Origin of the sequence: Pseudomonas aestiva (genome assembly GCF_039908605.1) — a bacterium.
In the GTDB taxonomy this organism is placed as follows: domain Bacteria; phylum Pseudomonadota; class Gammaproteobacteria; order Pseudomonadales; family Pseudomonadaceae; genus Chryseomonas; species Chryseomonas aestiva.
Genome location: NZ_CP150916.1, coordinates 3,492,764 through 3,547,247, shown reverse-complemented (window position 1 = coordinate 3,547,247; position 54,484 = coordinate 3,492,764). Strand labels below are relative to the sequence as shown.

Annotated in this window: 58 protein-coding genes (2 of these 58 cut by a window edge); 43 read left to right on the top strand and 15 right to left on the bottom strand. The window is 66.0% G+C overall.

Annotation, left to right across the window (positions count from 1 at the left end; all coding sequences use genetic code 11):
* The 4 genes from zapE to rpsI all read left to right on the top strand — a co-directional run.
* Positions 1–934: the 3' portion of a cell division protein ZapE gene (gene zapE, locus AABM56_RS16490; RefSeq protein WP_133862673.1), read on the top strand. 161 nt of this gene lie to the left of the window's left edge; the window shows 934 of its 1,095 coding nt (coding positions 162–1,095); its start codon lies off the left edge, out of view; its stop codon occupies positions 932–934.
* A gap of 54 nt (positions 935–988) precedes the next feature.
* A complete protein-coding gene (gene nfi, locus AABM56_RS16485; protein WP_133862674.1) occupies positions 989–1,690 on the top strand; it encodes a deoxyribonuclease V in 702 nt (233 codons plus the stop codon).
* Between the two features lie 207 nt (positions 1,691–1,897).
* Complete coding sequence (gene rplM / locus AABM56_RS16480; protein WP_007160609.1) at positions 1,898–2,326, top strand: 50S ribosomal protein L13; 429 nt, start codon at positions 1,898–1,900, stop codon at positions 2,324–2,326.
* Between the two features lie 15 nt (positions 2,327–2,341).
* Positions 2,342–2,734: a 30S ribosomal protein S9 gene (gene rpsI / locus AABM56_RS16475; protein ID WP_017640910.1), complete on the top strand. Its 393-nt coding sequence runs from the start codon at positions 2,342–2,344 to the stop codon at positions 2,732–2,734.
* Between the two features lie 667 nt (positions 2,735–3,401).
* On the opposite strand, the gene rne is transcribed toward rpsI, so the two are convergent.
* Positions 3,402–6,680, bottom strand: a complete 3,279-nt coding sequence (gene rne, locus AABM56_RS16470; protein WP_347883507.1) for a ribonuclease E — start codon at positions 6,678–6,680, stop codon at positions 3,402–3,404.
* Positions 6,681–7,384: 704 nt separating this feature from the next.
* On the opposite strand from rne, the gene rluC reads away from it, so the two are divergent.
* Genes rluC through sppA form a run of 3 tightly spaced genes read left to right on the top strand, consistent with a single transcriptional unit; the run spans position 7,385 to position 10,002 of the window.
* Entirely contained in the window at positions 7,385–8,338 is a 954-nt protein-coding gene (gene rluC / locus AABM56_RS16465; protein ID WP_133862675.1) for a 23S rRNA pseudouridine(955/2504/2580) synthase RluC, read from the top strand.
* Positions 8,331–9,017, top strand: coding sequence for an HAD-IA family hydrolase (locus tag AABM56_RS16460; protein WP_347883506.1), 687 nt, complete (start codon positions 8,331–8,333; stop codon positions 9,015–9,017). Before rluC ends, AABM56_RS16460 begins: the two co-directional genes overlap by 8 nt.
* On the top strand, positions 9,010–10,002 hold the full coding sequence (gene sppA, locus AABM56_RS16455) for a signal peptide peptidase SppA (RefSeq protein ID WP_133862677.1): 993 nt from the start codon (positions 9,010–9,012) through the stop codon (positions 10,000–10,002). Before AABM56_RS16460 ends, sppA begins: the two co-directional genes overlap by 8 nt.
* Before the next feature lie 21 nt (positions 10,003–10,023).
* Here sppA and AABM56_RS16450 read toward each other — a convergent pair whose 3' ends face one another.
* On the bottom strand, positions 10,024–10,602 hold the full coding sequence (locus tag AABM56_RS16450) for a nucleoside triphosphate pyrophosphatase (RefSeq protein WP_133862678.1): 579 nt from the start codon (positions 10,600–10,602) through the stop codon (positions 10,024–10,026).
* Between the two features lie 99 nt (positions 10,603–10,701).
* Between AABM56_RS16450 and AABM56_RS16445 the strand changes: the two genes are divergently transcribed.
* The 13 genes from AABM56_RS16445 (at position 10,702) to AABM56_RS16385 (ending at position 20,701) form a co-directional block, all read left to right on the top strand.
* Positions 10,702–11,229, top strand: a complete 528-nt coding sequence (locus AABM56_RS16445) for a YceD family protein (RefSeq protein WP_133862679.1) — start codon at positions 10,702–10,704, stop codon at positions 11,227–11,229.
* 10 nt (positions 11,230–11,239) lie between these two features.
* Positions 11,240–11,422 (top strand): 50S ribosomal protein L32, encoded by a 183-nt coding sequence (gene rpmF, locus AABM56_RS16440; protein ID WP_007160601.1) that lies wholly within the window; start codon positions 11,240–11,242, stop codon positions 11,420–11,422.
* 33 nt (positions 11,423–11,455) lie between these two features.
* Complete coding sequence (plsX, locus tag AABM56_RS16435) at positions 11,456–12,418, top strand: phosphate acyltransferase PlsX (RefSeq protein ID WP_133862680.1); 963 nt, start codon at positions 11,456–11,458, stop codon at positions 12,416–12,418.
* A gap of 82 nt (positions 12,419–12,500) precedes the next feature.
* Entirely contained in the window at positions 12,501–13,436 is a 936-nt protein-coding gene (gene fabD, locus AABM56_RS16430) for an ACP S-malonyltransferase (RefSeq protein WP_133862681.1), read from the top strand.
* 15 nt (positions 13,437–13,451) lie between these two features.
* Complete coding sequence (fabG, locus tag AABM56_RS16425) at positions 13,452–14,195, top strand: 3-oxoacyl-ACP reductase FabG (protein WP_133862682.1); 744 nt, start codon at positions 13,452–13,454, stop codon at positions 14,193–14,195.
* Positions 14,196–14,363: 168 nt separating this feature from the next.
* Positions 14,364–14,600: an acyl carrier protein gene (acpP, locus tag AABM56_RS16420; protein ID WP_007160597.1), complete on the top strand. Its 237-nt coding sequence runs from the start codon at positions 14,364–14,366 to the stop codon at positions 14,598–14,600.
* Between the two features lie 137 nt (positions 14,601–14,737).
* On the top strand, positions 14,738–15,982 hold the full coding sequence (gene fabF / locus AABM56_RS16415) for a beta-ketoacyl-ACP synthase II (protein ID WP_133862683.1): 1,245 nt from the start codon (positions 14,738–14,740) through the stop codon (positions 15,980–15,982).
* Positions 15,982–16,794, top strand: a complete 813-nt coding sequence (gene pabC, locus AABM56_RS16410) for an aminodeoxychorismate lyase (RefSeq protein WP_178083932.1) — start codon at positions 15,982–15,984, stop codon at positions 16,792–16,794. The genes fabF and pabC overlap by 1 nt, the downstream gene beginning before the upstream one ends.
* Positions 16,795–16,797: 3 nt before the next feature.
* Positions 16,798–17,856, top strand: coding sequence for an endolytic transglycosylase MltG (gene mltG / locus AABM56_RS16405; RefSeq protein ID WP_133862685.1), 1,059 nt, complete (start codon positions 16,798–16,800; stop codon positions 17,854–17,856).
* Positions 17,853–18,491 carry a dTMP kinase gene (tmk, locus tag AABM56_RS16400; RefSeq protein ID WP_133862686.1) on the top strand — a complete coding sequence of 213 codons (639 nt, stop codon included), beginning with the start codon at positions 17,853–17,855 and terminating at the stop codon, positions 18,489–18,491. Before mltG ends, tmk begins: the two co-directional genes overlap by 4 nt.
* Complete coding sequence (locus AABM56_RS16395; protein ID WP_133862687.1) at positions 18,484–19,467, top strand: DNA polymerase III subunit delta'; 984 nt, start codon at positions 18,484–18,486, stop codon at positions 19,465–19,467. The genes tmk and AABM56_RS16395 overlap by 8 nt, the downstream gene beginning before the upstream one ends.
* Before the next feature lie 39 nt (positions 19,468–19,506).
* Entirely contained in the window at positions 19,507–19,863 is a 357-nt protein-coding gene (locus AABM56_RS16390; protein WP_017641886.1) for a PilZ domain-containing protein, read from the top strand.
* 55 nt (positions 19,864–19,918) lie between these two features.
* Positions 19,919–20,701, top strand: coding sequence for a TatD family hydrolase (locus AABM56_RS16385; protein WP_133862688.1), 783 nt, complete (start codon positions 19,919–19,921; stop codon positions 20,699–20,701).
* Between the two features lie 214 nt (positions 20,702–20,915).
* Here the strand turns inward: AABM56_RS16385 and AABM56_RS16380 are convergent, their stop codons facing one another.
* Positions 20,916–22,046, bottom strand: coding sequence for an aminotransferase class V-fold PLP-dependent enzyme (locus AABM56_RS16380; RefSeq protein WP_263259472.1), 1,131 nt, complete (start codon positions 22,044–22,046; stop codon positions 20,916–20,918).
* Positions 22,047–22,217: 171 nt separating this feature from the next.
* Here AABM56_RS16380 and AABM56_RS16375 point away from each other — a divergent pair, with 171 nt between their 5' ends.
* The 4 genes from AABM56_RS16375 (at position 22,218) to AABM56_RS16360 (ending at position 25,167) form a co-directional block, all read left to right on the top strand.
* Positions 22,218–22,859, top strand: coding sequence for a TetR/AcrR family transcriptional regulator (locus AABM56_RS16375; RefSeq protein WP_007160588.1), 642 nt, complete (start codon positions 22,218–22,220; stop codon positions 22,857–22,859).
* A 65-nt stretch (positions 22,860–22,924) separates the two neighbouring features.
* A complete protein-coding gene (locus AABM56_RS16370; RefSeq protein WP_133862690.1) occupies positions 22,925–23,893 on the top strand; it encodes a GTP 3',8-cyclase MoaA in 969 nt (322 codons plus the stop codon).
* An 87-nt stretch (positions 23,894–23,980) separates the two neighbouring features.
* Positions 23,981–24,595 carry a DUF4823 domain-containing protein gene (locus tag AABM56_RS16365; protein WP_133862691.1) on the top strand — a complete coding sequence of 205 codons (615 nt, stop codon included), beginning with the start codon at positions 23,981–23,983 and terminating at the stop codon, positions 24,593–24,595.
* Between the two features lie 11 nt (positions 24,596–24,606).
* Positions 24,607–25,167, top strand: coding sequence for a DUF1285 domain-containing protein (locus AABM56_RS16360; protein WP_133862692.1), 561 nt, complete (start codon positions 24,607–24,609; stop codon positions 25,165–25,167).
* A 31-nt stretch (positions 25,168–25,198) separates the two neighbouring features.
* Here the strand turns inward: AABM56_RS16360 and AABM56_RS16355 are convergent, their stop codons facing one another.
* Positions 25,199–26,848, bottom strand: coding sequence for an electron transfer flavoprotein-ubiquinone oxidoreductase (locus tag AABM56_RS16355; RefSeq protein ID WP_133862693.1), 1,650 nt, complete (start codon positions 26,846–26,848; stop codon positions 25,199–25,201).
* A gap of 292 nt (positions 26,849–27,140) precedes the next feature.
* Here AABM56_RS16355 and AABM56_RS16350 point away from each other — a divergent pair, with 292 nt between their 5' ends.
* The 5 genes from AABM56_RS16350 (at position 27,141) to AABM56_RS16330 (ending at position 32,333) form a co-directional block, all read left to right on the top strand.
* Positions 27,141–27,893, top strand: a complete 753-nt coding sequence (locus AABM56_RS16350) for an electron transfer flavoprotein subunit beta/FixA family protein (protein WP_263259474.1) — start codon at positions 27,141–27,143, stop codon at positions 27,891–27,893.
* A complete protein-coding gene (locus AABM56_RS16345; RefSeq protein WP_263259475.1) occupies positions 27,893–28,822 on the top strand; it encodes an electron transfer flavoprotein subunit alpha/FixB family protein in 930 nt (309 codons plus the stop codon). Before AABM56_RS16350 ends, AABM56_RS16345 begins: the two co-directional genes overlap by 1 nt.
* Before the next feature lie 217 nt (positions 28,823–29,039).
* A complete protein-coding gene (locus AABM56_RS16340) occupies positions 29,040–30,473 on the top strand; it encodes a PLP-dependent aminotransferase family protein (protein ID WP_133862696.1) in 1,434 nt (477 codons plus the stop codon).
* A 239-nt stretch (positions 30,474–30,712) separates the two neighbouring features.
* Complete coding sequence (locus AABM56_RS16335; RefSeq protein WP_347883505.1) at positions 30,713–31,111, top strand: hypothetical protein; 399 nt, start codon at positions 30,713–30,715, stop codon at positions 31,109–31,111.
* Positions 31,112–31,223: 112 nt separating this feature from the next.
* On the top strand, positions 31,224–32,333 hold the full coding sequence (locus tag AABM56_RS16330; RefSeq protein ID WP_133862698.1) for a Gfo/Idh/MocA family protein: 1,110 nt from the start codon (positions 31,224–31,226) through the stop codon (positions 32,331–32,333).
* 61 nt (positions 32,334–32,394) lie between these two features.
* Here AABM56_RS16330 and AABM56_RS16325 read toward each other — a convergent pair whose 3' ends face one another.
* Entirely contained in the window at positions 32,395–32,562 is a 168-nt protein-coding gene (locus AABM56_RS16325; RefSeq protein ID WP_007160578.1) for a DUF2897 family protein, read from the bottom strand.
* A 48-nt stretch (positions 32,563–32,610) separates the two neighbouring features.
* On the bottom strand, positions 32,611–33,066 hold the full coding sequence (locus tag AABM56_RS16320; protein ID WP_133862699.1) for a multidrug/biocide efflux PACE transporter: 456 nt from the start codon (positions 33,064–33,066) through the stop codon (positions 32,611–32,613).
* A gap of 82 nt (positions 33,067–33,148) precedes the next feature.
* Between AABM56_RS16320 and AABM56_RS16315 the strand changes: the two genes are divergently transcribed.
* The 5 genes from AABM56_RS16315 to AABM56_RS16295 all read left to right on the top strand — a co-directional run bounded on the left by AABM56_RS16315 (position 33,149) and on the right by AABM56_RS16295 (position 38,793).
* Positions 33,149–34,024, top strand: coding sequence for a LysR family transcriptional regulator (locus tag AABM56_RS16315; RefSeq protein WP_133862700.1), 876 nt, complete (start codon positions 33,149–33,151; stop codon positions 34,022–34,024).
* 90 nt (positions 34,025–34,114) lie between these two features.
* Positions 34,115–34,813, top strand: a complete 699-nt coding sequence (gene pyrF / locus AABM56_RS16310; RefSeq protein ID WP_263259476.1) for an orotidine-5'-phosphate decarboxylase — start codon at positions 34,115–34,117, stop codon at positions 34,811–34,813.
* A gap of 103 nt (positions 34,814–34,916) precedes the next feature.
* Positions 34,917–35,834, top strand: coding sequence for a MoxR family ATPase (locus tag AABM56_RS16305; RefSeq protein ID WP_133862702.1), 918 nt, complete (start codon positions 34,917–34,919; stop codon positions 35,832–35,834).
* Positions 35,831–36,787, top strand: coding sequence for a DUF58 domain-containing protein (locus AABM56_RS16300; RefSeq protein WP_347883504.1), 957 nt, complete (start codon positions 35,831–35,833; stop codon positions 36,785–36,787). The genes AABM56_RS16305 and AABM56_RS16300 overlap by 4 nt, the downstream gene beginning before the upstream one ends.
* Entirely contained in the window at positions 36,784–38,793 is a 2,010-nt protein-coding gene (locus AABM56_RS16295; RefSeq protein ID WP_133862704.1) for a DUF3488 and transglutaminase-like domain-containing protein, read from the top strand. The genes AABM56_RS16300 and AABM56_RS16295 overlap by 4 nt, the downstream gene beginning before the upstream one ends.
* Here AABM56_RS16295 and AABM56_RS16290 read toward each other — a convergent pair.
* From AABM56_RS16290 to AABM56_RS16280, 3 genes are all read right to left on the bottom strand, one after another.
* Entirely contained in the window at positions 38,775–38,954 is a 180-nt protein-coding gene (locus AABM56_RS16290) for a hypothetical protein (RefSeq protein ID WP_133862705.1), read from the bottom strand. The two genes, AABM56_RS16295 and AABM56_RS16290, sit on opposite strands and share 19 nt — an antisense overlap.
* Before the next feature lie 74 nt (positions 38,955–39,028).
* Positions 39,029–40,303: a methyl-accepting chemotaxis protein gene (locus AABM56_RS16285; protein WP_133862706.1), complete on the bottom strand. Its 1,275-nt coding sequence runs from the start codon at positions 40,301–40,303 to the stop codon at positions 39,029–39,031.
* Between the two features lie 160 nt (positions 40,304–40,463).
* A complete protein-coding gene (locus tag AABM56_RS16280; protein ID WP_133862707.1) occupies positions 40,464–41,294 on the bottom strand; it encodes a TatD family hydrolase in 831 nt (276 codons plus the stop codon).
* Between the two features lie 88 nt (positions 41,295–41,382).
* Between AABM56_RS16280 and AABM56_RS16275 the strand changes: the two genes are divergently transcribed.
* Both AABM56_RS16275 and AABM56_RS16270 read left to right on the top strand, forming a co-directional pair.
* Positions 41,383–42,813: a transglycosylase SLT domain-containing protein gene (locus AABM56_RS16275; RefSeq protein ID WP_133862708.1), complete on the top strand. Its 1,431-nt coding sequence runs from the start codon at positions 41,383–41,385 to the stop codon at positions 42,811–42,813.
* Between the two features lie 153 nt (positions 42,814–42,966).
* Complete coding sequence (locus AABM56_RS16270; RefSeq protein ID WP_263259477.1) at positions 42,967–43,272, top strand: hypothetical protein; 306 nt, start codon at positions 42,967–42,969, stop codon at positions 43,270–43,272.
* Here the strand turns inward: AABM56_RS16270 and greB are convergent.
* From greB to AABM56_RS16255, 3 genes are read right to left on the bottom strand one after another with little or no spacing between them, the layout of a single operon-like run.
* Entirely contained in the window at positions 43,269–43,778 is a 510-nt protein-coding gene (gene greB, locus AABM56_RS16265) for a transcription elongation factor GreB (RefSeq protein ID WP_263259478.1), read from the bottom strand. The two genes, AABM56_RS16270 and greB, sit on opposite strands and share 4 nt — an antisense overlap.
* A gap of 3 nt (positions 43,779–43,781) precedes the next feature.
* Positions 43,782–46,292 carry an ABC transporter permease gene (locus tag AABM56_RS16260; RefSeq protein ID WP_263259479.1) on the bottom strand — a complete coding sequence of 837 codons (2,511 nt, stop codon included), beginning with the start codon at positions 46,290–46,292 and terminating at the stop codon, positions 43,782–43,784.
* On the bottom strand, positions 46,289–46,963 hold the full coding sequence (locus AABM56_RS16255; RefSeq protein ID WP_347883503.1) for an ATP-binding cassette domain-containing protein: 675 nt from the start codon (positions 46,961–46,963) through the stop codon (positions 46,289–46,291). The genes AABM56_RS16260 and AABM56_RS16255 overlap by 4 nt, the downstream gene beginning before the upstream one ends.
* A 148-nt stretch (positions 46,964–47,111) precedes the next feature.
* Here AABM56_RS16255 and AABM56_RS16250 point away from each other — a divergent pair, with 148 nt between their 5' ends.
* The 3 genes from AABM56_RS16250 (at position 47,112) to AABM56_RS16240 (ending at position 49,098) form a co-directional block, all read left to right on the top strand.
* Complete coding sequence (locus tag AABM56_RS16250; protein ID WP_178083933.1) at positions 47,112–47,666, top strand: arylesterase; 555 nt, start codon at positions 47,112–47,114, stop codon at positions 47,664–47,666.
* 98 nt (positions 47,667–47,764) lie between these two features.
* Positions 47,765–48,046: a hypothetical protein gene (locus tag AABM56_RS16245; protein ID WP_007160562.1), complete on the top strand. Its 282-nt coding sequence runs from the start codon at positions 47,765–47,767 to the stop codon at positions 48,044–48,046.
* A 74-nt stretch (positions 48,047–48,120) separates the two neighbouring features.
* Positions 48,121–49,098: a L,D-transpeptidase family protein gene (locus AABM56_RS16240; protein ID WP_133862714.1), complete on the top strand. Its 978-nt coding sequence runs from the start codon at positions 48,121–48,123 to the stop codon at positions 49,096–49,098.
* A 122-nt stretch (positions 49,099–49,220) separates the two neighbouring features.
* On the opposite strand, the gene AABM56_RS16235 is transcribed toward AABM56_RS16240, so the two are convergent.
* Positions 49,221–49,472: an Lpp/OprI family alanine-zipper lipoprotein gene (locus AABM56_RS16235; RefSeq protein WP_059315705.1), complete on the bottom strand. Its 252-nt coding sequence runs from the start codon at positions 49,470–49,472 to the stop codon at positions 49,221–49,223.
* 444 nt (positions 49,473–49,916) lie between these two features.
* Here AABM56_RS16235 and AABM56_RS16230 point away from each other — a divergent pair, with 444 nt between their 5' ends.
* Entirely contained in the window at positions 49,917–50,198 is a 282-nt protein-coding gene (locus AABM56_RS16230) for a GNAT family N-acetyltransferase (protein WP_133862715.1), read from the top strand.
* 240 nt (positions 50,199–50,438) lie between these two features.
* Here the strand turns inward: AABM56_RS16230 and AABM56_RS16225 are convergent, their stop codons facing one another.
* A complete protein-coding gene (locus AABM56_RS16225; RefSeq protein WP_133862716.1) occupies positions 50,439–51,518 on the bottom strand; it encodes a 3-deoxy-7-phosphoheptulonate synthase in 1,080 nt (359 codons plus the stop codon).
* Between the two features lie 143 nt (positions 51,519–51,661).
* On the opposite strand from AABM56_RS16225, the gene AABM56_RS16220 reads away from it, so the two are divergent.
* From AABM56_RS16220 to cysB, 3 genes are all read left to right on the top strand, one after another.
* Entirely contained in the window at positions 51,662–51,988 is a 327-nt protein-coding gene (locus AABM56_RS16220) for a thioredoxin family protein (protein ID WP_133862717.1), read from the top strand.
* Positions 51,989–52,104: 116 nt separating this feature from the next.
* Positions 52,105–52,587 (top strand): universal stress protein, encoded by a 483-nt coding sequence (locus AABM56_RS16215; RefSeq protein WP_133862718.1) that lies wholly within the window; start codon positions 52,105–52,107, stop codon positions 52,585–52,587.
* Positions 52,588–52,699: 112 nt separating this feature from the next.
* Positions 52,700–53,674 (top strand): HTH-type transcriptional regulator CysB, encoded by a 975-nt coding sequence (gene cysB / locus AABM56_RS16210; RefSeq protein ID WP_007160555.1) that lies wholly within the window; start codon positions 52,700–52,702, stop codon positions 53,672–53,674.
* A 270-nt stretch (positions 53,675–53,944) separates the two neighbouring features.
* Here the strand turns inward: cysB and AABM56_RS16205 are convergent, their stop codons facing one another.
* Positions 53,945–54,484 carry the 3' portion of a LysR family transcriptional regulator gene (locus AABM56_RS16205; RefSeq protein WP_187979999.1) on the bottom strand. Its footprint extends 384 nt past the window's final position, so the window shows 540 of its 924 coding nt (coding positions 385–924); its start codon lies beyond the right edge, outside the window; it ends in the stop codon at positions 53,945–53,947.

Here is a 54,484-nt window from a genome sequence, read left to right as displayed (position 1 = left end):
GACGGTCACGCCGGTCAAGGGTCTGTATTTCTGGGGTGGGGTAGGGCGCGGCAAGACCTACCTGGTCGATACCTTCTATGACGCCCTGCCGTTCAAGCAGAAGATGCGCACCCACTTCCACCGCTTCATGAAGCGTGTCCACGAAGAGCTGCGCACCCTCAAGGGCGAGAAGAATCCCCTGACCATCATCGCCCGGCGCTTCGCCGACGAGGCGCGGGTGATCTGCTTCGACGAATTCTTCGTTTCCGACATCACCGATGCCATGATCCTGGCGACCCTGCTCGAAGAGCTGTTCAAGAACGGCGTAAGTCTGGTCGCCACCTCGAACATCGTACCCGACGGCCTCTACAAGGACGGCCTGCAGCGCGCGCGCTTCCTGCCGGCCATCGCGCTGCTCAAGGAGCATACCGAGATCGTCAACGTCGACAGCGGCGTGGACTATCGCCTGCGCGCCCTGGAGCAGGCCCAGCTCTTTCATTATCCGCTGAGCGAAGCCGTCGAGGCGGCGATGGCCAAGAGCTTCCGTTCGCTCACCGTCGAGTGCAACGACCTCTGCGAAGACGTGCCGCTGATGATCGAGAATCGCGAGATCCGCGCCCGCCGCACCTGCGAAGACGTCGCCTGGTTCGATTTCCGCGCCCTTTGCGACGGTCCGCGCAGCCAGAACGACTACATCGAGCTGGGCAAGATCTTCCAGACGGTACTGGTCAGCAATGTCGAGCAGATGGATGCGCTCAAGGACGACATGGCACGACGCTTCATCAACCTGGTCGATGAGTTCTACGATCGCCAGGTCAAGCTGATCCTGTCCGCCGAGGTCGAGCTCAAGGACCTCTATTCCGGTGGCCGCCTGGAGTTCGAATTCCAGCGCACTCTCAGTCGCCTGCTGGAAATGCAGTCCCACGAATACCTGGCGCGTCCGCACAAGCCGTGAACCCTGCCTGGGTTGAGGGATCAACCCCTTGACCCAGGTTTTCGGGAGGTACGCGTGAATTCCGATCCCTTCGCCGATTGGGATGGCTCGCCCACTCAGGCGCGCATCCTGCAAAGGCAACTCGCCAGGCAGGTCCTGCTGCACGACGACTTCGGCTCGCCGCGGCGTTACGCCGGTGTCGACGTAGGTTTCGAAGAGGGCGGCGAGATCACCCGTGCGGTGGCCGTCCTGCTCGATGCCGAGACCCTCCAGCCGCTGGCCCATGCCGTCGCGCGCATCCCCACGGTGATGCCCTATGTCCCGGGACTGCTGTCCTTTCGGGAACTCCCTGCACTGCTCCAGGCACTGGCGGAATTGCCGGAGACTCCCGATCTGGTGTTCTGCGATGGCCACGGCATCGCCCATCCCCGCCGGCTGGGCATCGCCGCTCATCTGGGTGTGGTCACCGGTCTGCCGACGATCGGCGTGGCCAAGAAAATCCTTACCGGCCACCACGGCGAGCTCGCCGAGACGCGCGGCAGCCAGGTCGACTTGCTGGATCGCGAGGATGGGGTGATAGGTACGGTGCTGCGCAGCAAGGATCGGGTCAGGCCGCTGATCGTGTCGCCCGGGCACCGGGTCGGTCTGGCCACTGCGCCCGCGCTGGTCATGACCTGCGTAAGGCGTCACCGCCTGCCGGAACCCACGCGACTGGCAGACCACCTGGCCTCACGCCGTCAGGGTTCGGCGGCTACCCAGGCGCTATTTTCCTTCTGATTCTCTGCTTGCTTTTTTACCCTGAGCGGGTATCATGCCGCAGCTTTCTTGGCGGGGGATGCCTAAGCCTGCCGAGATCGCCGTAGCGGACGCCGACCCGAGCCCCCGAAGAGCGTCTGTTTCCGGCTGCCCCCGACTTGTCTGGGGTTGCACTGTTGTGTAGAATTTGCCGTCTTTTTACCAGGGCGGCCTCTGAGGCCATAGAGAATGAAAACTTTCACCGCAAAACCGGAAACCGTTAAGCGCGACTGGTACGTCGTCGACGCTGCTGGCCAGACTCTGGGTCGTCTGGCTACTGAAATTGCCACTCGCCTGCGTGGCAAGCACAAGCCCGAATACACCCCTCACGTTGACACCGGCGACTACATCGTCGTCATCAACGCCGAGCAGGTTCGTGTGACCGGTGCCAAGACTACCGACAAGATGTACTACCATCACTCCGGTTTCCCGGGTGGCATCAAGTCGATCAACTTCGAAAAGCTGATCGCCCGTGCTCCCGAGCGCGTCATCGAGACCGCCGTCAAGGGTATGCTGCCGAAGAACCCGCTGGGCCGCGACATGTATCGCAAGCTCAAGGTGTACAAGGGTGCGAACCATCCGCACACCGCTCAGCAGCCCCAAGAACTCAAGTTTTAATCGGGATAGTACAACATGTCGGCAACTCAAAATTACGGTACCGGCCGTCGTAAGACTGCCACCGCTCGTGTCTTCCTCCGTCCGGGCACTGGCAAGATCTCCATCAACGATCGCGCTCTGGACACCTTCTTCGGCCGCGAAACCGCGCGCATGGTCGTGCGTCAGCCCCTCGAGCTGACCGAGACCCTGGAGAAGTTCGACATCTACGTTACCGTCGCTGGCGGTGGTGTGAGCGGTCAGGCCGGTGCTATCCGTCACGGCATCACCCGCGCTCTGATCGAGTACGACGAAGGCTACCGCAGCTCCCTGCGCAAAGCCGGTTACGTCACTCGTGACGCCCGTGAAGTCGAGCGTAAGAAAGTCGGTCTGCGCAAAGCGCGTAAGCGTCCGCAGTACTCCAAGCGTTAATCCTTCGGGATACGCTCGAAAAACCCAGCCAATGGCTGGGTTTTTTTATGCCCAGGATTTTTCCCACATGGGTGCTGGAGCCTCCGGCAGACAGGCTACCTCGCCCGGCGTTGGGCTTCGCTGCGCTCAGCACCAACCTACCCGGTATGCCGAGGCATGGTAGGTTGGCTGAGGCAGCTCCACCGCCGAAGCCCAACAGTCCGGCCATTCCTTCCGGCGTTGGGCTTCGTTGCGCTCAGCGCCAACCTACCGGCTATGCCGGGGCACCGCAGGTTGGGTTGAGGCGGTTCCACCCTCGAAGCCCGGCAGCCTTGGTTATCTCGCCAGCGTTGGGCTTCGCTGCGCTCTACCCAGTATGCGGGGCACTGTAGGTTGGGTTGAGGCGGCTCCATCGCCGAGGCCCAACAGTTCTGCTATCGCGCCAGCGTTGGGCTTCGCCGCGCTTAGCGTCAACCTACACAGTATGCAGGGGGCCGTAGGTGGGTTGAGGCAGCCCCGGCGTGGGGTTTGGCACGAAGGTCATCTTCCCCTGCTTCTGGCTCAGTGCTCGCCTTCGCGAGGCTGCTATGGCATGTCCAGGGTGGCGTCGGGCGCGTACCGGCGCCTGTACGGATTCCAGGCATAAAAAAAGAGGCGCCTAGGCGCCCCTTTTCATGGGTGGCTGAGATCAGCCGGGATGATTTTCCCGGGAGTCCTTGAGCTTGCGATCGAGTTCGGCCTGAGTGGCCTCGTCCTCTTTCACGGCATCGGCCTTGGGCGCTTCGTCAGTGACACTGTCCTGACCGGTCAGGGCGACACTGGCCGCTTCTTCCTGGGCAAGGCTGGGTACGACCTCGACGGGCTCTTCCATCACTATCGGTGCCGACTCGGCCTCGGCTGCGGGCAGCTCCTCGGTCGCCTGGGCGGGCTGGACCTCGGGCGTCTGCTGCGGCTCCACGGTGCCTACCGCTGCGGTAGCGAAGGTTTCCTCGGTTTCGGCTATGGCGCCCAGCGCGGGTGCCTCGGCCTGCTGCTCGGGCTGGCTGGCGCGAGCGGCTTCAGCTTCACGAGCCATGCGCTCACGGCGACGACGCTCGCGCGGGTCGTTGGAGGCGCGGCCTGCGGCCGACTCTGCGGTTTCAGCTTCGACCGGTGCGGTAGGAATGGCGGCAGGGGTCGCGACCGGGGCGATCTGCTCGGCGGCAGGTGCGGCGATTTCTACTTCCTGGTGCGGCGCACGCTCGTCCTGCAGCTGGCTCACGTCGGGCGTGAGGATCTCCGGCTGGGCCGGCGCTTCGGCGGCAGGCTGCTCCACCGCGGTTTCCCGGGTGACTTCAGCGACAGGGGTGTCGGCAGCAGCCACTGGCTCCTGCTGATGAGCCTCACGAGCCGCTTCCTGGGTGGCGACGGCAGTCACGCTCTCGCTCACCACGACAGCGGTGCCCAGAGCTATGGCGGCGGGCGCTACAGGGGCATCGGTACCCGGCTCTTCGTCTTCGATGAAGTTGCCATTGGCATCGCGCTGACGCTCACGACGGTTGCTGCGGCGACGCTGACCGCGGGAACGGCGACGCGGACGCTCTTCGCCTTCTTCCAGCTCGTCATTGCCTTCCAGTACTTCTTCTTCGTTCAGCTCTTCGGCACTGGCCGCTTCCTGACGCTCTTCGCGAGCCTTGCGCTCCTCGCGAGGCTGACGCTCTTCACGTGGCTTGCGTTCCTCGCGAGGCTGACGCTCCTCACGCGGCTGGCGCTCTTCGCGAGCCGGACGCTCTTCGGCACTCACGCGCTCTTCGCGCGGCTGGCGCTCTTCACGGGGTTGACGCTCTTCACGCGGCTGACGCTCTTCGCGAGAGGCGCGCTCCTCACGGGGCTGACGCTCTTCGCGAGCCGGGCGGTCTTCGCGCGGCTGGCGTTCTTCACGCGGTTGACGCTCTTCGCGAGTGGCGCGCTCTTCGCGGGGCTGACGCTCTTCGCGAGCCGGGCGGTCTTCACGGGCCTGACGCTCCTCGCGGGGCTGACGCTCTTCCCGCGGCTTGCGCTCTTCACGGGCCGGGCGCTCGCTGCGCTCGCCACGATCGGCGCGGGGCTGACGCTCTTCGCGCGGCTTGCGCTCGTCGTCACGACGACCTTCGCGGCGGCGATTCTGCTGACGGCCGTTGCGGCGCTCGTCCTGGCTGCGCTGCTCGTCGCTGCTCTTGGCGGCGACCGGCGCGGCAACGGCCTTGTCGGCCATGGGCTGCTCTTCGGTCTTGCCGGCGAACAGGCTGACCAGGGACTTGACCAGGCCCTTGAACAGATTGGGCTCGGCGGTGGCCTTGGCTGCAGGGGCGACGGGCGCCACGACTTCGGCCGTGACCGGGGTGGGGGCCGGTGCGCGCTCGGGCGCAACCTTCACCGCTGCTTCCTGGCGCACCAGGGTGCGGGTGGAGCTGACCGGCTGCACCTCTTCGGCTTCGGTGTTGGCCATCTCGTAGCTGGACTGGCTGTTCAGCAGCTCGGGATTGTCGTCACGCAGACGCTGCACTTCGAAGTGCGGGGTCTCGATATGATCGTCCGGCAGGATGATGATGCGCACGCGGGTGCGCAGCTCGATCTTGGTGATGCTGTTGCGCTTCTCGTTGAGCAGGAAGGACGCGACCTGGATGGGTACGTGGGCACGAACCTCGGCGGTGCGATCCTTGAGGGCTTCTTCCTCGATCAGGCGCAGGATGGCCAGCGACAGGGATTCCACGTCGCGGATGATGCCCTGGCCGTTGCAGCGGGGGCAGACGATACCGCTGGTTTCGCGCAGGGAAGGGCGCAGGCGCTGGCGGGACATTTCCAGCAGGCCGAAGCGGGAGATGCGACCGATCTGCACGCGGGCGCGGTCGGCTTCCAGGGCTTCGCGGACGCGATCTTCCACGGCGCGCTGGTTCTTCACCGGGGTCATGTCGATGAAGTCGATGACGATCAGGCCGCCGATGTCGCGCAGGCGCAGCTGGCGGGCGATTTCCTCAGCCGCTTCCAGGTTGGTCTGCAGGGCGGTTTCTTCGATGTCGCCGCCCTTGGTGGCGCGCGCCGAGTTGATGTCGATGGACACCAGGGCTTCGGTGGGGTCGATGACGATGGAGCCGCCCGAGGGCAGCTTCACTTCACGCTGGAAGGCGGTCTCGATCTGGCTTTCGATCTGGAAGCGATTGAACAGCGGGACGCTGTCCTGATACAGCTTGATCTTGCTGGCGTACTGCGGCATCACCTGGCGGATGAAGCTCAGGGCTTCTTCCTGGGCTTCGACGCTGTCGACCAGCACCTCGCCGATGTCCTGGCGCAGGTAGTCGCGGATGGCGCGAATGATGACGTTGCTTTCCTGATAGATCAGGAAGGGACCCTTGCGCTCGCCCGAGGCTTCGTTGATGGCGGACCAGAGTTGCAGCAGGTAGTCGAGGTCCCACTGCAGTTCTTCGGTGCTGCGACCGAGACCGGCGGTGCGCACGATCAGACCCATGTCGCCCGGGGCGTTCAGGCCGTTCAGGGCTTCGCGCAGTTCGTTGCGCTCTTCACCCTCGATGCGACGGGAGATGCCGCCCGCGCGGGGATTGTTGGGCATCAGCACCAGGTAGCGACCGGCGAGGCTGATGAAGGTGGTCAGGGCGGCGCCCTTGTTGCCGCGCTCTTCCTTTTCGACCTGGACGACTACTTCCTGGCCTTCGGAGAGCACTTCCTTGATGTTGACGCGGCCTTCCGGGTTCTTCTTGAAGTATTCCCGGGAGATTTCCTTCAGCGGGAGGAAGCCGTGGCGGTCGGCGCCGAAGTCGACGAAGGCGGCTTCCAGGCTGGGCTCGATGCGGGTGATGCGGCCTTTGTAGATGTTGGCCTTTTTCTGTTCGCGGGCTCCGGACTCGATGTCCAGATCGAACAGACGTTGACCGTCGACCAGGGCAACCCGCAATTCCTCGGGCTGGGTCGCGTTGATGAGCATTCTTTTCATGTAATACCACTACGTTCCAGGCTCTCGGCCCACGTGGTGGCAACAGGATTCAGGAGAAGGGTGCACGGGGTCGTATCGAAGCCGGTCCAAGCCGGCCTTCGTGTCCAGCAGCAGGCCCGGGGGCGTGCCGCGACTACGTCTCCTGCAGGCGCTTGAGCGACTGCCGTTGCAGCTCCACAAGAGGAGGAATCAACCAGGCATGGTGCGGGCGTGACAGCCGAAAGGCTCAGGCAGCCGGGTCGTCGCGGGATTCGTGTCAGGTGTCGCGGTTGGAGCATCGGCCGTTGGCCTTGAGGCTTCCACCTGCGATCGTCACCTTGGCCGAAGCTGGGCGCGAAGCGGGCTGCAGGCGTACTGTCAGGCTACGCGATACGCTGGTTGTGCATCTCCATCCTGCACACAATCTTCAGGAATCTGGTGCCGCCCGCAAGGTCCGGAGCGGTTGTCGTTTTACAGCTGACACCCTGGGTGCCGCTGCCTTGGTTACCAGGCGGATCGCAGCTCGCCACTCACCCCCTTGGGCAGAGTCGGCGGTCTGCTGGACGGCCAGACGTCCAGTGACTATTGCATTTGCAGCCTATTATTCGCGGGCGGAATCTACGGCCTCGCGAGCGGTGCCATCCAGACAGGACTGATAACCGCCTCCGGACTATAGCAGCAAGCTTTAAGTGCTTCAAATAAGGGAAAATTGCTATCATCTGTCGATGACTAAGCCTCCTTCTCCCAGCACCGGCGTTCAACTGCTCGATGTGCCCGCCGACTATGCCGGCCAGCGTATCGACAACTTCCTGCGTACCCAGCTCAAGGGCGCGCCCAAGACCCTCATCTATCGCATCCTGCGCAAGGGCGAAGTACGGGTGAACAAGGGGCGCATCAAGCCCGACTATCGTCTGCAGGCCGGCGACCAGATCCGCGTACCGCCACTGCGCCTGTCCGAGCCCGACGAGCCAGCACCCCTGGCCAAGGGACTGCTCGAGCGCCTGGAAGACTCCATCGTCCACGAGGACAAGACCCTCATCGTCATCAACAAGCCGGCCGGCATCGCCGTGCACGGCGGCAGTGGCCTGTCCGGCGGGGTCATCGAGGTCTTTCGCCAGCTGCGTCCCGACGCCCGCGACATCGAGCTGGTCCATCGTCTCGATCGGGATACCTCGGGCCTGCTGATGATCGCCAAGAAGCGCAGCATGCTGCGCTTCCTGCACGAAGCCTTGCGCGGCGACGGCGTGGACAAGCGCTATCACGCCCTGGTGCGCGGCCATTGGCCGGCGGCCAAGAAGAAGATCAGCGCGCCGCTGCTGAAGAACACCCTCAGGTCCGGCGAGCGCATGGTCGAGGTCAACGACGAGGGCAAGGAGGCGCTCACCGAATTCCGGGTGCTGCGGCGCTATGGCGAATTCGCCACCCTGGTCGAGGCGCGGCCGGTGACCGGGCGGACCCATCAGATCCGCGTCCATGCGCGCCATGCGGGGCACGCCATCGCCGGCGATCCCAAGTACGGCGACGAAGCCTTTTCCCAGGAGATCCGCGAACTCGGCGGCAAGCGACTGTTCCTGCACTCGGCGAGTCTGGTGATCCCCTTGCCCGAAGGCGGTGAGCTGCGCCTGGAAGCGCCGGTCGACAGCACCTGGAGTCAGACGCTGGAGCGTCTGGATGCCTGACTACCAGCTGCTGATCTTCGACTGGGACGGCACTCTGGCGGATTCCATCGGCCGGATCGTCGAGGTCATGCACGTGGCGGCCGAGCAGTTGGGGTTGCCGCCGCGCAGCGACGTGGCCATCAAGGGCATCATCGGCCTGGAGCTGGTCGCGGCAATCCAGACCCTCTATCCGCAGCTGGTGACCCCGGCGCAGATCGAGGGCTTTCGCGATGCCTACAGCGCCGAATTCGTCCGTCGCGAGCAGGCGGCCTCGCCGCTGTTTCCCGATGTGCTGAGCGGGCTGCAGCGCTTTCGCGCCCAGGGTTATCAGCTGGCCGTGGCGACGGGCAAGAGCCGGCGCGGGCTGGCGCGTTCGCTGCAGCAGCATGGCCTGAGCGATTTCTTCGACATCACCCGCTGCGCCGACGAGGCCGCCGGCAAGCCCGATCCGCAGATGGTGCAGGAGATTCTCGCCCACTGTGGCGTGGCGCCGGAGCGGGCCCTCCTGGTAGGAGATGCGGTCTTCGACCTGGAAATGGCACGGCGCGCCGGGGTCGCGGCGGTCGGGGTCGCCTATGGTGCCCAGCCGGCCGAGGTCCTCAGGGATTTCGGGCCGCGCCTGGTGATCGAAGCTTTCGCGGACCTGGCGGTATGGCTGGGTGACAATGTGGTGTGCAGGAGTGATAGCGGGCATGGCTGACGAGTGGAAGGAAGACAGCGGACGTACGCGTCCGGCGGACGACAAGACCTGGGCCCTGATCGAGAAGACCATGCTCGCCAGCGTGCGCGAGCAACGGCGAGCGCGGCGCTGGGGCATCTTTTTCAAGTTGCTGACCTTCGCCTATCTGATTGTCATGCTGGTGCTGTTCACGCCCCTGCTGTCCCTGGGCAAGAAGGGCGGGGTGACCGAGTCCGGCGCCCATACCGCGCTCATCGAGCTCAAGGGCGTGATCGCCGACGACGAGAAGGCCAGTGCCGACAATGTTGTGACGGCGCTGCGCAAGGCCTTTGACGACAGCAACACCCGCGGTGTGGTGCTGCGTATAAACAGCCCAGGCGGCAGTCCGGTGCAATCCGGCTACATCTATGACGAGATCAAGCGTCTGCGCGGTCTGCACCCGGACATCAAGCTGTACGCGGTGATCACCGACCTGGGTGCCTCGGGCGCCTACTATGTGGCCAGTGCGGCCGATGCCATCTATGCCGACAAGGCCAGTCTGGTCGGCTCCATCGGCGTGACCGCGGCTTCCTTCGGTTTCGTCGGCACCATGGAAAAGCTGGGCGTGGAGCGGCGGGTCTATACCTCCGGCGAACACAAGGCCTTCCTGGATCCCTTCCAGCCGCAGAAGCCCGAAGAGACCCGCTTCTGGCAGCAGGTGCTGGATACCACCCATCAGCAGTTCATCGACAGCGTCAAGAAAGGCCGCGGCGATCGACTCAAGGTCGAGGGTCATCCCGAGTTGTTCTCCGGACTGGTGTGGTCCGGCGAGCAGGCGCTTTCCCTGGGGTTGATCGATGGGCTCGGCAGTGCCAGCTACGTGGCACGGGACGTGGTCAAGGAGGAGCGCCTGGTGGACTTTACCCAGGAGGACTCGCCCTTTGATCGCTTCGCCAAGCGCCTGGGTGCCAGCGTTGCCGAGCGTCTGGCGCTCTATATGGGCTGGCAGGGTCCGGCGCTGCGTTAATTGGTGCCAGCTGCAGGTGGCCTAGGGCACCTGCACTCCTGCCTGGCGCAGCAATGCGGCCAGGCGGATCAGCGGGAGGCCGATCAGACTGGTCGGATCCTCTCCCTGCATGGCTTCGAACAGGGCGATGCCGAGGCCTTCGGCCTTGAAGCTGCCGGCGCAATCATAGGGTTGCTCCGCCCGCAGATAGCGATCGATCGTCGCAGCATCCAGCGGGCGAAAGCGCACCTGGAAATCCACCACTTCGCTGCGGTACTCGCCGGTTCGACTGTCCAGTACGGTCAGGCCGGTATGGAACACCAGGGTGCGACCGCTGGCCCGGGCCAGTTGCTGATGAGCCCGTTCATGAGTCAGGGGCTTGCCAAGAATCTCGCCGTCGATGGCGGTCGCCTGATCCGAGCCGATGATAAGTGTCGGCTCCCGCTGATCGGCCAGGGCGGCGGCCTTGGCGCGGGCCAGGCGTTCTACCAGCGCCCGCGGGCTCTCGCCGGGTAGCGGCGTCTCGTCGATGTCCGGCGACTGGTGGGCGAAGGGCAGCTGCAGCCTTTCCAGCAATTGGCGGCGGTAAGGCGAGCTGGAAGCGAGTAGAATGAGAGGCATCAGTTTGTTCTCGGGCGAGGTCGACCAAAGGTCGGTCGGAGTCGCTTCGGGGTTAATTTCCTTTGACAGCCGTAAGGCCGTCCCTATAATGGCGCGCTTATGTTGAATGGGCCAATTCCACCTCAGGTCGATCCTCGCAAATTGGCGGATCGCGGCGTAACCCTCAAGGGTGAGCTGCCTCTCGCGAACATGCGGCGTGTCGGCGAGCAGCTCGTGAAGTCCGAAGGCGCGGTTGCCGTCGTCCTCGACTTCGGGCGTGATCAACAAAAGCAATTCGTCATCCATGGTGTCCTGGATACCAAGGTCGAGATGATTTGCCAGCGTTGTCTGGAGCCGGCAGTGCTTCCCATTAGCAGCGAATTCGATTTCGCCGTGCTCTGGGAAGGGAAGTCGGCCGATGCCTTGCCACAGGGTTACGATGCCCTGGAGGTTGGTGAAGAGCCTCTGGATCTGCATAGTCTGATCGAAGAAGAGCTGCTGCTCGCGCTGCCGATCATTCCCGTGCATCCAGAAGGTGCTTGCCAGCATCCGGAAGGTTTCGAGGCGCCCGAAGAGCCGGCGGACGAGGAAAAGCGACCCAACCCGTTCAGTGTACTTGCGCAGTTGAAGCGTGACCCAAACGTTTAGGAGTTAAATCATGGCTGTTCAGCAGAACAAAAAATCCCGTTCCGCTCGCGACATGCGTCGTTCGCACGACGCCCTCGAAGCGAACGCTCTGTCCGTGGAAAAGAGCACCGGTGAAGTTCACCTGCGCCACCACGTGTCGCCCGACGGTTTCTACCGCGGTCGCAAAGTGATCGACAAAGGTTCCGACGAGTAATCCTCGATCGAAATCGTCATCGCGATCGATGCAATGGGCGGGGACTTCGGTCCCCGCTGCATTGTTCCTGCTTCATTCGACGCTCTCGAGCGTTTCCCCGCCTTACACCTCCTGCTCTGTGGTCAGCGCGACGCCCTGTCGGCCTGGTCACCGCCTGCCTCGCTTGCCGCTCGCCTGCAGTTCGAATACGTCGATGGCCTCGTCGGGCCCGATGAGCGACCCGCCAGTGTGGTGCGCAGTCGCACCCGTACGTCCATGCACGCCGCGCTCGAAGCGGTGCAGCAAGGCCGCGCCCAGGGCTGTCTGAGCGCCGGCAATACCGGGGCCTGGATGGCGCTTGCGCGCCTGCTGCTCGGGACGCTGCCGGGCATCGATCGCCCGGCCATGATGTCGGCACTGCCCGGGCAGGGCAGGCATCAGACGCTGCTGCTGGATCTTGGCGCCAATCTCGACACCACCGCCGAACAGCTGGTGCAATTCGCCTATCTGGGGGCAGGTGCGGCCCAGGCCCGGGGCCTGGCGCGGCCAAGGGTCGCGCTGCTCAATGTCGGTCGTGAACCGGGCAAGGGCACGCCGGTGATCCAGGACGCTGCACGGCGCCTCGCCGAGAGTCAGGCCTTCGACTTCATCGGCTTCGTCGAGGGCAGCGATCTCTATGCGGCGGTGGCGGATGTGGTGGTCTGCGATGGCTTCACCGGCAATGCCGTGCTCAAGTCCGGAGAGGCGCTGCTGCGCCTGCTGGTCGAGCGCAGCGGCACGGCTTCCTGGCTCGAGCGTCAGTTGCTGCAGCCCTGGCTGGCCCGGCGTTTCCGCCACTGGGATCCGGAGTTGCGCAATGGCGCGAGCTTTCTCGGCCTGAATGCGGTGGTGGTGAAAAGCCATGGCGCGGCAGGCGAAGTCGGTCTCGTTCAGGCCATCGAGCGCGCCCTGCGCGATGTGGAGACTGATCTCCCCGGGCGGATCCGGTTAAACTTGGCGGTTCTGAAAGCGGTGTGACCGACCGGTCGACACCGACATCTCAGTCTGTCAGTGGCGGAACCGCGGTTTCGCCGGCAATGGACCTACAAGAGACCTGCCTATGTCCGCCTCTCTCGCTTTCGTCTTTCCCGGTCAGGGTTCCCAGGCCCTGGGCATGCTGGGTGAGCTGGCCACGCACCACGCGCTGATCGGCGAAACCTTCGCCGAAGCGTCCGCTGTCCTCGGCTATGACCTCTGGGCGCTGACCCAGCAGGGCCCGCAGGAGTCGCTCAACCAGACCGACCGTACCCAGCCCGCCATCCTGACCGCCTCCATCGCGCTGTGGCGTCTGTGGCTGGCCGAAGGCGGCGCCAAGCCGGCCTATGTCGCCGGTCACAGCCTGGGCGAATATTCGGCGCTGGTCGCCGCGGGCAGCCTGCCGTTCGCCGAGGCGGTACGCCTGGTGGCGCGCCGCGGTGAACTGATGCAGGAAGCCGTCCCCGCCGGGCAGGGTGGCATGGCCGCCATCCTGGGTCTGGAAGATGCCCAGGTGCTGGCCGCCTGTGCCGAAGCCGCCCAGGGTGAAGTAGTGAGCGCGGTCAACTTCAACGCTCCGGGCCAGGTGGTGATCGCCGGTGCCGCCGCTGCGGTGGAGCGCGCCATCGAGGCCTGCAAGGCCCTGGGTGCCAAGCGCGCCGTGGCGCTGCCGGTCAGCGTGCCCTCCCACTGCGACCTGATGCGTCCGGCGGCCGAGCGCTTCGCCGAGGACGTGCGTGGCTGCACCTGGAGCCAGCCGGAGATTCCGGTGGTGCAGAACGTCAATGCCGGCGTCAACACCGATCTGGCCAGTCTCCAGCAGGATCTGCTGGCCCAGCTGTACAGTCCGGTGCGCTGGGTCGAGTCCGTGCAGTACCTGGCTGCCCAGGGCGTCACCCACCTGGTGGAGTGCGGCCCCGGCAAGGTACTGGCCGGTCTGAACAAGAGATGCGTCAAGGGCGTGGAAACACTGGCCCTGGACACCCCCGACGCCTTCGCCGCCGCGCGCGCGGCTTTTTGAATCGAGGAAAACGAGATGAGTCTGCAAGGTAAGGTCGCTCTGGTCACGGGCGCCACGCGTGGTATCGGTCAAGCCATCGCCCTGGAACTGGGTCGGCTCGGCGCCACCGTGATCGGCACCGCGACCAGCGAGGCGGGCGCCCAGCGCATCGCCGAGTCGCTCAAGGCCAATGGCATCGAAGGTACCGGTCTGGTGCTCAACGTGTCCGACAACGCCTCCGTCGCGGCTGCCCTCGAGCAGGTCCAGACGCAATTCGGCGCGCCGTCGATCCTGGTCAACAACGCCGGTATCACCCGCGACAACCTGATGCTGCGGATGAAGGACGATGAGTGGTTCGACGTGATCGATACCAACCTCAACAGCCTGTTCCGTCTCTCCAAGGCCGTGCTCAAGGGCATGACCAAGGGGCGCTGGGGTCGTATCATCAGCATCGGCTCGGTGGTCGGCGCCATGGGCAACGCCGGTCAGGCCAACTATGCAGCCGCCAAGGCCGGCCTCGAGGGCTTTACCCGGGCGCTGGCCCGCGAGGTGGGTTCGCGCAACATCACCGTCAATGCCGTGGCCCCGGGGTTCATCGACACCGACATGACCCGTGAGCTGCCCGAAGCCCAGCGCACCGCGCTGCTGACCCAGATCCCGGCCGGCCGCCTCGGTCAGGCCGACGAGATCGCCAAGGTGGTCGGCTTCCTGGCGGGCGAGGGCGCGGCCTATGTGACCGGCGCCACGATCCCCGTGAATGGCGGAATGTACATGAGCTGACCGACGTTACCCCCCGCGCGGCTATTGCGCTAAGCTGGTAAACTGTCGGACCAGCAATGGCCGCGCATACGTCTTGATGTCGCGTCAGCTTGAAATACGGAAATCCCTTTCTATACACTTACGCGCAATCCGTTGTGCGGATTTTTCCTTTAGGAGTGAGAACACGGTATGAGCACCATCGAAGAACGCGTTAAGAAGATCGTCGCTGAGCAGCTCGGCGTGAAGGAAGAGGAAGTTACCAACAGCGCTTCCTTCGTCGAGGATCTGGGCGCCGACTCCCTTGACACCGTCGAACTGGTGATGGCTCTGGAAGAGGAATTCGAGACCGAAATCCCGGACGAGCAGGCTGAGAAGATCACCACCGTCCAGGAAGCTATCGACTACATCGTTGCTCACCAGCAATAAGTAGTCGCCAGTTTCGGACAAAAGAAGCCGCACGTCCTGTAGGGCGTGCGGCTTTTCTTTAGGTCCAGGGTCAAGATCGATGCAATCGGCTGTTTTTAAGAGGGGTGGCCGCCCCGGAAGGACAAGAGGAGTTGGGTGTGTCGCGTAGACGTGTCGTGATCACGGGTATGGGCATGGTATCGCCGCTTGGCGCCGATGTGGCGAGCAGCTGGGAAGGCATCCTGGCCGGTCGCAGCGGTATCGCGCCGATCGAGCATATGGACGTCTCTGCCTTCAGCACGCGGATCGGCGGATCGGTCAAGGGATTCGACGTGGAGCAGTACCTGTCCGCGAAGGAAGCCCGCAAGCTGGATCTGTTCATCCAATACGGTCTCGCCGCCAGCTTCCAGGCCATGCGTGACAGCGGTCTCGAGGTCAACGATAGCAATCGCGAGCGCATGGGTGTCGCCATGGGTTCCGGCATCGGTGGACTGACCAACATCGAGGCGAATTGCCAGTCGCTGCTCGCCCAGGGTCCCCGCCGTATTTCTCCCTTTTTCGTACCGGGCTCCATCATCAACATGGTGTCCGGCTTCCTGTCGATCCACTTGGGTCTACAGGGCCCCAACTATGCCATCGCCACCGCCTGTACCACGGCGACGCACTGCATCGGCATGGCGGCGCGCAACATCGCCTATGGCGAAGCCGACGTCATGGTCGCCGGCGGTTCGGAGATGGCGACCTCGGGTCTGGGTCTGGGCGGCTTCGGCGCGGCGCGTGCCCTGTCGACCCGCAATGATGATCCGACCCGCGCCAGTCGTCCCTGGGATCGCGATCGCGATGGCTTCGTGCTGTCCGACGGTGCCGGCGCCCTGGTGCTGGAAGACTACGAGCACGCCAAGGCGCGGGGCGCCCGCATCTATGCCGAACTGATCGGCTTCGGCATGAGCGCGGACGCCTTCCACATGACCGCCCCGCCGGAAGATGGCGCGGGCGCCGCTCGCTGCATGAGAGCGACGCTCAAGGATGCCGGTATCGCGCCGGAAGCGGTCGACTACGTCAACGCTCATGGCACCTCCACGCCGGCCGGCGACCTGGCCGAAGTGGCGGCCTTGAAGCAGGTGTTCGGCGAGCAGGCCAAGCGTCTGAGCGTGAGCTCCACCAAGTCCATGACCGGTCACCTGCTGGGCGCCGCGGGTGCGGTGGAAGCCATCTTCACGGTGCTCGCCCTGCGCGACCAGGTGGCGCCGCCCACCATCAATCTGGACAATCCCAGCGACGGCTGCGATCTGGACTTCGTGCCCCACGAGGCGCGGCAGCGGCCCATCGAAGTGGCACTGTCCAATTCGTTCGGCTTCGGTGGCACCAACGGCAGTCTGGTGTTCCGGCGCTTCGACGCTTGATCCAGGACTGGCTCAACGGCCAACCGCTGGACCCTGGTCTGCAACGCGATCGGGGTCTGGCCTATGGCGATGGGCTGTTCGAAACCATCGCGGTACGCCGTGGCCAGCCGCGTCTGCTCGACCGTCATCTGCAGCGGCTGACCACCGGTTGCCAGCGGCTGCGTATTCCCTGCGACATCGCTCAGCTGGACGCCGAGATCCGCGCCTATGCGGCGCTGCTGGGGGAAGGCGTGGCCAAGCTGCTGTTTACCCGCGGCGATGGCCTGCGCGGCTACGCTCCGCCGGCCGACCCCGAGGTGCGGCGTCTGCTGCTGGGCTCGCCCACACCGGCCTATCCAGCGGCACACGCGACCGAGGGTATCGCCCTCTATCCCTGCACGACGCGTCTGGCTACCCAGCCGTTGCTGGCCGGGCTCAAGCACCTGAATCGACTCGAGCAGGTCCTGGCGCGCGGGGAATGGACCAGCACCGACTATGCCGAAGGCCTGATGCTGGATCAGGACGGCCGGCCGATCGAAGGGGTGTTCAGCAACCTGTTCCTGGTCTGCGCGGGGCGGCTGCAGACCCCCGCGCTCGATCGCTGTGGCGTGGCTGGGGTATTGCGCGGTCTGTTGCTCGACCTCGCCGCTCAGGCAGGCATCCCGAGCGAGGTCCGGCCGCTGGCGCTGGACGAACTGCTCGGTGCCGACGAAGTATTCCTCTGCAACAGCCAGTACGGTATCTGGCCCGTGCGCCGGTACGCAGCCGCGAACTGGTCCGTGGGGCCGGTGACCCGTAAACTGCAAGGTTCGATAAACGAGATTTTGGAATAGCCGATGCGCAAGGCGAGAGCTCTGCTTACGGCGGTCTTGGCCGCCGGTGGCCTGCTGCTGGTCCTGGCCGGTTGGCGCCAGCACCAGGCACTGATTCAGCCGTTGAAAGTCGATGGCGAGCAACTGATCGAGATTCCCAAGGGCGGGACCCCGGGCGGCAGTCTGCTGCGCCTGGAAGAGCAGGGCGTGCTCGATGGCGCCTTCTGGCTGCGCCTGTACTGGCGCTTCAATCTGGCCGGGCAGACGCTGCACAGTGGCGAATACCGCCTGACCCCGGGCATGACGGTGGAGCAATTGTTCAGCCTCTGGCGCAAGGGCGAGGTGGTGCAATACGGCCTCACCCTGGTGGAAGGCTGGAATATCCACCAGGTCCGCGCTGCCCTGGCGCGCCAGCCCAAGCTCGAGCACGACACCGCCGAGCTGGACGATGCCGCCCTGATGAAACGCCTGGGGCTGGACGGCCAGCACCCCGAGGGGCGCTTCTTCCCCGATACCTATCGCTATGTGAAGGGCCAGCGCGAATCCGACCTGTTGCGCCAGGCCAACCAGCGCCTGCAGTCCGTGCTCGATCAGGAATGGCAGGCGCGGGATCCCGCGGTGCCCTACAAGGACGCCTACCAGGCGCTGATCATGGCCTCGCTGGTGGAAAAGGAAACGGGCGTCCCCGAGGAGCGCGACGAAATCGCCGGGGTCTTTGTCCGGCGCCTGGCGGCCGGCATGCTGCTGCAGACCGATCCCACGGTGATCTACGGCATGGGCGAGCGCTATAACGGCCGGATAACCCGCGCCGATCTGCGCGAGCCTTCGCCCTACAACACCTATCTCAACGCGGGACTGCCCCCCACGCCGATCGCCATGCCCGGTCGCGAGGCCATCCATGCGGCGCTGCATCCCAAGGACGGCGACAGTCTGTATTTCGTCGCCCGTGGTGATGGCAGCCATGTCTTTTCCAAGGACCTGGAAGCGCACAACCAGGCGGTCCGCGACTTCCAGCTCAAGCGGCGCTCCGACTATCGCTCCAGTCCCGCTCCGCAGACGCCCGAAACCAAGGAAACCCCATGACGGCAAACGGCCTGTTCATCACCCTCGAAGGCCCCGAGGGCGCGGGCAAGAGCACCAACCGCGACTATCTCGCCGAACTCTTCGGCGCCAGCGGGCGTGAGGTGGTGCTGACCCGCGAGCCGGGTGGTACGCCGCTGGCCGAGCGCATCCGCGAGATCCTGCTGGCGCCGGCGGCCGAGCCCATGGCCGTGGATACCGAATTGCTGCTGATGTTCGCCGCCCGCGCCCAGCACCTGGCCCAGGTCATCCGGCCCGCCCTGGCGCGCGGAGCCCTGGTGCTCTGCGATCGCTTCGTCGATGCGACCTATGCCTACCAGGGCGGCGGCCGCGGCGTACCCGTCGAGCGCATCGCCACCCTGGAAGCCTTCGTGCTGGGCGATCTGCAACCCGATCTGACCCTGGTGTTCGACCTGCCGGTGGACATCGGCCTGGCCCGTGCCGCCCGCCGTGGTGCCCTGGACAGATTCGAGCAGGAGCAGCGCGCCTTCTTCGAGGCGGTGCGCCAGACCTATCTGGATCGCGCCCGGGCCGTGCCGGCCCGCTATCGCCTGATCGATGCCTCGCGCAGTCTCGCCGAGGTGCAGACTGATCTGCGCGCCCTGGTCGCCACCCTGGAGTCAACGTTTGGTGGCTGACGTCTATCCCTGGCAGCAGGACCTCTGGGCGCGGATCTCGCCCCGGCGGCAGCATCCCCATGCCTATCTGCTGCATGGCCCGCGCGGCATCGGCAAGCGTGATCTGGCCGAACGCCTGGCCGCCCTGCTGCTGTGCCAGGCGCCCCAGGGGGATGCCGCCTGCGGCCAGTGCAAGGCCTGTTCCCTGCTCAGGGCCGGGACCCACCCCGATTACTGCGTGATCCAGCCGGAAGAGGCCGAGAAGCCTATCCGCGTCGACCAGATCCGCGGGCTGGTGGACTTCGTTACCCAGACCGCCCAGCTGGGCGGGCGCAAGCTGATCCTGCTGGAGCCGGTCGAGGCGATGAACCTCAATGCCGCCAACGCCCTGCTCAAGAGTCTGGAGGAGCCCTCGGGCGCAACGGTGCTGCTGCTGGTGAGTCACCAGCCGAGTCGCCTGCTGCCCACCGTGCGCAGCCGCTGCGTGCAGCAGGCCTGTCCGGTGCCCTCGCGCGCCGAGAGTCTCGCCTGGCTGGGCGAGCGCCTGCCGGAGCTTGAGGAAGAGATCCGCATCCAGTTGCTGGTGCTGGCCGGCGGCTCGCCGCTGGCGGCCCTGCGCCTGCATGGCGAGGACGTGCTCGCCCGCCGGGCCCTGGTGGTGGAGGGGGTGAAGCGCCTGCTCAAGCGCCAGGCGGCGCCCAGTCAGCTGGCCGAGAGCTGGAACGCCGTGCCGCTGCCGTTGCTGCTCGACTGGTTCTGCGAGTGGACCCATGGCGTCCTGCGCCAGCAGTGGGGTGGAGCCGATGCCGAAGCCGCACCGGACATGGCCAAGGTGCTGGGTTATCTGGCCGAGAAGAGCGCGCCGCAGGCGGTGCTGACCCTGCAGGAATGGCTGCATGCCGAGCGGCAGAAGGTGCTGGGCAAAGCCAACCTCAACCGCGTATTGTTGCTGGAATCGCTGTTGATCCGCTGGGCCGGCCTGGTGCCCGGACGCTAGCGATCCGCGCGTTCGTCTTGCCTGTCTCGAGAGAATCTCATGAGTTTGCCGCAGAACCTGGGCCCCCGTAATGGCATCCTGTCCCTCACCATCAAGGACAAGTCGGTGCTCTATGCCGCCTACATGCCCTTCATCCGCAACGGTGGCCTGTTCATTCCGACGGGCAAGACCTACAAGCTCGGCGACGAGGTCTTCATGCTGCTCAACCTGATGGACGAGCCGGACAAGATCCCGGTCGCCGGCAAGGTGGTCTGGATCACCCCCAAGGGCGCCCAGGGCAATAGAGCCGCCGGGGTCGGCGTGCAGTTCAACGAAGGCGACAATACCGCGCGCAACAAGATCGAAACCTATCTGGCCGGCTCGCTGAAGTCGGACCGTCCCACCCATACCATGTGATGCCTGCGCCGTCCCGCTGGGGCGGGGTGTCGCTGCTGATTCAAGGCTATTTCTCGTGCACTTCGTCGACTCCCACTGTCACCTGGATCGACTCGATCTTTCCCTTCACGACGGCTCCCTGGACGCAGCGTTGGATGCCGCGCGTGCCCGGGGCGTCAGCCAGTTCCTCTGCATCGGCGTCGATGCCGGCAACGCCCCCACGGTGCAGGCCCTAGCCGAACGCTATGCCGACGTCCACTGCGCCGTGGGTATCCACCCGCTGGATGCGGCCCAGGGCAGTGCCATCGATCTCGACTGGCTGCTCGCGCGGCTGGCCCATCCCCGCGTCGCCGCCATCGGCGAGAGCGGGCTGGACTATCACTATCAGCCGGACACCGCCGAGATCCAGCAGCGGTCCTTCGCCCTGCACCTGGAGGCGGCCCGCCGCACGGCGCTGCCCCTGGTGATCCATACCCGCGAGGCGCGGGCCGACACCCTGGCCATGCTGGGCGCCGCCGACCTGCCAGGCGCCGGGGTGCTGCACTGCTTCACCGAGGATTGGGCGACGGCCAAGGCGGCGCTGGATCTGGGCTTCTACATTTCCTTTTCCGGCATCCTGACCTTCCGCAATGCCGCCGACCTGCGCGACGTCGCGCGCCAGGTGCCGGCCGATCGCCTGCTGGTAGAAACCGATTCGCCCTATCTGGCTCCGGTGCCCCACCGCGGCAAGGCCAATCTGCCGCAATTCGTGGTCGAGGTCGCCCAGTGCCTGGCCGACTTGCGATGCGTCAGTCTGGAGACCCTGGCCGAGCAGACCACGGCCAACTTCCGGCGGCTGTTTCCCCGCGCCACCCTCTAGGCAAAAAATGGCCCGGGTATCCAGGGATACCCGGGCCGGACCAGCGGTTCGCCTGGACGGAGAGCCGCCTCCTGGCCCGCGCCGCGGGGGTCGACGCGGCCAGTCACTTGAGTATTGGTCAGCTCGGAGAAAGGTCCAGTCGGGATTGGACGTTTTTTAAACAGTTTTGGAATAGCGCTGCCCCGACACTGGCTATGCCGGGCCTTTCAGGCCATCAGAAGCGCGCCAACGCCCCGACCAGATCCAGCGTCTGTTCCAGGACGTGCTCGCTGGTATAGAAGTGTGGCGACAGGCGGATGCCCGGACCCCGCTGGGCGCAGACCACGTCGGCGGTCTTGAGACGTTCGAACAGTTGGCGGTTGTCCCAGCCTTCGAGCGAGAAGGTGAGGATGCCCGAGCGCCGCTCGACGTTGGCCGGCGAATGCAGGACGGCACCGGGCAGGCGGCGGATATGGCTGTCGAGCAGCTCGATCCGCGCCAGCAGGTCCTTGCCCACCTGTTCCATGCCGGCATCCTCCAGCAGCGACAGACTCGCCTCCAGGGCCACCGCACCGAGCATGTTCGGGCTGCCGCACTCGAAGCGCATCGCCGTCCTGGCCGGTTGCCATTCGCGCTGGCTGTAGTCGCCGGCGTTGTCCAGCATGTGCCAGCCGTACTCGTGCAGCTTCAGCTGCTCGCGCAGATCGGCGCGGCAATAGAACACCCCCAGGCCTTCCGGGCCGAGCATCCACTTGTGACCGTCGGCCATGGCGAAGGCGCAGTTGCAGGCCTGGGCATCGAAGGGCAGGGCGCCCAGTTGCTGGATAGCGTCGACGCACAGCAGCACGCCCTTGGCGTCGCAGCCCTGGCCCAGCTGGGGCAGGTCCAGGCGCAGGCCGCTGGCGTATTGCACGGCGCTGATGGCCATGAGTCGGGTGCGCGGGCCGCAGGCCGCCAGCAGATTGGCCTCGGGGGTGTCACCCAGGCTGACTTCCACCACCTCGACGCCAAAGCGGGCCAGGGCTTCCCAGACCACCCGGTTGGAGGGGAACTCCTCGTCGCTGATCACTATCTGGTCGCCGCTCTGCCAATCCAGGCCGAAGGCGACGAAGGAGAGCGCTTCCGAGGTGTTCTTCACCAGGGCGATGTCGCTGCTGGACGGCGCATTGAGCAGGCGGGTCAGGCGATCGCGCAGGCGCTGTTCCATGACCAGCCAGGTCGGATAGTTGCGCGCACCGTATTGGCAGTTTTCGGCGGCGAATTCGGTGACGGCCTGCGCAGCGCGCTTGGGCCACGGGGCCACGGCCGCGTGGTTGAGGTATCTCATGGCGTAGGCCTGAGGGAATTCGTGCTTCCAGGAAGACATTGACTCGATCCGTACAATCTGGGTGTGATGGGGCATAATAAGGGGCGCGCCCGCGCGGTTCACCGATGCTTTCGGTGCAGCTCGCCCAAGGTGTGACGAAGTGCCGGTATGCCGAGGGGTGACTGGCGATTCGAAGGCCCTATCCCTTTTCAAAACAACAAGTGGGCTGCCATGCAGAAAGAATCCCGCAAAGTCCGCGAGTTCCGTCGCCGCGAACAGGAAATCCTCGATACCGCCCTGCAGCTGTTTCTCTCCGAAGGAGAAGACAGCGTCACCGTCGAGATGATCGCCGAGGCGGTCGGTATCGGCAAAGGCACCATCTACAAGCACTTCAATTCCAAGGCCGAGATCTATCTGCGGCTGATGCTGGATTACGAGCGGGACCTGGCCGAGCTGTTCCAGTCGGACAACGTCGCCCGCGACCGCGAAGCGCTCTCCCGCGCCTATTTCGAATTCCGCATGAGCGATCCGCAGCGCTATCGCCTGTTCGATCGACTCGAGGAGAAGGTGGTCAAGACGCGTCAGGTGCCCGAACTGGTCGAGCAGCTGCACAGCATCCGCACTTCCAACTTCCAGCGGCTGACCAGTCTGATCGAAGGCCGGATCGACGAAGGCAAGCTCGAGGACGTCCCGCCCTATTTCCATTACTGCGCCGCCTGGGCGCTGGTGCACGGGGCCGTGGCCCTTTACCATTCGCCCTTCTGGCGCGACGTGCTGGAGGATCAGGAAGGTTTTTTCCAGTTCCTCATGGAGATCGGCGTGCGCATGGGCAACCGCCGCAAGCGAGACGTCGAAACGCCTGTCCGATCCTAGGGTCCGATAGAGGCAAGGGATGCCGCGCCATCCCTTTTCTCTTGTCCCACTGGAGTACCCCCAAGATGATCGTTGACCGCCAGGGTAGGGCGTTTCGCAACTTGCGGATCAGCCTCACGGCGGCCTGCAACTATGCCTGTACGTACTGCGTGCCCGACGGCAAGCGGCTCGTGGCGGCGCAGGACGAACTCAGTGCCGAAACCATGGCCCGGGGTGTGGAATACCTCATCGATGCCGCCGGTATCGAACGGCTGCGCATCACCGGGGGCGAACCCCTGGTCACGCCGCGGCTGGAACCCTTTCTCGCCCGTGTCTCCCAGCTCGGCCTCAAGGACATCAGCCTGACCACCAACGGTCAGCTGCTGCCGCGCAAGCTGGACTTCCTCATCGACCACGGTATCCGTCGCCTCAACGTTTCCCTCGACACCCTCGATGCCGAAGCCTTCCCGCGTCTGGCGCGGGGGGGCGATCTGGCCACGGTGCTGGCCGGACTGGAAGCGGCGCGGGCCGCTGGTCTCAAGATCAAGCTCAACATGGTGCCCCTGCGCGGCCAGAATCTCGACCAGGTGCTGCCGCTGCTGGACTATTGCCTGGAGCGGGGTTTCGAGCTCAGATTCATCGAGCTGATGCGCATGGGGCACCTGGCCAAGAATCCCGCGACCTTCAACAACCAGCTGGTACCCCTGGCCGAATTGCTGGAGATCATAGGTTCGCGCCATGCCTATGTGCAGGCCGATGCCCCGGTGGATTCCACGGCGCTGCGCTATCGCGTCGAGTCGGGCGGCCACTTCGGTGTCATCGCCAACGAAAGCGTGCCCTTCTGCCGGACCTGCTCGCGACTGCGCCTGTCGTCCACCGGCTGGCTGCATGGCTGCCTGTCGTCGAGCAACCGCCACTATGTCGGCGATCTGCTGGACAAGCCGCGTCACCTGGCATTGCCAGCGCTGCAGCGGCTGCTGGTCAAGGCATTGGGCGACAAGCAGGAGGTGGCCTTCTCGGGGGGCGTGACCGTCATGAAGATCATCGGCGGCTGATCTAGCAGCTGCGCCTCGAACTGGCGCGAAAGCTGCTAAGGCACCTGTATCGACGACAACTTGGCGCCGGACAGGGGTCTGCTCTTCATGGTCAAACTGCGTTTTCTCTTCATTTCCGTGCTGCTGGCCTGCCTGGGTGGCTGCATGAACGTCAGCGACATGGCGTCCGGTGTCGAGTACCACCTGCGCGACGCGGGGCTGCTCGACTACAGCAGGACCCAGCGGCTGAACAACTTTCGGCTACAGGCCGACTCCTACATCTACATAGCCCAGGGGGCCTTCGTGCCGGTGGGCCATCCCTATGCCCGTCCGAACGTGGTAGCGGAAGAGGCCTTCAAAGGCTTTGTGGAATACTTCCCGCGGGTAAGGCGGGCAGACAAACCTGAGGGTTTCGACGAGGCCATGGCCAAGGCCCGGCAGCTGGGTGCTCACTATGTGCTCTATACCCGCTTCGCCGGCGCGGACGATCGCATCGGCACCTGGGAGGAATGGGAAGATCAGGACGACATCGGGAGGGTCGGGCGCGATCGCAGCGTCGTGCAGATGATGCTGGTGGAGACCGCTACCTTCCGCCTGGTGGACACGGCGCGGATTCGCAGTCGTGGCGGCTTCCTGACGTTCTATGACGAGCGCCCGGAAGACCTGCTCGGGCCGGCGCTCAATGAATATGCCCAACGCCTACTCGGTTTGGGCTCCCGATAGAGGAGAAGGGCGTGACCCAGGTTGACGTGACGCGGAATCTGCTGGCGCAGCTGCCAGCCGCCGAGGACGGCAAGCTGCCGCCCGTGGAGCTCTGGCACCCGCCGTACTGCGGCGACATCGACATGCGCATCGCCCGGGACGGTACCTGGTATCACCAGGGCACGCCCATCACCCGCCCGGCCATGGTCCGGCTGTTCTCCACCATCCTGAGGCGCGACCCCGAGCGCTATGTACTGGTGACGCCGGTGGAGTGCGTGGGCATCCAGGTCGAGGATGTGCCCTTTCTGGCAGTGGATGTCGAATGGAGCGGCAGCGGCAGGGAGCAAGCCCTGGATTTCCTCACTAACGTCGGGGATCGAGTCGCCGCGGGCGCCGAGCACCCGCTGCGATTCGAAGAACAGGATGACCAGCCTGCACCTTATGTCCGGGTACGTGGCGGGCTGGAGGCGCGGCTCAATCGGGCGGTGTTCTATCGGCTGATGGAGAGGGTCGAGGAGGGCACCCACGAGGGCCGCTCCTGGCTCGGCCTCTGGAGTCGCGGCAGCTTCTTTCCCGTCGCGCCCGCTGAATAGCGAAAGGGCCCCGCAGGGCCCTTTTTTACGCTTACATGTTGGGGTAGTTGGGACCACCGCTGCCTTCCGGCGCTACCCAGGTGATGTTCTGCGCCGGGTCCTTGATGTCGCAGGTCTTGCAGTGGACGCAGTTCTGGGCATTGATCTGGAAGCGCGGCTCGCCGCCATCGCGGACCACCTCGTAGACCCCGGCCGGGCAGTAGCGCTGGGCGGGTTCGTCGTACAGCGGCAGGTTCTGCGCGATGGGAATCGAGGGATCCCTGAGTTTCAGGTGAACCGGCTGGTCTTCCTCGTGGTTGGTGTTGGAGAGGAACACCGAGGACAGCTTGTCGAAGCTCAGCTTGCCATCCGGCTTGGGATAGCTAATGCGCGGCGCCTCGTCGGCCTTCTTCAGGCAGGTGTGGTCCATGCGCCGATCGTGCAGGGTGAAGGGCAGGGCGCCACCCAGCAGGTTGTGCTCGACGAAGGCGAAGGCCGGGCCCAGTAGCGGACCGAACTTGTGCATGGCCGGACCGAAGTTGCGGCTGGCGTGCAGCTCTTCCTGCACCCAGCTGCCCTTGAAGCCGTCGACGTAACCCTGGAGTTCGTCGCCTTCGCGACCGGCCGCCAGGGCGGCGACGATGGCGTCGGCGGCGAGCATGCCGGACTTCATGGCGGTGTGGCTGCCCTTGATCTTGGCCGGATTGAGGGTGCCCAGGTCGCAGCCGATCAGGGCGCCACCGGGGAAGACCATCTTCGGCAGGGAATTCAGGCCGCCCTTGACCAGGGCACGGGCGCCGTAGGAGACGCGCTTGCCGCCTTCCAGGTACTGGGCCACCACCGGGTGGTGCTTGTAGCGCTGGAATTCATCATAGGGCGAGAGGTGCGGATTGCTGTAGGCCAGGTCGACGATCAGGCCGACCACCACCTGGTTGTCTTCCAGGTGATAGAGGAAGGAACCGCCCGGGTTTTCCTTGTCCAGCGGCCAGCCGGAGGTGTGGATCACCAGACCCTGCTCGTGCTTGGCCGGATCGATCTCCCACAGCTCCTTGATGCCGATGCCGTAGTGCTGCGGATCGGCGCCTTCGCCAAGCTTGAATCTCTGGCCCAGCTGCTTGCCCAGATGGCCCCGGCAGCCTTCGGCGAACAGGGTGTACTTGCCGCGCAGTTCCATGCCGGGGGTGTAGACCCCCTCCTTGGGCTGGCCTTCGCGATCCACGCCCAGGTCGCCGGTGATGATGCCGCGCACCACGCCCTGCTCATCGATCAGCGGCTCCTGGGCGGCGAAGCCCGGATAGATCTCCACGCCCAGGGCTTCGGCCTGCTGGCCGAGCCAGCGGCACAGGTTGCCCAGGGAGATGATGTAGTTGCCCTCGTTGTGCATGGGCTTGGGCACGAAGAAATTCGGCACCTTGGTCGCCTGGCGATCATCCTTGAGCAGGTAGATGTCGTCGCGCTTGACCGGGGTGTTCAGGGGCGCGCCGAGTTCCTTCCAGTTGGGAAAGAGCTCGTCCAGGGCGCGGGGTTCGAAGACCGCGCCGGAGAGAATGTGGGCACCGACCTCGGAGCCTTTCTCGACCACGCAGACACTGATCTCCTGGCCGTTTTCGGCCGCCTGCTGCTTGAGGCGACAGGCCGCGGACAGGCCCGCGGGGCCGGCCCCGACGATCACCACGTCGAATTCCATGTATTCGCGTTCCACGGCTCACTCTCCTCAGGCAAAACTCACGATCTGGTTATTTATGTAGGGGTGCAACAAAAGACTTCATTATATCCGGCGTGCTCCCTGGCACCCATTCAAACGTTTGTTTAAATTTTCTGCAAGCCTGTTAGACTCGGGAGTTACCAGCCCCTGACGGACTGTCGCGTTGACCCCTGCTGCCGTGGAGGTCAACATAAGAAGAATTTGCAACAAGCTTGGAGCGGCAGGGGTCGTGTCCAACGCAAGGTCGCCTTGGCGTCCTGTTTATTCACCAGAATAAATCGAGGGATTCATGAAGGTTCTCGTAGCTGTCAAACGCGTGGTGGACTACAACGTCAAGGTCCGCGTCAAGGCCGACCAGACCGGTGTCGACCTGGCCAACGTCAAGATGTCCATGAACCCCTTCTGCGAGATCGCCGTGGAAGAAGCGGTGCGCCTGAAGGAAAAGGGTATCGCCAGCGAGATCGTGGTCGTGACCGCGGGTCCCGCCCAGGCGCAGGAACAACTGCGTACCGCCCTGGCACTGGGCGCCGATCGCGCCGTGCTGATTGACACCGGTACCGCCGAGCTGTCGTCGCTGACCACCGCCAAGCTGCTCAAGGCCGTGGTGGACAAGGAACAGCCGCAGCTGGTGATCCTCGGCAAGCAGGCCATCGACAGCGACAACAACCAGACCGGCCAGATGCTGGCCGCTCTGACCGGCTTCGCCCAGGGCACCTTCGCCTCCAAGGTGGAGCAGTCCGCTGACGGCCTCAACGTGACCCGCGAGATCGATGGCGGTCTGCAGACCGTGGCGCTCAAGCTGCCGGCGGTGGTGACCACCGACCTGCGCCTCAACGAGCCGCGCTACGCCTCGCTGCCCAACATCATGAAGGCCAAGAAGAAGCCGCTGGAAACCCTGACCCCGGACGCCCTGGGCGTGGCGGTGAAAGCCTCCTACGAGGTGGTCAAGGTGGAAGCCCCGGCGGGTCGTCAGGCGGGCATCAAGGTCAAGTCCGTGGCCGAGCTGGTCGAAAAACTCAAGAACGAAGCTAAGGTGATCTGATGGCCATTCTCGTCATTGCCGACCACGACAACGCCAACCTCTTCGGCGCTACCCTGAACACCGTTGCCGCGGCCCAGGCCATCGGCGGCGACATCCATGTGCTGGTCGCCGGGCAGAATGCCCAGCCGGTCGCCGACGCCGCCGCCAAGCTTGCCGGCGTCGGCAAGGTGCTGCTGGCCGACAACGCCGCCTACGCGCACCAGTTGCCGGAAAACGTCGCGCCGCTGGTGGTCGAGCTGGCCGCCAACTACAGCCACGTACTGGCCGCTGCCAGCACCAATGGCAAGAACTTCCTGCCGCGCGTCGCCGCGTTGCTGGACGTCGACCAGATCTCCGAGATCATCGCCGTCGAATCCGCCGACACCTTCAAGCGGCCGATCTATGCCGGCAACGCCATCGCCACCGTGCGCTCCACGGCGCTGGTCAAGGTGATCACCGTGCGCGCCACCGGTTTCGATCCGGTCGCCGCCGAGGGCGGTTCCGCCGCCATCGAAGCCGTGAGCCTGGTCAAGGATGCCGGCATCTCCAGCTTTGTCGGCGAAGAGCTGGCCAAGTCCGACCGTCCCGAGCTGGGCGCCGCCAAGGTGGTGGTCTCCGGTGGTCGCGGTCTGCAGAACGGTGACAATTTCAAGATCCTCTACGCCCTGGCCGACAAGCTGGGCGCAGCGGTGGGTGCCTCGCGCGCCGCGGTGGACGCCGGCTTCGTGCCCAACGACATGCAGGTCGGCCAGACCGGCAAGATCGTCGCGCCGCAGCTGTACATCGCCGTCGGCATCTCCGGGGCCATCCAGCACCTGGCGGGCATGAAGGATTCCAAGGTGATCGTCGCCATCAACAAGGACGAGGAGGCGCCGATCTTCCAGGTGGCCGACTACGGTCTGGTGGGTGACCTGTTCGAATTGATCCCCGAGCTGGAAAAGGCCATCTGAGCCCCACTCCCGTGCAAGAGCCCGCCCTTTGGCGGGCTTTTTCATGGGTGCGGCAAGGCCTCTGGCAGAGCCGCTGGCGTCAAGGTGGGGTGCGCCGGTTCCTTGTCGTTTTTGGACATTGCCGCCCCGGGAAGGGAAGGGTTAAGGTCAGGCCTAGCTGTACCGGTATACCTTCAGGGTAGCCTGCTACTGTTCCGCTTTCGTCCAGGAAGACGCCATGACCAATCTGTTGCTCTATCAGCGCATCGCCCAGCAACTGGCGAACGACATCCGCACGGGGGTCTACAAGCCCGGCGAACGGGTGCCTTCGGTGCGCAAGCTGAGTCAGCAGTTGGGCGTCAGCCATGCCAGCGTGCTGCAGGCCTATGCCACCCTGGAAGACCAGGGGCTGATCCGGGCCCGGCCGCAATCGGGCTTCTATGTGCACCAGACCCCGGCGCTGACCGCGCCGACGCCGGACATCGCCACGGTGGAACGGCCCAGCCTGGTGACCCGCGCCGGCATCATCAACCAGGTGCTGGCGGAATCGCGGCGGGAAGGCGTGGTGCCCCTCGGCATGGCGGTCCCCCAGCCCGACTACCTGCCCTTGCGGGCCCTGCACCAGCAGCTGTCGAAGGTGACCCGTTTCCAGGCCCGCGCGGCCTTTTCCTATCTGCACAGTCCGGGCTACGAGCCCCTGCGCCGCCAGGTGGCCATCCGCCTGCGCGATGCGGGGGTGGTGGTGGGTCCGGAAGAGGTGGTGATCACCCATGGCTGCGTGGATGCGCTGCAGATGTCTCTGCGGGTGCTGACCAAGCCGGGCGATCTGATCGCCACCGAATCGCCGTCCTACTACGGGCTGCTGCAGCTGGCCGAGGTGCTGGGCCTCAAGGTGATCGAGATTCCCTGCGATCCCGAGACCGGGCTCAGCGTGGAGGCGCTGCAGCTGGCCGCGAGCCAGTGGCCGGTCAAGGCCCTGGTGGTGGCCGCGCGGCTGAGCAATCCCCTGGGAGGCAGCATGCCGGAGGCGCGGCAGAAGCAGCTGCTCAGATTGGCGGCGGAGCGCAACATCGCCATCGTCGAAGACGACATCTATGGCGAGCTGACCTACGACAGCGGCTCCAAGGCGCTCAAGGCGCTCGACAAGCAGGGGCGGGTCATCTACTGCTCGAGCTTTTCCAAGACCCTTTCGCCCGGTGTCCGCATCGGCTGGGTGGTGGCCGGGCCCTACCAGGAAGACATCTGCCGCCTGCAGACCTTTACCACCCATTCCGCCTGCAGCGTGACCCAGATGGGGGTCTCCGCCTATCTGGAGAACGGCGGCTATGACCGCCACCTGCGGGCCATCCGCCAGGAATACCGACGCAACATGACCGCCTTCCAGCTGGCGATCCAGGAGCACTTTCCCGAAGGCACCCAGATGAGTCGACCCAATGGCGGCTTCATCCTCTGGGTCAGCCTGCCGGTGCGGGTGGACACCCGTCTGCTGCACCAGCGTGCCCTGGATCAGGGGGTGAGCATCGCGCCGGGCATGATCTTCAGCAACACCGACCAGTTCAATCACTGCATCCGTCTCAATTGCGGTCTGCCCTGGGGGCGCGACGCTCAACGGGCGCTGATGATCCTCGGGCTGCTCGCCCGTCAGCTCTGCCAGGAAAGCCTGGCCGCCTAGCGGCACGCCTGGAACCCGCCACGGGGCAGCGGAGTCGGTTGTAGAGACTGCCCCCTGTCGCGCCTGGTGCCTCGCTCCGGGGACGATATCCTGAGTGTGGTGAGCCTATGCGTGGATACCTGGCAACGACGGTGCTGGCCGTGACCCTGCTACTGGCGGGCTGCGATAACGAGTCACCGCCCGCCACGGCCAAGGCGCCTCCGGCAGCGGCGTCAGCGCCAGAGGCGCCGAAGTCATCGATGGCAACCGGGCCCCAGGGCAGCGCCGCCGATCTGCGCGCCTACCGCCTGGACCCGCTCCCGACCAGGGCCTTCGTGCTGCCTGCACCGCCACCCAAGAAACAGGACCTGGCTAGGAACAGCCAGCTCAAGAAGCCTGCCGTGCCCAAGCCGGCGCCGGCTCTCATCCATCCGCTCGACCTCAGTGTGCCCGGTGAAGCGGCGGCGTCCCCGTCGGTGAGCGCTCGCCGCCTGGGCTCGGGCAAGGCCGACAACAACGTCGCCGAGGCGGGTCTGCTGCCCCAGCTGTTTCGCAAGGAAGGCGACCCCGGTCGTTTTGAACTCGGCGGTCGGGTAATCAGTCGCGATCGCAGCGACGACTTCGAAGGGGCGGAGGTCGAATTGCGCTTTCGGCGCTAGTCCGTGCCTGCCAGGTGGTCGTGCTGAACATCGGTCCGGAACTTCATCGCCGCAACGCTTGCCGACAGTTCAGGTGGCGGACACAACGTCTGCCCGGATTCGGGAGCGTTCCATGCCCAGTGCGACAGGCAAGATTCGTTATGCGGTGGTAGGCGGTGGCTGGATTTCCCAGGGCGCCTTCATGCCCGGGGTCGGCCAGACCCGCAATTCCGAGATGACCTCTCTGGTCACCGGCGATCCCGTCAAGGCGCGGGATCTGGCCGCCAAGTACGGTCTCAAGAGCTATACCTACGAAGAATTCCCGGCGCTGCTGGCTTCTGGCGAGATCGATGCGATCTACCTGGCCACGCCCAATTTCCGCCATCTGGAATTCGCCGTACCGGCGTTGGACGCCGGCATTCACGTCCTGCTGGAAAAGCCCATGGCGATCAGCGAGGAAGAATGCCAGGCGATCAACGCGGCGGCTGCGCGCTCCGGCGCCAAGCTGATGATCGCCTATCGACTGCACTCCGAGCCGGGCACGGTAGAAATGATCGAGCGGGTGCGCAACGGTGAGATTGGCGATCCGCGCCTGTTCACCTCGACCTTCACCCAGCCGGTCGACACGGCCAATCACCGCGCCCAGAGCGGCTTCTGGGCCGGCCCCGTCACCGACATGGGGCCCTATCCACTCAACGCCGTGCGGGCGCTCTTTGGTGACGAGCCCATCGAAGTCAGTGCCGTCGGGGTGCAGACACCCGGGCGCGACATCACCACCTGGGATGCCGTGACCGTGACCCTGCGCTTTCCCGAGGAGCGGCTGGCGACGTTCTCCGTCAGCTTCAGCGGCCCCAATACTGAGCGCTTCCAGCTGGTGGGCCGCAAGGGCGAGATCGAGGCGTCGCCGTGCTTCGGTTTCGGCGAAGGCGTCGCCATCGGCTATCGCCTGACCGTGGACGGGGAGACGGAGGAATTCAAGGCGCCGGTGGTGGATCACTTCGGCGGTGAGACGGCCTATTTCTCCGATTGCATCCTCGAGGATCGCCAGCCGGAGATGGACGGGGAGGAGGGCTGGCGCGACGTGCGCGTGCTGGCGGCCATCGAGCGCGCCCTGCAGAGCGGTCAGCCGCAGTCCCTGGAGCCGCTACCCAAGCGCCAGGGACCGACCCGCGAGCAGGTGCGCAGCCTGCCACTGGCGGAAGTGCCGGAATACGTCAACACCAAGGTCCCGCTGGAGTCTTGAGACCACGAAGCCCTGCCGCACGGGACGCGGCAGGGCTTCGTCTGGACAACCCGGAGCGCGATCAGCGGTCCTGGGCCTCCTTGGCATCCATCTCGGCATTGCGCTGCCGGATCTTGGTTTTCTGTTCGTCGGTCAAGGGCACCTTGCGCGCCGTGTCCTTGAGCATGAGCAGGCTGCCGACCACCGAGCCGATGGCAACCAGCAGGATCAACCAGGCATACCAGGGCATCTTTCTTCTCCTTGAGTGGCTATATCGCTTCGACCACGGGAGAGGCCGTCAGTGCGCCCGGCAGTTCGCATTCGTGCGTCTGATCCAGGCGGCGTAACCCAGGTCGTAGAGCCAGTTGAACGCCAGGGTATAGGGCAGGAAGAACAGGATCAGTCCCAGGTCCAGCAGCAGCGCCTGCCAGAGACCGATGGACAGCCACCAGGCGGCCAGGGGCACCAGCACCACGATCAATCCCCCTTCGAAGCCGAGGGCGTGCAGCAGCCGCACACCCAGGCCACGGGTGAAGCCCAGGCGCTCCTGCAGTCGATCGAAGCCCAGGTTGAAGACCAGGTTCCAGAGCATGGCGATGGCGGAAAAGGCCGCGGTGAGCAGGCCCATGTGCCCAAGTGAGCGGTCCAGCAGCCAGGCCAGGGTCGGGGTGGCGAGCAGCACCGCGAGGCCTTCGAAGAGCAGGGCATGCAGCACGCGAGCACTCGCAGGACGCTGGGTGAGCGGAATGGACATGAGACGACTCCACAATGGACAGGCCCTCAGTCTCATCGGTTAAGCTGGGGAGATCAAAATGGAATCCATAGGTTGAGCCGATATGTATCCCAATGCCGAAGCCCTCGAGGCATTCGTCGAGGCAGCCGCGACAGGCTCCTTCAGTGCGGCGGCCCGGGTGTTGGGCAAGCGGCAGTCCAGTATCAGCGAGAGCATCGCCCGGCTGGAGGACGAACTAGGGGTGTCGCTGTTCGATCGCCAGGGCCGCTACCCGGTGCTGACGGCTGCCGGCGAGCAACTGCTCGACCAAGCCCGCGCCGTACTCTCGGCCCATGACCGCCTGGCCAATCGCGCCACCCAGCTCGCGGCCGGGGTGGAGCCGCGCCTGACCCTGGTGATTTCCGATACCTACCAGCCCACCCGCTATGAGGCGCTCTTGGCCGAGCTGGACCAGCGCTATCCGGATCTTGAATTCGAATGCCTGATCGCCGAAGACGCCGATGTGCTCAACCTGGTACAGGGGCGGGCGGACCTGGGCCTGCTGGCGGGTCAGCCGCCTTATCCGGCGGACATCGAGGCGGCGACCCTGGATGGCCTGGTGACCTTTGGCCTGTATGTGGCTGCCGATCACCCGCTGGCGGCGCTGCCGCGGGTCACCACGGCTGACCTTGCGCCCTATCGCCTGTTGCGTCTGAGCACCGTGATTGAATCCTCCCAGCAGGTCAGTCGCCTGCCGGACACCCGCGGGCGCTGCTGGTCGGCGCCCGACTATCTGCTGCTGCTGGATATGGCGGTGCAGGGGTTCGGCTGGGCCGAGCTGCCGCTCTGGTTGGTGACCAACTTTGGCCAGGACCGTCTGGTGGAACTGGCCGTTCCTGGCTGGCCGCAGCGGGTGGCGGTGGATGTGGTCTGGTCGCGCCGGCGGCCGCTGGGTCCGGCGGGCAACTGGCTGCGCGAGCGATTGCTCAAGCCGAGTTGAAGGAGGGGAGCGCATGCCGACAGCGGCCAAGTGCCGGGGCGGCGCTTTTCTGCGAAAATGCCGGCCTTTGCCGTTTTGCCGAGAGCTCCCATGTCCGCCTGCCAGTCCCCCATCATCGTCGCCCTGGATTTCCCTTCGTCGTCCGCCGCCCTGGCGCTGGCCGACCGCCTCGACCCCGCCACCTGCCGGGTCAAGGTCGGCAAGGAGCTGTTCACCGCCAGCGCCGCCGGCGTGGTGGAAGCCTTGCGCACGCGCGGCTTCGAAGTCTTCCTCGACCTGAAATTCCACGACATTCCCAATACCACCGCCATGGCGGTCAAGGCCGCGGCGGAGATGGGCGTCTGGATGGTCAATGTCCACTGCTCGGGCGGCCTGCGCATGATGACCGCCTGCCGCGAGACCCTGGAGGCCATGAGCGGTCCCAAGCCGCTGCTGATCGGTGTCACCGTGCTGACCAGCATGGAGCTCGAGGACCTGGCCGACATCGGCCTGGACGTGGATCCCCAGGAGCAGGTCCTGCGCCTGGCCGGTCTGGCCGCTCGCGCCGGCCTGGACGGTCTGGTCTGCTCGGCCCAGGAGGCCTCGGCGCTCAAGGCCGCGCAGCCGGCGCTGCAACTGGTCACCCCCGGCATCCGTCCGGCCGGTAGTGCCCTGGACGACCAGCGCCGCATCCTCACCCCGCGCGAAGCCCTGGATGCCGGCTCCGACTACCTGGTGATCGGCCGGCCCATCGCCCGCGCCGCCGATCCGGCCCGCGCCGTGGAAGAGATCCTCGCCACCCTGAAATAAGCGGTAAACCTCCGGGACGGCGGTCGCCGGCAAAAGGTGCTGCTATTCTCGTTCTGCAGGCCGATCCCTTCTCGGGTCGGCGCAAGGCGAGAGACCTCAGGGCATGCACGATAGGTTGAGCGCCTGTCTCAAGGCGGTAGACGGCGTTTTGTTGGGCAAGGAAACCCAGGTCAGGCTGGCGCTGGCCTGCCTGCTGGCACGGGGTCACCTGCTGATCGAGGACCTGCCCGGGATGGGCAAGACCACCCTCAGCCATGCCCTGGCCAAGGTGCTGGGGCTGTCCTTCCAGCGCATCCAGTTCACCTCGGATCTGCTGCCCGGCGATATCCTCGGCACCTCGGTGTTCGATCGCGACAGCGGACAGTTCGTCTTCCATCCCGGCCCGGTATTCGCCGAGTTGCTGCTGGCCGACGAGATCAATCGCGCCACGCCCAAGAGCCAGAGCGCGCTGCTGGAAGCCATGGAGGAAGGGCAGGTAACCATCGAGGGCGCCACCCGGCCCTTGCCCGATCCCTTCTTTGTCATCGCCACCCAGAATCCCATCTCCCAGGGCGGCACCTTTGCCCTGCCGGAATCCCAGCTCGATCGCTTCCTGATGCGCCTGTCGCTCGGCTATCCCGGGCGCGCCGCCGAGCGGGCGCTGCTGCTCGGCGGTTCCGGACGCGAGCAACTGCCGCGGCTGGAGCCCCTGCTGGATCACGCCCAGTTGCGGCTGATCCAGGCCGAGGTGCCGCGCATCCACGCCAGCGAGGCGGTGGTGGATTATGTGCTGCGCCTGGTGGAGGCCACCCGCACCCAGACCTCCTTCGCCCTCGGCCTGTCGCCACGCGGCAGCCTGGCGCTGCTGGCCGCGGCGCGGGCCTGGGCGCTGCTGGCGGGGCGCGACCACGTGCTGCCCGAGGACGTCCAGACGGTGCTGCCGGCGGTGGCCGGACATCGCCTGCGCGACATCGCCGATCCTGCCGGGCACGGTGGCGGCGCTCTGGTGCAGTGGCTGCTGCGCGAAGTCCCGGCGCTGTGACCGGCGGCGCCTGGCAGCGCTATCGAGACGGCTGGCTGACACGGCGGATTCCGCCGGCCAATCGCATCATCCTCGATCAGCGACGCATCTTCATCCTGCCCACCCGCCAGGGCGGCGCCTTCGCCATCGCCTTGCTGCTGATGCTGCTGGCCGGTATCAACTACCAGAACAGCCTGGCTTATGGCCTGACCTTCCTGCTGTTTTCCCTGGCGCTGGTGGCCATGTTGCACACCTATCGCAACCTGGCCGGCCTGCAATTGGTCGGCGGCGGCGCCAGCCCGGTGTTCGCCGGGGAGGTCGCCGGATTTCGCCTGCGCCTGGAGAGCAGTGGCCGCGCGCACCAGGGCATCGCCCTGGGCTGGCGTAACGAGCCGCTGGTGCTCAGCGACGTACCGGCGGAGGAGAGCGTCGCCCTGCAGATCTTTCACCCGGCGCCGAGCCGCGGCTGGCTGAGACCCGGACGGCTGCGGGTGGAGAGCCGCTTTCCCCTCGGCCTGTTCGTTGCCTGGAGCTGGCTGGACCTGGACGTGCGCGCCCTGGTCTATCCGCAGCCCCTGGCGACCACGACGCCACTGCGCAGCGGCCAGGATGCCGGCGGCGAGGAGGGCCAGCGCCAGGCCGGACAGGGCGCCGACGACTTCCAGGATCTGCGGCCCTATCAGCCCGGCGATTCACGCCGGCGGCTGGACTGGAAGGCCTTTTCCCGCGGGCAGGGCCTGCTGGTCAAGGACTTCACCGCCCTGGCCGGCAGCGAACTCTGGCTGGATTTCAGCGTGCTCGATGGCGACACCGAGACCCGGCTGTCCTGGCTGTGCCAGGCGGTGCTGGACTGCAGCGCCCGCCAGCTGCGCTTCGGCCTGCGCCTGCCCGGGGTGGAGCTGGCGCCGGCCACCGGCGAGAGCCAGCGTGACGCGGCGCTGCAGGCCCTGGCCCTGTTCGGACGGCCGACATGAGCACCGCCGTGCCGCAACCCATTCCGCGCATCGCCCTGATCTGGCTGCTGGTGGCCCAGGCCCTGGTGATCCTGCCGCACCTCACCCATCTGCCGCCCTGGGTCGGATTACTCTGGGCCTTGTGCGCCGGCTGGAGGGTGCTGCTGTTCCGCATGCAGGTGCGGGCGCCGACGCGGATCGAGAAGGGCGGCCTGCTGCTCTTGACCATGGGCGGCATCTGGCTGTCGCGCGGCTCCTTCATCGGCCTGGACGCCGGTGCCGTGCTGCTGCTGGTGACCTTCGCCCTCAAGCTGATCGAGATGCACAGTCGCCGCGATGCCCTGGTGGTGATCTACCTGGGTTTCTTCGCGGTGGTGATCGCCTACCTGTTCGAGGACGGCCTGCTCGCCGCGCTCTACAGCCTGCTGCCGGTGACCGCCCTGGTGGCGGCGCTGATCGGTCTGCAGCAGAGCGCCCTGGCCAGTCGGCCGCTGGCGACGCTGAAGGTCGCCGGTACCCTGCTGCTGCAGGCGGTGCCCCTGATGCTGCTGCTGTTCCTGGTGTTTCCGCGCATCGGTCCGCTGTGGTCGCTGCCGCAACTGGGCGACCAGGCGCGCACCGGACTGGGCGACAGCATGGCGCCCGGGGAGATCGCCCAGCTGTCGCGGTCCGCCGAGCGGGTGTTCCGGGTCAGCTTCGCCGGCGACCGGCCTGCGCAGCGTGATCTCTACTGGCGGGCCACCACCTACGAACGCTTCGATGGCGCGCGCTGGTCGGTCGATCCCGACACGGCCTGGAGTCCGGAACCGGCCTGGACGCCGCGCGGACTCCAACTGGATTATCAGGTGGTCATGGAGCCGAGTGGTCGGCCCTGGCTCTATGGCCTGGACGTGGCGCGCAGCGATCAGCGCGACGTGCGCCTGGCCAGCGACTTCCACCTGCAGCGCCGCCGCCCGGTGGACCAGGCGTTGCTCTACCGGGTTTCCAGCTGGCCGCAGGCCATCCGCGAGCCGGAGCGGCTGTCCGCCTCCAGCCAGCGGCGCGCGCTGCAGCTGCCCAGTGGCGGCGAACCGCGTACCCGTGCCTGGGTAGCCCAGCTCAAGACCCAGGCGTCGACGCCCGAGGCCCTGGCCCAGGCGATCCTGGCCTATTTCCGCCAGCAGCCCTTCGTCTATACCCTGCAGCCACCCACGGCGAGCGTCGATGCCATCGACGCCTTTCTCTTCGACAACCGTCGCGGTTTCTGCGCCCACTATGCCGGCGCCATGACCTTTGCCCTGCGGGTGGCGGGTATCCCCGCGCGGGTGGTGGCGGGCTACCAGGGCGGCGAATTCAACGCGGCGGGTGGCTATCTGCTGGTGCAGCAATTCGATGCCCATGCCTGGGTGGAATACTGGCTGCCAGGGCGCGGCTGGATCAGCGTCGATCCCACCGCCCAGGTAGCGCCCGAGCGGATCGAGCGCGGCTTGCAGGAGGCCCTGGCGGCCCAGGGCGCGGCCAGTGAATTCCTCGCCGACAATCCCTTCGCCGCCAATCGCTATCGCAACCTGGCCTGGCTCAATGAACTGCGTCTGGGCTGGGACCGCGTCAACTACGGCTGGCAGCGCTGGGTGCTCAACTACCAGGAAGACACCCAGGGCGAACTGTTCAAGCGGCTGCTCGGCGAGGGCTCGCTGCAACGGCTGGGGCTGCTGCTGGCAGTGGTGGTGCTGGGCGTTCTCGGGGTGATGGCGCTGCTGGTGCTCAAGCCCTGGCAGCGGACCCGCGATCCCCTGCTAACGCGCTTCGGCCAGTTCGAGCGCCTGCTGGCGCGCCAGGGGATAAAGCGGCAAGGCGGGGAGCCTGCCGGCAGCTTCGCCGGGCGCGCCATGGCCGAATTGCCGGCGGCACGCGCGGCGATAATGGCGTTCTCCGCGGAATTCCAGGCACAGCGCTATGCCGGTCGGCCCGCGGATCCGGCGGCGCTATCGAGGGCGCTGAAAGCCTTGAAACGCCAGCTGCGTGAGGGTCAGACGCGCAACGACTGAGGCACGGGGAGGGCGTCGGGTTCCTGCAGGGCGAAGGCCACCAGACAGACGACGGCCGCCAGGATCAGCGGTTGCGGATGCGGATTGCCGAGTGCCTGGGCGATGCAGCCCAGGCCCAGTAACAACAGAACGGCGGAAGTGAGGGTGGTGACCGAGCGCATGGCGGTTCTCCAAAAACGTGCGGGCATCTTGCCGCCTGTCGGGCAACCGCGCGAATGCGCTCTCGCTATGGAGGCTATAGGCGCAACTGGCGGATCGCCTGATTCAGGGTTCCTGCGAGGGCGGCCAGTTCGGTGCTGGTGCTGGCCGACTCCTGCGTCAGCAGCATGGTCCTTTCCGTGACATCGCGGATGCCTACAACCGACCTGCTCATCTCTTCCGCCACCTGGGCCTGCTGCTCCGCGGCCACGGCGATCTGGGTGTTGCTGTCGCGCATCAGGGTCACGGCGGCGGTGATGTCGGCCAGGGCCTGCCCGGCGGCGCCGGCCTGGACCACGCAATCGTCGGCCTTGAGCGAACTCTCGCGCATGAATTCCACGGCATCGCGGGTGCCGGCCTGGAGGCTGTCGACCATGCGCGTGATCTCGTCGGTGGAGCCCTGGACACGTTTGGCCAGGTTGCGTACCTCGTCGGCCACCACGGCGAAGCCACGGCCGGCCTCGCCGGCGCGGGCCGCCTCGATGGCGGCGTTGAGCGCCAGCAGGTTGGTCTGCTCGGCGATACCGTGGATGACGTTGACCACGCTGGTGATGCGCTCGCTGTTCTCGGCCAGCTCCTGGATCATCACCGCGGTCTGCTGCACGCCCTGGGACAGGTCGGCGATGGATTGGCCGACGCGCTCCACCGCCTGCTGGCCGGCGCCGGCCAGGCGATCGGCTTCCTGGGACTGGTCGCGGGTGCCGGCGGCGTGCTCGGCGATCTGCTGCACGGTGGCGCTCATCTCGTTGATCGCGGTGGCGGCCTGGTCGGTCTCGTGCTGTTGATCGTGCATGCCGCCACGGACGCCCTGCATGCCGCTGGCCAGGCGCCCGGCGCCTTCGTCCAGGCGCGAGGCGCTGGCGGCCACGGTACCGACGACGCGGGTGTAGCTGTCCTGCATGGCGTTGAAGGCCTGGGTCATCTGCCCGACCTCGTCACGCCCGCGCACCTCGACCCGGGCGGTGAGATCGCCGTCGCGCTCCACCCGCAGCATGGTGTCCTTGAGGCGCTGCAGATTGCCGAGGATGAAGCGGATCAGGAGCTGCGAGGCCACCAGCAGCACCAGCATCAACACACCCACGGCCAGGGCGTATTCCGGCGCCCGGGCGATAAAGATGTCGCCGAAGGTCGGGGCGCTCAGCCTGGCCGCCGCGTCGCCCACGGCGGCCTTGACCGCCTTGAGCTGTTCGGCGCGACCCGAGACTTCCAGCTGCATGGCGAACAGCACCAGCAAGAGGCTGGTGACGAAGGCGACGGCATTGACCGCCCAGAATTTGTACTTGAGGGAAATATCGCGCAGCCAGGCAAACATAGGGGGCATCCAGTCGGCGGGGCCGCACAGCCTGGCAGGCCGGCGCGCCCCGGATCTTGACTGGCGTCAACGTCCTGCAGGGAGGAGGGTGACGCCGCGGAACAAGCCCTGAGGTTAACGGCTCCGGCCTGCGCGACTTTAGCGCAGCGGCGTCCTGCGCCTAGTCGTAGTCCTCCACCCGCTCTGGCTCGGCGATCTCCGGCAGATCGAAGAAGGCACGAGCGGTGGCGGTGGTGTGCAGGACGGTCTGCTCCGGCGTTTCGTTGCGCAGGCGCGCCACGGTGCGCAGGATCTCCGGCAGGAAGGCCGGTTCGTTGTGCCCATGGCGCGGCTTGGGTCTGAGGGTGCGTGGCAGCAGGTAGGGGGCATCGGTTTCCAGCATCAGCCGACCGACCGGGATCTGTCCGACCAGCTCGTGCAGGTGCAGGCCACGGCGCTCGTCGCAGATCCAGCCGGTGATGCCCAGGTGCAGGTCGAGATCCAGATAGCCGTAGAGCGCCTTGCGCTCGCCGGTGAAGCAGTGCACCACGGCGGCCGGCAGATGGTCGCGATAGTCGCGCAGGATCGCCAGCATCCGCTCGCTGGCGTCGCGTTCGTGGAGAAACACCGGGCGGCGCAATTCGGCGGCCAGGGCCAGCTGTTCCTCGAAGCAGCGCTCCTGCTGCGGTCGCGGGGTGAAGTCGCGATTGAAGTCCAGGCCGCATTCGCCCAAGGCCCGCACCTTGGGCTGGCCGGCCAGGTCACGCAGGGTCCTGGCGGCGGCTGCGTTCCAGGTCGAGGCTTCGTGGGGATGGACGCCCGCGGTGCTGAACAGGGCTTCGCCGGCATCCAGGCGCAGGCAGAGGTTGAGGGCGTTCTCGCTGTCTTCCAGGGTGGTACCGGTCAGCACCAGTTGCATCACACCGGCGGCCTGGGCCCGCTCGATCACCGCATCCACCTCCTTGAGCAGGCTGGGGTGGGTGAGGTTGACGCCGATGTCGATCAATTGCATGGTGCGGACCTTCTACAGACTTTGTTCCATCATTCTATCCGTAGTCCGGGTGCTATCGGCGCTGTCCCGGCCAGGTCAGGAGTCCTGGATGCCGTTTCGATTCACCCTTGTCATCCTCGGCTGCCTGCTCGCCGGTTCCGCCCAGGCACGGCTCGGCGCGCTGCCACCCGAAGCACCACGGCATGTCGCGGCCCGCGACCTGACTGCCATCGAGCGTACCGGCGAGTTGCGCGTCCTGGTCAACCAGAGTCGGCACAGCTCCGGCGAATGGAACGGCCAGGCGCTGGGCATCGAGTATCGGCGCCTGGAGGCCTTCGCCCGCTACCTGCGGCAGCAGCCCGGCGGCCGGCCGCTGCGCCTGGTCTTCGTGCCCAAGGCCAAGGACGACCTCCTGGCGGCGCTGCAAAGAGGCGAGGGCGATCTGGTGGCGCCGGGCGAAACCCTGCTGCCACCGCCGCATTCGGCCCTGATCGCCGCGTCGGTGGCGGCGCCCGCCAGCCTGGTGGTAGTGGGTGGACGCGGCCAGCGCCTGCCACGTCATCTGGAACAACTGGCCGGGCGCCGGGTGGTGCTGCCCCAGGGCAGCGCGGCCGGCCCGGCCCTGGAACGGCTCAACGTTCAGCTGGAGAAGCGCAGATTGCGGCCGGTGCAGATCGAGTGGGCCGATCCGACCCTGGCGGTGGAAGATGTCCTGGAACTGACCCAGGCCGGCATCTATCCGCTCAGCGTCGTCGAATCCGGCCTGGCGCATCGCTGGACACGGGTGCTGTCGCGCCTGCGGGTCGCCGATCGGGTAGTGGTGGCCCATGACCAGGCGCAGCTCTGGTATCTGCGTGCCCCGGCGCACCAGCTCGCCGAGCGGATACGGGCCTTCGCCCGGCAACCCCAGGCACGCGACGACGACAAGGCCTTTCGCCAGGCCTATGCGCGCCGCTACCAGGTGCGCGATCCGCTACAGGCCCATGACCGCAAGCGCCTGGCTCAGGTGCGACCGCTATTGCAGCGCTATGCCAAGGCCTACGACTTCGACTGGCTGACCCTGGCCGCCATGGCCTACAAGGAATCCGGCCTCGATCCCCATGCCCGCGGTGCCGGCCGCGCCGCGGGGCTGCTGCAGATCACCCCGCGGGCGGCGCGCAGCGTCGGGGTACGCAACCTGCATTCCGCCGAGGACAACGTCAAGGCCGCCACCCGCTATCTGGCGCGCCTGCGGCGAGAATTCTTCTCCAGTCCGCGGCTTGCCGAGCGCGAGCGCCGCGCCTTTACCCTGGCGGCCTACAACCTGGGCCCGGAGCGCGTCCAGGCGCTGCGGGCCAAGGCGCGCAAACAGGGCCTGGACGGCGATCGCTGGTTCTTCCAGGTCGAACGCATCGCCGCCGAGGAGGTGGGTATCGGGGTGGTCAACTACGTGGCCAGCGTCAACAAGTACCGGGTGGCCTTCAGTCGTGAACGGGCGCGCCTGGAAGCACCAGCCGTGGCGGCGACGAGCGCCAGGGCGATCCGCCGCGAAGACGGTTGAGGCCCGCTTGACAGGGCGGTCTGGCCCTCCCTAGGATGATCCTGCGCCGATTTAAACAGCAACTTGCGGGGCGCTTACAAATACCGCTAAAGCGCTGGACGGAACAGGCCTCGTACTACCGCCCAGCTGGATCCACGAGGCGGAATTTCGTCCATGCTACCGCTCCCGCTACGCCTTACCCCCCTGACCCAGGGCAAGCTCGCCAGTCATCCGGCCATCCTGCTCGGCGGTCCCGATCAGCCCACCCTGCTGCGCTATCTCGAAGGCTGGCCGAGGCGTTGGCCCCACAGCCGTACCCTGCAGATCCGCTTCGCCGACCGCGCCGAACAGCTGCGTGGCTTTGCCGACGACAGCTTCGACTTCGCCGTTGTGCAGTCGCCCGGCCAGGCCGGTCTCGTACCCCTGGTGCGGGAATTGACCCGGGTGGCGCGGCAGGGCGTGATCACCCGGCGGCGCTAGCCCGCTTCTTCCGGATAGGCGATCTCGACGATGTACCAGCGCTGTTCGCCAGCCGGCGTCTGCAGGCGGACTTCCGCGTCCAGCGCCTTGCCGACCAGCGCCCGCGCCAGGGGCGAGTCGATGCTGATGAGGTTCTGCCGGAGGTCCAGTTCGTCCGGGCCGACGATGCGATAGCGCTTCTCGGCGCCGTCATCGTCTTCCAGGGTGACCCAGGCGCCGAAATAGACCTTGCCCGGATCGGCCGGGCGCTCGCGGATCACCTTGAGATTCTCCAGCCGCTTGCGCAGGAAGCGCACTCGGCTGTCGATCTCGCGCAGCATCTTCTTGCCATAGATGTACTCGGCGTTCTCCGAGCGATCGCCCAGGGCGGCCGCCTCGCTCACCGCCTGGGTGACCTGGGGCCGGCGCACGTTCCACAGCTCGTGGAGTTCGGCGCGCAGCCGGGCTTCGCCGGAGGCGGTGATCAGGGGCGTGCCGGCGGTGCGCGGCGGACGGTAGCGATTCATGGATCAGCTTTCTCTCAGGATCAGTAACGGACTGGCGGTAAGGGCCCGCCGCGTGCCCAGCAGGCCCGCCGTGCCGACCAGCAGGGCGCCCAGCACCGGCAGGAGCAACAGCCAGGGATGGGGTTGCCAGTCCAGGTCGAAGGCCAGCCGGTAGAGCAGGGCGCTGACGATCTCGCAACCGAGCGCCGCGAGCAAGCCACTGGCGCCGCCGAGCAGGATGAATTCGGTGCGCCGCGCCCGTTGCAGCAATTCGCGCCGGGCACCCAAGGCGCGCAGCAGGGCGCCCTGGCGGATGCGTTCGTCGAGGGTCGCCTGCAGGCCGGCCAGCAGCACGGCGATACCGGCGGCCAGCACGAACAGCAGCACGAATTCCACGGCCACGCTGACCTGGCGCAGGATGCTGCGCAGCTGGTCGAGCAGGGCATCGATGGGCAGCAGGGTCACCGCCGGGAATTGCCGGGCCAGGTTCAGCAATTCGCGGTCGTGACCGGGCGGCAGGTAGAAGCTGCCCAGGTAGGTGAAGGGCACGTCCTGCAGGGCGCCCGGGGCGAAGATGACGAAGAAGTTCGGCTGGAAGTTGTCCCAGCTGACCTGCCGCAGGCTGGTGATCCGCGCTTCGATCTGGCGGTCACCGATGACGAAGCCCAGGGTGTCGCCCAGGCCGACGCCGAGGCTGCGGGCCAGTTCGCTTTCCAGCGAGACGCCGGGCAGCTCGCCAGCGGGCAGCGCATCCCACCACTGACCGGCTTCCAGGCGATTGCCGTCCGGCAACCCAGCCGACCAGGTCAGATTGAGATCGCGCCGGGTGGCACGGCCGCCGCGGGAGTCGTCTTCCAGGCCTTCCTGGGCCGGATGCCCCTTCACGCTGACCAGCCGCCCCTGCACGATGGGATAGAGCGGACTGGCGTGGGGCGAGAGATTGCCCACTGCCGTGGCGAAGGCCTGGCGCTCGTCCGGCAGGACATTGAGGGCGAAGTGATTGGGTGCCTCGGGCGGCAATTGCGCCTGCCAGCGTTCCAGCAACTCGCCCCGCAGCAGCACCACCAGACTCATGGCCAGCAGGATCAGGCCGAAGGCCAGGGTCTGGCCCACCGCCGCCAGCGGATGGCGCAGCAGTTGGCCCAGCCCCAGCCGCCAGGCCAGTGGCGCACCCTGTATCCCCCGGCGCAGGCCACGCAGGGCCAGGTACAGCAGGCTGCCGAACAGCAGCCCGGCGAGCAGGCCGCCCACCAGCAGCGCCAGGGTCAGGCGCAGGTCCAGCGACAGTCGCCACATGATCAGCCCCAGGGCCAACAGGGCGCAGCCATAGACCAGCCAGGTGCGCAGGGGCACCGGCTGCAGGTCGCTGCGCAGGACCCGCAGTGGCGGGACCCGCCCCAGGGCGGCCAGTGGTGGCAGGGCGAAGCCGACCAGGGCGACCATCCCGGTGCCCATGCCGGCCAGCGCCGGACCGATCCCGGCGGCCGGCAGGCGCGCCGGCAAGAGTCCGTGCAGCAGCTCGAACAGCACCAGCTGCGCCAGCCAGCCGAGCAGGGCGCCGAGCAGACTCGCCGCCAGGCCCAGCAGCCCCAGTTGCAGGCCGTAGAGCATCAGGGCGTCGCGCCGGGTCAGGCCCAGGCAGCGCAACAGGGCGCTGGCGTCGAAGCGCCGCGCGGCGAAGCGATTGGCCGACAGCGCCACCGCTACACCGGCCAGCACCACCGCCACCAGACTGGCCAGGCCGAGATAGCGCTGGGCGCGCTCCAGGGCGTTGCCCAGTTGCCGATTGCCGTCGCCCGGTCCCTCGAAGCGCTGGTTGGCGGCCAGGGCCGGGGTGAGAGCCTGGCGATAGGCGGCCAGTGCCTGGGATTCGCCGCGCCAGAGTTCGCGATAGCGCACCCGACTGCCGGGCTGGATGACCCCGGTGGCGGCCACGTCGTCGAGATTGATCAGCACTCGTGGCGTCAGGCTGTAGAAGTCGCCGGCGCGGTCGGGTTCGTAGGTGAGCACCCGGGTAATGGTGAGGGCCTTGCGGCCGATGTCCAGGCGATCGCCGACCTTGGCATCCAGCGCCAGCAGCAGGCGCGGCTCGACCCAGGCCTCCCCGGGCGCCGGAGCGCCGCCCGGCTGTTCGGGACCGTCCGGTACCGCGGCGCTGCGCACCTCGCCGCGCAGGGGGAAGTTGGCCTGGACCGCCTTGACGCTGGCCAGCTGCAGGGCGTCGGCGCCCGCGGCCATGGTGCTGAAGTTGAGCGAGCGGCTGTGTTCGAGGCCGAGCTGCAGGCCGGCGTCCACCTGTTCCGGACGGGGCGGTTCGCTGCCCAGCAACACCAGGTCGGCGGCGAGGAATTCGCTGGCGCGATTTGCCATGCCCGCGCCGAGGCGGGCGGTGAAGTAGCCGATGGCGACGCTGGCCGCGACGGCGATCACCAGCGCCAGGCAGAGCATGCGGATCTCGCCGGCGCGGAGTTCTCTCAGACTCTGGCGCCAGGCTAGGCCGAACAGCCGGGCGAAGGGGATACCTGTGCGCCTCATGCCGCGACCTGCCGACCGCCTTCCAGGCGCAGTTGGCGGGCGCAGCGCGCGGCCAGGTGTTCGTCATGGGTCACCAGCACCAGCGTCGTGCCCCGCTCGCGATTGAGTTCGAACAGCAGATCGCTGATGTGGGCGCCGGTGCGGCTGTCGAGATTGCCGGTGGGTTCGTCGGCGAAGAGGATGCTGGGTCGCGGCGCGAAGGCACGGGCCAGGGCCACCCGTTGCTGCTCGCCACCGGAGAGCTGGCGCGGATAGTGCCGCAGTCGCTCGCCCAGGCCGACCCGTTCCAGCAGGGCCACCGCCTGTTCCCGGGCCTGGCGCACGCCCTCCAGTTCCAGCGGCAGCATGACGTTTTCCAGCGCCGTGAGGCTGTCCAGCAACTGGAAGGACTGGAAGACGAAGCCCACCCGTTCCGCGCGCAGGCGGGCGCGGGCGTCTTCATCGAGGGTGTCCAGCCGCTGACCGGCGAGATGGACCTCGCCGCCGCTGGGCAGGTCGAGACCGGCCAGCAGGCCGAGCAGGGTGGACTTGCCGGAACCCGAGCTGCCGACGATGGCCAAACTGTCGCCGGCCTCCAGTTGCAGATCCAGCGCCTGGAGGATCGGCAGCGCGCCTTCCGCGCCCGTGACGACCTTGCTAAGGTCGCGTGCCAGCAGTATGACTTCGCTCATGAGGATTCCGATGCCGTATTCTAAGGGCCCGCACGCGGGCGGCTGTGGCGAGTTAGAGTCAAAAAGCCGGGCGAAGTCTAGTGCGCCTTTGCGCCAAGGCATTGCCTGGCTGCTGGCCGTGCTTTGCCTGACCCTGGCGCCCCTGGCCATGGCGCGCACCCTGCTGGTGGTGGGTGACAGCATCAGCGCCGGCTACGGCCTCGCCGAAGGCCAGGGCTGGGTGCGGCTGCTGGAGCGGCGCCTGCAGGAGCAGAAGCTCGATTATCAGGTGGTGAATGCGTCCATCAGTGGCGACACCACCGCCGGTGGCCTGGCGCGCCTGCCAAAGCTGCTGGCCGATCATCAGCCCACGGTGGTGGCCATCGAGTTGGGCGGCAACGACGGCCTGCGGGGCCAGCCGCTGGCCCAGTTCGAGCGCAACCTCACCGCCCTGGTGGAGCAGGCCAAGGCCAGGGGCGCCCGTGTCCTGCTGCTGGGCATGCGCCTGCCGCCCAACTACGGACCGCGCTATACCGACGGCTTCGCCCAGGTGTATACCGACGTGGCCAAGGCCCAGCAGGTGGCCCTGGTGCCCTTCCTGCTCGAAGGAGTGGGCGGCGATCCCGCCTTCATGCAGCCGGATGGCATTCATCCTCAGGCCAATGCCCAGCAACGTCTGCTGGACAACGCCTGGCCCCAGTTGCAGCCGCTGCTGCGCGACTGAACGTCGGACTTTTCCCCGGCGGGGCTTTCCGCTAAGGTTGCGCGCCCCGCCGGTCCGGCCAATCTACCGCCCGGCGGATCCGCCCCTGGAGTATCCCGATGTCCCGCCTTTCCCGGTCCATGCACGGCTATCAGCTGATCCAGCCCGATGCCCAGCTCGACCTGTTCGCCTGCCGCGAGGGGCGGGTGCATATCGTCGCCCGGCAGCTGGAGCTGGGCTCGCCCACCGACCGGACCCTGTGCGGCACCCTGTTGCCGGCGCGGCCCCGCTTGCATCCGCTGAATCGCCGGGCGCTCGGCCTCAAGACCCTCTGTCCGGCCTGCATGCAGCGGCTGCAGGGTGCCAAACGAGGCCTGCCGAATCCATTACAGGTCTTTTGAAGCCCTGCCGGACGCCGATCGAGGCGTGTACAATTCGCGCCGTCACCTTTTTGCTTCTTGCAAGGATTCATCCCATGCCCGCGCGCGTTTCGACCCTGGTCGGTTCCCTCTCGCTGTTTGGTCTGTTGAGCGCGGGTACGGCGCAGGCACTGGAGTTGCCGCTGCCGCCACCCGGTGAAGACGTGGTCGGCGAGGTTCAGGTCATCAAGGCCGCCTACGAAGACACCTTCGCCGATCTCGGCCAGAAGTACGATCTGGGCTACACCGAGATGGTGGCCGCCAATCCGGGCGTGGACGCCTGGCTGCCGGGCGCCGGCACCGAGATCGTGCTGCCGACGCGCTTCATCCTGCCGCCCGGGCCGCGCGAAGGCATCGTCATCAACATCGCCGAATACCGCATGTACTACTACCCCAAGGGTGGTCATTCGGTGTTCACCTACCCGCTGGGCATTGGTCGTGATGGCTGGGGCTCGCCGGTCGGCGTGGCCAAGGTGGTGGACAAGATCAAGGATCCGGCCTGGTATCCGCCGGAATCCATCCGTGCCGAGCACGCCGCCGAAGGCGATCCGCTGCCCAAGGTGGTGCCGCCCGGTCCGGACAATCCCCTTGGCCCCTACAAGATCCGTCTGACCCTGCCGGGCTATCTCATCCACGGCTCGGACAAGAAGTTCGGTATCGGCATGCAGGTCAGCCATGGCTGCTTCCGCATGTACAACTTCAACGTCACCGAACTGGTCGGCATGCTGCCAATCGGCACGCCGGTGCGCATCATCGACGAGCCCTACAAGTTCGGCGTGAGCCAGGGCAAGCTCTATCTGGAAGCCCATCAGCCGGTCAACCTCAAGGGCGACCCGACCGATATCGACCGTCAGGCCGCGGTGGTCAATGCGCTGATCAAACGTGACGACCTGCTGCAGGCCAACAGCGCAGTGAACTGGAACACGGTACGGGACGTGGTCCAGGGCCAGGACGGCCTGCCGGTGGAAATCGCCGACCTGCCTGCCGGCATGGTTACCGGTACGGTGGCCAAGGCGCCTGCCAAGACCCTGTGATCGCGACCGGCCGAGCGCACTCGGCCGGTTAGACAAACAAAAAGCCCGCCATCTGAGATGGCGGGCTTTTTGTTTGCTCCGGGAAAGGCGACTGTTGCCACTCGCCTTTCCAGCCGAGGCGCTTACTTGCGGCTGGCTTTTTCCAGCATACGCAGGGCGCGCTCGTTGGCTTCGTCAGCGGTCTGCTGAGCTTTCTGAGCGGCGGCCAGGGCCTCGTCAGCGTGACGGTAGGCTTCGTCAGCACGAGCCTGAGCGCGGGCAGCGGCGTCTTCGGTAGCGGTCAGGCGAGCTTCGCTTTCCTTGTTAGCGGTGCTGCAACCAGTGGCCATAGCAGCGGCCAGAGCCAGGGCGGCGAATTTCAGAGCGTTGTTCATCGTAAACCCCTTGAGGTAGACATCCTGTTTTAAGATCAATTTCCCAGGTGGAAAATTGCGGCTACATACTACTCATTACCGGTCGTAAGTAAACTGAGCTAAACCCGTTGAAGAAAGATTTTTTGCGGAAATCCTGCTTCGCTCCCCGAGTTCGTCCCCGAATGCCCGCACCCGGCACCAGCAACTGCTTGGATGGCTGAAAGCCACGAACGTTTCAAAACGTTAGAGGATGACCGGAAGTTGTCAAGGTCAAAGCCGCGCCTGCTCCCGCGTGAACAGCCCTGATATAGTGTGATTTCTCGGTGCGACGGCTGGTCAGAACCTGCTTCTTCCGGAGGGGTCTGACGCGCTGTGGCTCAGTCCCGCACAGGAAGGGTGCGTTCTCGTCTTCGGGTATCATCGATAACAATGGATAAGGCGGAGCCAAACCGCCAAGGAGTAGTCATGAACGAATCCCTGCACGTGGAACACGATGAGGCCAATCATCAATTCCAGCTTTCTGTCGACGGTCAACGCGCCTATCTCGCCTACATGGATCTGGGCAAGCAGACGATGGATTTCTATCGCACCTTCGTCCCCGATGCCCTGCGTGGGCGCGGCCTGGCCGCCAGGCTGGCCGAGCACGCGTTGAGCTACGCCGAGAGCCGCGGCTACAGCGTCATACCGTCCTGTTCCTATGTGGAGCACTATCTGGAGCGGCGTGGCCAGGTGACGCCGCTGGCCTGAGAGCCTGTCCTAAGTCTGCTGCGCGTCGGCCAAACGGCGTTGAAACTGGCCTGGGTCGCCAGCCCGGCCAAGGTGGCCCGTCGCAATGCTCATTTACCATTCGTAAACCCGAGCGCGGGTCCGATCCGCTTCCTCAGCCAGCTTCGCCTTGTTTGTCTCTAGCTCGCGAGACTTTGAACAGGCTCTGGTGCGGAAGAAAAACGCCGGGCTGAGCCCGGCGTTTTCGTATCTGCTGGCGGATCAGCTGCGCGCGCGGCGCGGCAGTACATCCTTGAGCTTGCGGTGCATGTCGAGAATGCTCTTCTCGGTCATCGCCCAGTCAATGCAGGCGTCGGTCACCGAGACGCCGTACTCCAGTTGCGACAGATCCGCCGGAATCGGCTGGCTGCCGAAGCCCAGGTGGCTTTCCACCATTAGGCCGACGATGGAGTTGTTGCCCTCGACGATCTGGTTGGCGACGTTGTCCATCACCAGCGGCTGCAGGGCGGCATCCTTGTTGGAGTTGGCGTGGCTGCAGTCGACCATGATGTTCGGCTTGACCTTAGCCTTGACCAGCGCCTGCTCGCACAGGGTGACGCTGACCGAGTCGTAGTTGGGCTTGCCGTTGCCGCCGCGCAGGACCACATGACCATAGGCATTGCCCTTGGTCATCACCACCGAGACCTGGCCGCGCTGGTCGATACCCAGGAAGCGGTGCGGACTGGAGACCGACTGCAGGGCATTGATGGCCACCGTCAGGCTGCCATCGGTGCCGTTCTTGAAGCCGACCGCGGAAGAGAGGCCCGAGGCCATTTCCCGGTGGGTCTGGGATTCTGTGGTGCGGGCACCGATCGCCGACCAGCTGATCAGGTCCTGCAGGTACTGCGGGGAGATGGGGTCCAGTGCCTCGGTGGCGGTGGGCAGGCCCATTTCCGCCAGGTCCAGCAGCAGCTGGCGACCGATGTGCAGGCCGTCCTGGATCTTGAAGGAGTCATCCAGGTAGGGATCGTTGATCAGGCCCTTCCAGCCCACGGTAGTGCGGGGCTTCTCGAAATAGACGCGCATGACCAGATAGAGGCTGTCGCTGACCTGGGCGGCCAGTGCCTTGAGCCGCTCGGCGTATTCGTGGGCGGCCTTGATGTCATGGATCGAGCAGGGGCCGATCACCACGAACAGGCGATGGTCCTTGCCGTCGAGGATATCGCGGATGACCTGGCGGCCCTGGGCGACGGTGTCGGCGGCGAGATCGCTCAGCGGGATCTCCTGCTTGAGCTGCTCGGGCGTGATGAGCGGCTCGTTGGCTTCGATGTTTAGGTCGTTAAGGCGGGGCTGTGCGGCCATGGTGCTACTCGTCGGTCACGGCGCTGCGACAGGGCGGGGCCCGTGCAGGCAAAATACGGTGGAGAGGGTGGGGCACCTTAACGCGTGTCCCGCCCGGTCACAATGGTTACGACGCTATTGGCGAGCAGCGTGGCGAGGAAGCGATGGAATTGGACGATGGGACGGCGGATGCCGTCCTGCTGGCGGCACCCGGGCGCTCGCTGCTGATCTTCACCAGCGTCGGCTGCGCCACCTGCCGGCTGGCGCGCCAGGTGCTACCTGCGGCGAGGCTGCCGGTCGACCGACTGTACTGGGTGGACGCCGAGCGCAGCGGCGGCCTGGTGCAGCGCTATGGCGTCTTTCATCTGCCGGCGCTGTTTCTGGTCCGGGACGGCGAGCTGCTCGGCCCGGTACAGGCACCGCTACGCGAGCCGGCCCTGGTGGCAGCGATCCAGGCGGCGGATGGGCGCACGTCCGAGGAACTGCCCTGAGCGTCCTGAGCAGGCTCTAAGGCGCGGGTTGCAGCGCAATCGGCGATCCCCTGCTACGCTGGTGAGGCTATCCCGCGTCGTACCGGCCTGATCGGCTGATCTGGCCAGGAGGAATCGTGATCCGCTCGCTGCTTTACGCCACGGACCTGGGCCTGTGTTCGCCCTACGTCTTTCAGCATGCCTTGAATCTCGCCCGTATCCATCAGGCCCAGCTGTATGTCGTCCATGTGGTGGAGCCGCTCGGCCTGCTGGCGTCTACCCTGTTGCAACAGCATCTGGACGGTGAATCCCTGGACCGCCTGCGCAATGGCGGTCTGGATCTGGTGCTGGAGACCATCGAGCAGCAGGTGTTCGAATCCCTGCGCGAGGACCTGCTGGAAACTCCCGCCACCGTGGGGCTGGTGCGTGCCGTGCGGGTGGTGCAGGGCGATCCGCCAGCGGCCATCCTCAGGCAGGCCCAGGAGTTCGCCGCGGATCTGCTGGTAATCGGCAGTCGCAGCCAGGGCGACGCCCAGGTGACACCTCTGGGGCGGACCGCCAGCTGCCTGCTGCAGACCGCGCGCATCCCGGTGTACCTGGTTCCGCTGCGTCAGGGCTGATCCATGAGCGTCAGCCTTGCCCCTTCGCGACTTAATTCGATTTCGGTCTAGAAAAAGCTTAAGGGCTGCATTACTGTTATATGCTTGCGCACGGGGTCAGCGAGGAGCCGGCATGAAGCTGCAACAGTTGAGATATATCTGGGAAGTCGCCCACCACGATCTGAACGTATCCGCCACGGCCCAGAGCCTCTATACCTCGCAGCCCGGCATCAGCAAGCAGATCCGCCTGCTCGAGGACGAGTTGGGCGTCGAGGTCTTTGCCCGCAGTGGCAAGCACCTGACCCGGGTGACCCCGGCCGGCGAGCGGATCATCCAGACTGCGGGCGAGATCCTGCGCAAGTGCGAGAGCATCAAGCAGATCGCCCAGGAATTCTCCAACGAGCGCAAGGGCACCCTGTCCATCGCCACCACCCACACCCAGGCGCGCTATGCGCTGCCGGACGTGATCAGCGAATTCATCAAGCAGTATCCGGATGTGGCCCTGCACATGCACCAGGGTTCGCCGACCCAGATCGCCGAGATGGCCGCCGACGGCACCGTCGACTTCGCCATCGCCACCGAGGGGCTGGAGCGCTTTAACGACCTGGTGATGATGCCCTGCTATCGCTGGAACCGCTGCGTCATCGTGCCCCAGGGCCATCCCCTGGCCAAGGTGGAGCACCTCACCCTGGAGCACCTGGCGGAACAGCCGCTGGTGACCTACGTCTTCGGTTTCACCGGGCGCTCCAAGCTCGACGAGGCCTTTGCCCGCCAGGGCCTGGAGCCCAACGTGGTGCTGACCGCGGCGGACGCCGACGTCATCAAGACCTATGTCCGCCTCGGCCTGGGCGTGGGCATCGTCGCCGACATGGCGGTGGACCACAAAGCCGATGCCGACCTGGTCTGCCTGGACGCCAGCCACCTCTTCGAGGCCAGCGTGACCAAGATCGGCCTGCGCCGCGGCACCTTCCTGCGTGGCTTCATGTGCGACTTCATCGGCCGCTTCGCGCCGCACCTGACCCGCGATGTCCTCACCGAAGCGATGCAGACGCCCTCGCGACAGGAGCTGGAGACCCTCTTCCACGGGGTGACGTTGCCGACGTATTGAGGTTGGTTTTTTTGATGGTTTATCGCGGCCATGGCGGTCCGCCGATGCATTTCAGGCCGCAGCAGTACGTAGCGTGGAAAACGGCGTAGCCTTTCCACTAGAGACTGCGCTGAAGGGGACAACCCTCACCCCAACCCTCTCCCGAGGGGAGAGGGGGCTATCCGAGTAGGCGTTTAGTCGCGTCAGACTCGGCGAAATCGCAACAAGCCGTAGTGCTTTCATCTATAGGAGCGGCAGCATCGGCGGACCGCCATGGCCGCGATAGATGTTTCACGCTTCCAGCCGCCACTGCTCCAGCAGCAGCTGCGCGGCCGCCGACAATCCCGCGCCCTGGCGCACCAGAATGGAATAGGGCTCGTTGCGGGTGCGCTGGACCACCGGCAGGCGACGCAGCAGGCCGTGTCTTTCGCCGAACTGGGCGATGTCGCTGGGCAGCATGGCCACCTGATTGGCGTCTTCCTGCAGCAGGCCGAGCAGGGTGAAGGTGGAGGAGGTTTCCACCGGATAGCGGGGAAACTCCAGTTCCGCGGCGCGAAATTCCCGTTCCAGGGTCAGGCGCATGGGCAGGTTGGCCGGATAGACGATCCAGCGACTGTCGACCAGTTCGGCCAGCCCCAGCGTCTCCGACTCCGCCAGTGGATGGCGGGGATGGCAGACGATCTCCAGCCGCTCTTCGCGCACCTCCAGACAGTCATAGGCATCCGGCCGGCGGCTGACGCTGCTGCGGCAGATGGCCACTTCGATGCGGCCGGCGTCGAGCAGGTCGAGCAGACGCACACTGGTGTCCTCGATGATCTCGATCCCCAGCTG

Excerpts from the sequence above, each read along its gene's own strand:
- fabD (WP_133862681.1), top strand. The coding sequence starts at position 12,501 with ATGTCCGCCTCTCTCGCTTTCGTCTTTCCCGGTCAGGGTTCCCAGGCC.
- AABM56_RS16315 (WP_133862700.1), top strand. The coding sequence starts at position 33,149 with ATGTATCCCAATGCCGAAGCCCTCGAGGCATTCGTCGAGGCAGCCGCG.
- rpsI (WP_017640910.1), top strand. The coding sequence starts at position 2,342 with ATGTCGGCAACTCAAAATTACGGTACCGGCCGTCGTAAGACTGCCACC.
- AABM56_RS16235 (WP_059315705.1), bottom strand. The coding sequence starts at position 49,472 with ATGAACAACGCTCTGAAATTCGCCGCCCTGGCTCTGGCCGCTGCTATG.
- AABM56_RS16260 (WP_263259479.1), bottom strand. The coding sequence starts at position 46,292 with ATGAGGCGCACAGGTATCCCCTTCGCCCGGCTGTTCGGCCTAGCCTGG.
- AABM56_RS16365 (WP_133862691.1), top strand. The coding sequence starts at position 23,981 with ATGGTCAAACTGCGTTTTCTCTTCATTTCCGTGCTGCTGGCCTGCCTG.
- AABM56_RS16350 (WP_263259474.1), top strand. The coding sequence starts at position 27,141 with ATGAAGGTTCTCGTAGCTGTCAAACGCGTGGTGGACTACAACGTCAAG.
- AABM56_RS16290 (WP_133862705.1), bottom strand. The coding sequence starts at position 38,954 with ATGCGCTCGGTCACCACCCTCACTTCCGCCGTTCTGTTGTTACTGGGC.
- AABM56_RS16240 (WP_133862714.1), top strand. The coding sequence starts at position 48,121 with ATGCCCGCGCGCGTTTCGACCCTGGTCGGTTCCCTCTCGCTGTTTGGT.
- pyrF (WP_263259476.1), top strand. The coding sequence starts at position 34,115 with ATGTCCGCCTGCCAGTCCCCCATCATCGTCGCCCTGGATTTCCCTTCG.
- AABM56_RS16370 (WP_133862690.1), top strand. The coding sequence starts at position 22,925 with ATGATCGTTGACCGCCAGGGTAGGGCGTTTCGCAACTTGCGGATCAGC.
- AABM56_RS16390 (WP_017641886.1), top strand. The coding sequence starts at position 19,507 with ATGAGTTTGCCGCAGAACCTGGGCCCCCGTAATGGCATCCTGTCCCTC.
- AABM56_RS16320 (WP_133862699.1), bottom strand. The coding sequence starts at position 33,066 with ATGTCCATTCCGCTCACCCAGCGTCCTGCGAGTGCTCGCGTGCTGCAT.
- AABM56_RS16345 (WP_263259475.1), top strand. The coding sequence starts at position 27,893 with ATGGCCATTCTCGTCATTGCCGACCACGACAACGCCAACCTCTTCGGC.
- AABM56_RS16450 (WP_133862678.1), bottom strand. The coding sequence starts at position 10,602 with ATGCCTCTCATTCTACTCGCTTCCAGCTCGCCTTACCGCCGCCAATTG.
- AABM56_RS16340 (WP_133862696.1), top strand. The coding sequence starts at position 29,040 with ATGACCAATCTGTTGCTCTATCAGCGCATCGCCCAGCAACTGGCGAAC.
- tmk (WP_133862686.1), top strand. The coding sequence starts at position 17,853 with ATGACGGCAAACGGCCTGTTCATCACCCTCGAAGGCCCCGAGGGCGCG.
- AABM56_RS16305 (WP_133862702.1), top strand. The coding sequence starts at position 34,917 with ATGCACGATAGGTTGAGCGCCTGTCTCAAGGCGGTAGACGGCGTTTTG.
- AABM56_RS16325 (WP_007160578.1), bottom strand. The coding sequence starts at position 32,562 with ATGCCCTGGTATGCCTGGTTGATCCTGCTGGTTGCCATCGGCTCGGTG.
- plsX (WP_133862680.1), top strand. The coding sequence starts at position 11,456 with ATGGGCGGGGACTTCGGTCCCCGCTGCATTGTTCCTGCTTCATTCGAC.
- AABM56_RS16255 (WP_347883503.1), bottom strand. The coding sequence starts at position 46,963 with ATGAGCGAAGTCATACTGCTGGCACGCGACCTTAGCAAGGTCGTCACG.
- AABM56_RS16250 (WP_178083933.1), top strand. The coding sequence starts at position 47,112 with ATGGCGCGCACCCTGCTGGTGGTGGGTGACAGCATCAGCGCCGGCTAC.
- AABM56_RS16225 (WP_133862716.1), bottom strand. The coding sequence starts at position 51,518 with ATGGCCGCACAGCCCCGCCTTAACGACCTAAACATCGAAGCCAACGAG.
- rplM (WP_007160609.1), top strand. The coding sequence starts at position 1,898 with ATGAAAACTTTCACCGCAAAACCGGAAACCGTTAAGCGCGACTGGTAC.
- rpmF (WP_007160601.1), top strand. The coding sequence starts at position 11,240 with ATGGCTGTTCAGCAGAACAAAAAATCCCGTTCCGCTCGCGACATGCGT.
- AABM56_RS16230 (WP_133862715.1), top strand. The coding sequence starts at position 49,917 with ATGAACGAATCCCTGCACGTGGAACACGATGAGGCCAATCATCAATTC.
- rluC (WP_133862675.1), top strand. The coding sequence starts at position 7,385 with ATGACTAAGCCTCCTTCTCCCAGCACCGGCGTTCAACTGCTCGATGTG.
- AABM56_RS16335 (WP_347883505.1), top strand. The coding sequence starts at position 30,713 with ATGGCAACCGGGCCCCAGGGCAGCGCCGCCGATCTGCGCGCCTACCGC.
- AABM56_RS16330 (WP_133862698.1), top strand. The coding sequence starts at position 31,224 with ATGCCCAGTGCGACAGGCAAGATTCGTTATGCGGTGGTAGGCGGTGGC.
- AABM56_RS16270 (WP_263259477.1), top strand. The coding sequence starts at position 42,967 with ATGCTACCGCTCCCGCTACGCCTTACCCCCCTGACCCAGGGCAAGCTC.
- AABM56_RS16280 (WP_133862707.1), bottom strand. The coding sequence starts at position 41,294 with ATGCAATTGATCGACATCGGCGTCAACCTCACCCACCCCAGCCTGCTC.
- cysB (WP_007160555.1), top strand. The coding sequence starts at position 52,700 with ATGAAGCTGCAACAGTTGAGATATATCTGGGAAGTCGCCCACCACGAT.
- AABM56_RS16445 (WP_133862679.1), top strand. The coding sequence starts at position 10,702 with ATGTTGAATGGGCCAATTCCACCTCAGGTCGATCCTCGCAAATTGGCG.
- sppA (WP_133862677.1), top strand. The coding sequence starts at position 9,010 with ATGGCTGACGAGTGGAAGGAAGACAGCGGACGTACGCGTCCGGCGGAC.
- greB (WP_263259478.1), bottom strand. The coding sequence starts at position 43,778 with ATGAATCGCTACCGTCCGCCGCGCACCGCCGGCACGCCCCTGATCACC.
- fabG (WP_133862682.1), top strand. The coding sequence starts at position 13,452 with ATGAGTCTGCAAGGTAAGGTCGCTCTGGTCACGGGCGCCACGCGTGGT.
- AABM56_RS16460 (WP_347883506.1), top strand. The coding sequence starts at position 8,331 with ATGCCTGACTACCAGCTGCTGATCTTCGACTGGGACGGCACTCTGGCG.
- AABM56_RS16285 (WP_133862706.1), bottom strand. The coding sequence starts at position 40,303 with ATGTTTGCCTGGCTGCGCGATATTTCCCTCAAGTACAAATTCTGGGCG.
- AABM56_RS16375 (WP_007160588.1), top strand. The coding sequence starts at position 22,218 with ATGCAGAAAGAATCCCGCAAAGTCCGCGAGTTCCGTCGCCGCGAACAG.
- acpP (WP_007160597.1), top strand. The coding sequence starts at position 14,364 with ATGAGCACCATCGAAGAACGCGTTAAGAAGATCGTCGCTGAGCAGCTC.
- AABM56_RS16220 (WP_133862717.1), top strand. The coding sequence starts at position 51,662 with ATGGAATTGGACGATGGGACGGCGGATGCCGTCCTGCTGGCGGCACCC.
- AABM56_RS16380 (WP_263259472.1), bottom strand. The coding sequence starts at position 22,046 with ATGTCTTCCTGGAAGCACGAATTCCCTCAGGCCTACGCCATGAGATAC.
- mltG (WP_133862685.1), top strand. The coding sequence starts at position 16,798 with ATGCGCAAGGCGAGAGCTCTGCTTACGGCGGTCTTGGCCGCCGGTGGC.
- AABM56_RS16245 (WP_007160562.1), top strand. The coding sequence starts at position 47,765 with ATGTCCCGCCTTTCCCGGTCCATGCACGGCTATCAGCTGATCCAGCCC.
- AABM56_RS16275 (WP_133862708.1), top strand. The coding sequence starts at position 41,383 with ATGCCGTTTCGATTCACCCTTGTCATCCTCGGCTGCCTGCTCGCCGGT.
- AABM56_RS16295 (WP_133862704.1), top strand. The coding sequence starts at position 36,784 with ATGAGCACCGCCGTGCCGCAACCCATTCCGCGCATCGCCCTGATCTGG.
- rne (WP_347883507.1), bottom strand. The coding sequence starts at position 6,680 with ATGAAAAGAATGCTCATCAACGCGACCCAGCCCGAGGAATTGCGGGTT.